The organism is Gammaproteobacteria bacterium (assembly GCA_021648145.1).
Classification (GTDB): Bacteria; Pseudomonadota; Gammaproteobacteria; order JAADGQ01; family JAADGQ01; genus S141-38.
The window spans coordinates 1-57,671 of record JAKITI010000010.1 but is presented as its reverse complement, the minus strand read 5'-3'; the positions used below and the strand labels follow the sequence as shown (position 1 = coordinate 57,671).

The following is a 57,671-nucleotide window of genomic DNA, read 5'->3' as shown; positions in this document are numbered from 1 at the left end:
TGCCACCAAATGTCACGCGATGGGGTCATTGATATGTCATGGCCTGTGCGCTTAAGTGTGATCACTGTGGTGACTGAATCAGCCCCAATTTTCAGGGCTTTATCACAAGTGGCTTTGAGCTCGATGATTTTTCCACCACGGTAACAACCGTCAGCGGTGATGAGTGCTTTGGCTCCTGTGTCTCTAATACGATCATTGAGTGATTGTGCGGAAAATCCACCAAACACAACGGAGTGAATCGCACCAATGCGAGCACAGGCTTGCATGGCGATTACAGCTTCTGGGCACATGGGCATATAGAGGATCACTCGATCCCCCATTTTTATATCTTGTGCTTTGAGTGCATTGGCAAAATGGCAGACATCGCTATGCAGCTCTTTGTAGCTGATATGACGGGTATCGCCTTGCTCATCTTCAAAAATAATCGCATTTTTAGAACCATTTTTTTCGAGATGACGATCCAGGCAGTTATATGAAATATTGAGCTCACCTTCTTCAAACCAACGATAGTGAGGGGCGTTATTGCTGTTGAGTATTGTTTGAAAAGGTTTGTGCCAACTGAGTTCGGTGCGAGCAAGGTCTGCCCAGAAACCTTCGTAATCATCTTCTGCCTTTTGATAGAGTGCTTTTAGTGTTTCCATGTCTGGAATACGAGCTTGCTCAGAAAATGTTTGGCTGGGTTGGAACAGACGATTTTCATTTAGAATGGATTCTATTTCGTGGCTCATGGTTCGGCTCTCCATTTTGGTGCTTTCAAATAGTTTTTTGGGCACAATACAGTATTGCTGGGTGGCTGGGTGTTATCGAGTGTCGGATAGTTAATGTTAAAATGAAGTCCACGACTCTCTTTGCGCTGACTTGCCGAACGAATAATAAGTTCAGCAACCAGAGCTAAATTTCTAAGTTCAATCAAGTTGGAGCTGATACGAAAACGGCTGTAATACTCATCAATCTCTTTTTGCAGCAGTTCAATACGATTTCTGGCGCGTTGCAGGCGTTTATTGCTGCGCTCTATACCGACGTAGTTCCACATAAAACGTCTGAGTTCATGCCAGTCATGAGCGATCACGACCTGTTCATCGGAGTCACAAATCTGGCTTTCATCCCATGCGGGGAGTTGTGTGGGGGAAGATGAAATCTCAAGTTTTTCCAGGATATCTTCACTGGCAGTACGTGCGAATACAATACACTCCAGTAGTGAGTTGCTTGCCATGCGATTAGCTCCGTGCATGCCTGTAAATGCAGTTTCACCAATGGCATAAAGCCCTTCGATATCAGCGCGGCCAGATAAATCAGTCATAATTCCACCGCAGATATAATGGGCAGCAGGAACAACAGGTATGGGCTCTGATGTGATGTCAAAACCAAACTTTAGGCAGCGAGCGTGAACAGTCGGGAAATGTTGAAGGATAAAGTCAGCCGATTTATGGCTGATATCAAGATAGACAAAATCAGAACCTAAACGCTTCATTTCATGGTCAATCGCACGCGCCACAATATCACGAGGAGCTAGTTCGCCGCGCGAATCGAACTTGTGCATAAAGGGTGTGCGATCAGGCAAGAGTAGTTTGCCGCCTTCACCACGTATCGCTTCAGTAATTAAAAAAGATTTGGCATCAGGGTGAAACAGGCAGGTCGGGTGGAACTGGATGAATTCCATATTTGCAATCCGGCAGCCCGCGCGCCATGCCATTGCGATGCCATCACCTGTCGCGATGTCGGGATTACTGGTGTAAAGGTAAACCTTGCCTGCTCCTCCAGTAGCCAAAGCCGTAGACTTGGCGCTAAAAGTAAGCACTTGACTGTTTTTGGTGTTGAGTACGTAAACGCCTAAGCATCGGTTTTCTTTTATGCCAAGCTTGTTGCCAGTAATTAAATCAATGGCAATATGGTCTTCAAAAATATCGATATTGGATTCGTCGCTAGCCAACTGTGCGAGTGTTGTCTCGAGCGCGCGACCTGTTGCATCAGCTGAGTGAATGACGCGGCGACGACTGTGCCCACCTTCGCGCGTTAGGTGGTAGCGGCTATTGTTTGGACTGTCGCGTGTAAAGGCGACTCCCTGGTCAATGAGCCATTGAATGCTGGGTGGGCCTTGTTCTACTGCAAAGCGCACAATCTCTTCATCGCATAGGCTCACTCCAGCATCTATCGTATCCTGTGCATGAAGTTCGGGTGAATCATCATGATTCAAAACAGCAGCAATGCCCCCTTGAGCGCGGAGCGTTGCCGTATTTGTCAGAGCTTTTTTTGCGATCAGGGCAACGCGTGCCTTGGGGGCTAGAGTGAGCGCCAGTGTTAAACCGGCAGCGCCACTGCCAATGACGATGACATCATATTGGTAATTGTTGTCGTTATTGTTCACAATTGAGCCACTGGTTGCGAGTTATCTTCATTTTTAAAATGTCGATAATAGCGCTTACTGAGTGAGTGCTCCACCTCAGGAATAAAAAATTATTAATGACACACATTTTATGTGAACTTTTTTTGAATGGTTCGCTCTATCATATGAAACGGCAGGAAGTAATATTTTGCAAAAGGGGATAGTCCGGACGGGCGAATATAGTGTAGATAAAGAGCTCGTAACACGGGTTCAAAATGGCGATAAAAAAGCTTTTGATATTTTGGTTTTAAAATACCAGCATAAAGTCGCCAAGTTAGTTTCTCGTTATATTCGTGATAGTGATGAGGTTCAGGATGTTACACAAGAAGCATTTATTAAAGCCTACCGGGCACTGCCTGGATTTCGTGGTGATAGTGCTTTTTATACGTGGCTCTATCGAATTTCGGTTAATACGGCTAAAAATTATCTGATATCACGGAGTAGGCGGCCACCGAGTGTTGATATTGATGCTGAAGATGCGGAGCAATTTGAATCAGCATCTGCACTTAAAGAGTTTGCAACGCCAGAGCGCTTGTTATTTAAAGATGAAATTGAGAAGACTGTATTCAATGCAATTGATCAGTTACCCAGTGATTTACGCACTGCGATTACATTAAGAGAGTTAGAAGGGCTTAGTTATGAAGAGATTGCTCAATCAATGGATTGCCCTGTTGGAACGGTGCGTTCCCGAATTTTCAGAGCACGAGATGCAATTCAAAAAAGGCTTGAACCTTTACTTTAAGAGATGAACTAACATGTTAAAGGTGTTGTTATGACGGAACAGACTGCGATTAAAATTTCAATGTTAATGGATGGTGAATTAGACCATCAGAAAACAGCTCGGTTACTGTGTGACTTAAAGGATGACGAAACACTTCGGTATCACTGGGGGTGTTATCATTTGATTGGTGATGCAATACGAAATAATCTTCCAGAAAAGAGCGGTCAAGCACTGACTTCAAATATTTTTAAAGCGTTAGAGTCTGAACCGGCATTGACTCCAACTTCTTCTGTCGTTGTGTACCCTTCTTTTGTTAAACCTGTTGCAGGGCTGGCTTTGGCCGCATCTGTGGCTGCGGTGACGGTCATTGGCTTCCAGTGGGGGAGTTTCAATACACCAGGCAGTATGGATGTTTTATCGCCACAAGTCGCAACTGTTGCTCCAGATGTGACCCCAAAAGCAACACATGAAACATTTGAACAAGGTAACCCCGACTGGATCGTTGGGCAATCTGAATTAGATTACAGTTTTAAATATCCTGCCAATGGCTATGGCAGTGATATTTACGTGGTGCCTAGAGAGTCACCTTCAATTAATCTGGTTGATTTTGAAAAAAATTAACTGACACGTTTTAATTCAGGAACTTTATTAACATGGATGACTGTAGTGAACGACTAGAAGAACGAGGGTGGGTTACTCAAGTTGAAGGAGACTATGCTTGGGTAGAGATTGCTCGTAAGCCAGGCTGTAATGGATGTGCAGCAAAAAGTGAATGTGGCACGGCGACTTTGGCGAAAATGATGAGTTCGAAATCTGTTTCGGTCAAAACCATCAATGTAATTGCTGCAAATGTGGGTGATGAAGTGGTGGTGAGTGTTGATCAAAAGGCTTTGATGGCAGGTTCATTCGCTGTTTATGCCATTCCTCTGTTACTGATGTTACTCGCTGCTTTTTTCGGTGACCTTTTGGGGCAAAATTTTTTTATGGAATACCGTAATGGTATCTCTGTTGTGTTTGCTTTTTCAGGGCTGTTTACTGGATTTTTTTGGTTAAAAAATTACTCACAAAAAATAGCGAAAGATCCGCATTATCAACCGTTACTGGTACGGTTGGCCACTTAAAGATTTAATTTTATTTGAGGTATCGTATGAATTCACCTGTTTTGTGGAAGTCTTTTTTTATTGTCCGGTTTGCAGTGGCCGTATTGGTGTTAAGTGCAGTGGCAGCAACAGCTGTCGGGGGTAGCTTGCCTGATTTTACTGAGCTGGCTGAAGATCTCAGTCCTGCTGTGGTAAATATCAGCACGGTGCAAAAAAAAGTAAAGCAGTCATCAGAGTTGCGTCACCACTTTCCTCAAATTCCCGAAGGAACACCGTTCGATGAACTTTTGCGGCGGTTTTTTGATGAAAGAGGTGCGCCAGGTTTTGGTTATGAAAATCCTGGTGCAAAATCACTCGGGTCAGGGTTTATTATCTCTAAAGATGGTTATATATTGACTAATAATCATGTTGTGACTAATGCTGAAGAGATTGTTGTGCGTCTCAATGATCGCCGGGAATTTATTGCTGAACTGATTGGTACCGATAAGCAGAGTGATATGGCTCTGCTAAAAATAGAGAGTGATATAGAGCTTCCTGTGATCAAAGTTGGCTCGTCATCCAGTTTGAAAGTCGGTGAGTGGGTTTTAGCGATCGGCTCTCCTTTTGGGTTTGACTATTCGGTTACGGCAGGAATTGTCAGTGCTAAAGGTCGTAGTTTACCGAGTGAAAACTATGTGCCTTTTATTCAAACAGATGTTGCGATTAACCCAGGAAACTCAGGGGGGCCATTAATTAATCTCGATGGTGAGGTTGTGGGCATTAATTCACAAATTTATAGTCGTACTGGTGGCTTTATGGGGCTTTCGTTTGCGATCCCTATTGATATGGCGATGGATATTGTTGATCAATTAAAAGAAACAGGTGAAGTGAGTCGTGGTTGGTTAGGTGTTTTGATTCAGGATGTGACTCGTGATTTAGCTGAATCTTTTAATATGAAAAAGCCAATGGGTGCATTAGTTGCGCGTGTATTACCGGATAGTCCTTCTGAAAAAGCAGGGTTTAAGGTGGGCGATATTATCGTGAAATTTAATGGGCATGAGGTGGGTGACTCTTCTTCTTTGCCACCTATAGTTGGTCGCACTCGAATGGACACAGGTGTGCCGGTTGAAATTATCCGCAATGGTAAAAAGCGTACTTTGAAAGTCGTTATTGGTGAACTGCCTACAGATGAAGAGTTGGCCGCAGGTGGTGTATCAAACTCTACTTCGAATGTGAAAAGCCTGGGGTTGGTAGTTCGTGTATTGGAAGCCGAGGAGAAAAAACGGCTTGAAGAGGGGCAGCAAGGTATTTTTGTTGAAACTGTAAAAGAGGGTATCGCCGCTGAAAGTGGTCTGCGTCAAGGTGATATTATTTTAAGAGTTAATAATATTGCTATTGAGAGTGTTGCACAGTTCAAAAAATTAGTTGATGGGCTTCCGGCAGGAAAGTCTGTCCCCTTGTTGGTGCAACGTGGTTCTGGACCTCACTTTTTAGCACTGAAAATTCCTGAGAAAGAATAAAGCTATAAAATATTATGGTTTTTCAAAGCGCCCTGTTAATGCAGGGCGCTTTTGCTTTATGAATCAGTTAAACTCTGCATAATTGTAAATTATTAACTCTATACTGAATTATTTCACTTAATGAATAATATTCGAAACTTTTCTATTATTGCCCATATTGACCATGGAAAATCCACTTTAGCTGATCGTTTTATTCAATTGTGTGGTGGTTTAAGTGATCGAGAGATGTCTGCACAAGTGCTTGACTCGATGGATTTGGAGCGTGAACGAGGCATTACTATCAAAGCACAATGCGTCTCTCTGGACTATAAATCTGAAAGTGGTGAAATTTATCATCTGAACTTTATTGATACGCCAGGACATGTTGACTTTTCTTATGAAGTTTCACGTTCATTAGCCGCTTGTGAAGGTGCGCTATTAGTCGTGGATGCTGCTCAAGGCGTTGAAGCACAAACTGTTGCAAACTGTTATACCGCACTGGAACAAGGTCTCGAAGTGATTCCTGTTTTAAATAAGATTGATTTACCAACGGCTGAGCCTGATCGGGTGATTCAGGAGATTGAAGATATTATCGGCGTTGAAGGTGAAGGCGCGGTTAATGTGAGCGCTAAAACCGGTGTGGGCGTTCAAGATGTGTTGGAAGCCATTGTTGCAGGCGTTCCTGCACCGCAAGGTGACTCTGGCGGGCCTTTAAAAGCACTCATTATTGACTCCTGGTTTGATAACTATCTGGGCGTAGTCTCTTTGGTGCGTGTTATGCAGGGTCAACTGAAGGTTAAAGAAAAGATTCAGATGATGTCAATAGGCCAGTCTCATCAGGTTGATAATGTAGGTAAATTTACTCCGAAACCGGTAGATCATGCAGTATTAAGTACAGGCGAAGTAGGTTTTGTTATTGCGGGTATCAAAGATATTGATGGTGCTCCTGTTGGAGATACGATTACATCGGCAAGGGAGCCTGCTGAAGAGGCATTGTCAGGTTTTAAGCATGCTAAGCCACAAGTGTATGCGGGTCTTTTCCCTGTGAGTTCGGATCAATATAAAGATCTGCGTGAAGCGTTAGCAAAGCTCAAGTTAAATGATGCGGCACTCTTTTTCGAGCCAGAAACTTCACAGGCACTCGGCTTTGGTTTTCGTTGTGGTTTTTTGGGCATGCTGCACATGGAGATTGTGCAAGAGCGCTTGGAGCGTGAATACAATCTTGATCTGATTACGACGGCTCCTACAGTTGTTTATGAAGTGATCAATCGTGCGGGTGAAACATTTTATGTCGATAACCCTGCAGATTTACCAGAGCCAGGCTCTATTGAAGAGATACGAGAGCCTATTATTCAGGCTAATATCCTGGTTCCTCAAGAACATTTGGGGGCTGTGATCATGCTGAGTGAAGAGAAGCGCGGTGTACAAAAAAAGATCTCTTATCATGGCAATCAGGTTGAAGTGATTTATGAGTTGCCCATGAGTGAAGTGGTGTTGGATTTCTTTGATCGTCTCAAATCAGTCAGTCGTGGTTATGCCTCGCTGGATTATAATTTTGTACGATTTCAAGCTGAAAAGCTGACCAAGGTTGATATTATGGTTAATGGTGAGCGTGTTGATGCGCTGGCGATCATTACTCATCATGAGCTGGCACAATCCAGAGGCCGTGAAATCGCTGAAAAATTGAAAGAGTTAATTCCTCGCCAAATGTATGATGTTGCGATACAGGCTGCTATTGGTGGGCATATTATCGCACGCCAGACAATCAAAGCATTGCGTAAAAATGTGACAGCAAAGTGTTATGGTGGGGATGCTTCGCGCAAACGTAAGTTACTGGAAAAACAGAAGGCGGGTAAAAAACGGATGAAGCAGGTGGGGTCGGTTGAGATTCCGCAAGAGGCTTTTCTTGCAGTATTGAACACAGGAAAGAGATAGATGAGTTTTGATTTTCAGGCATTTATGCTGATTTTATTAGTGGTATCAGGCGCTATTTGGGCACTTGATGCTCTGCTATGGGCACCCCGTCGGCGGGGTGCCGTCGACATGACAGTAGATAGAGTTCAGAATGAGACTTCTGCTTCTTCAGCTATTAAAAGTGCCCCTAAAGAGCCTCTTCTCGTAGAGTATGCCCGTACTTTTTTCCCTGTGATTCTGATTGTACTGATACTCCGTTCTTTTCTCGTTGAGCCTTTTAGAATTCCATCGGGTTCAATGATGCCAACACTCTACTCTGGGGATTTTATTTTAGTTAATAAATTTTCTTATGGTATTCGTTTACCCTTATTTAACAATAAAGTGATTGATGTGGGCTCTCCAGAGCGTGGGGATGTCTTTGTTTTTCGTTACCCTGACGACCCTTCGATTGATTACATCAAACGTGTCGTAGGGTTGCCGGGCGATCTGATTGGTTATTATGGGAAAACACTCTATGTCAACGGAAAACCCATGAAACAAAAAAGTCTGGGGGCTTTTATAGGAACAGGTGCGGGAGCTTCTATGTTGGGTGCTGATCAGTATGTCGAACAATTAGGTGATATGGAGCATGATATTTTGGTTCGATCTAGTGCGCCTTCATTGTCTCAAGGTGAGGTTCGAGTGCCTGAAGGTCACTATTTTGCAATGGGGGATAATCGGGATAATAGTAATGACAGTCGTGTCTGGGGGTTTGTACCAGAAGAAAATTTAGTAGGGAAGGCGTTCATGATCTGGATGAGTTGGAATTCAACGGGTGATGGCGTCGTTTTTGATCGTATGGGAAAAAGTATTGAGTAAAAGGGAATGATAAATAAATTTAAAAGCAGGCAAACGGGCGAAGGATTGACCAGTTTGTTGTTTACATTGTTTTTTATTGGTTGTGTGGTGCTAATTGCTTTACGAGTTGTGCCGTTGTATCTGGAATACTTTCAGGTTGTTTCATCACTGGAAGGTATTGCTGAGGAACCGGAAACATCAAAAAAGTCTCTCAAGGAGATCAAGAAAAATTTACTCCGCCGAATGCGAGATATTAATGATGTTGAACGTGTTAATGATGAACATATTACGATCACCAAGAAAAAGGGCTTGATTACTATTTCTGTAGATTATGAGGCGCGAGTTCCTATGATTGCCAATTTTGATTTAATAGCCAGTTTTAATAAAAATGTTGAGATCTCTGGTGCGGACTGAACAACGTGACAGGTTGCTCAGGAAGCTGGAATATCAGTTTAGTGACCCTGAGTTGTTGACGTGTGCATTAACTCACAGAAGTATGGGGAGCCGAAATAATGAACGCCTTGAATTCTTGGGTGATGCAGTATTGGGGTATGCGATTGCAGCTGAGCTTTATAATCGCTTTCCAACAGCATCTGAAGGGGTGTTAAGTCGTTTGCGTTCCAGTTTGGTGAAAGGTGAAACTTTAGCTGAATTAGCTCGAGATTTGCAATTAGGTGATCATCTTCTTCTTGGCTCGGGTGAGTTAAAAAGTGGAGGTTATCGTCGAAACTCTATTTTGGCGGGTGCACTGGAAGGGGTGATGGGGGCTATTTATCTTGATGGGGGGTATGAAGACTGTTATCAGTGGATCATAAAACTGTATAAAAGTCGGCTTGAGTCTATTTCACCAGACGTTAATCTCAAGGATCCCAAAACTCGTTTACAAGAGTATTTACAGTCAAAAAAATTGGAGCTTCCGCGATATACCGTCGTTTCTGTGGATGGTCAAGCACATGACCATCTGTTTCGTGTTGACTGCTATGTGAGTGGGCTTGATTTGAATATGCAAGGGGCTGGCTTCAGTCGTCGTAAAGCTGAGCAGGATGCTGCTCAAAAAATACTGGAAACGATTGAAAGTGGTCAATAAAGAGAGCTCCGATACCGAGAACTTTCGTTGTGGTTATGTTGCGATTATAGGGCGCCCAAATGTGGGTAAATCAACATTGCTCAACCATATATTAAGTCAAAAAATCAGTATTACCTCAAGCAAACCTCAAACAACAAGGCACACGATTCTTGGAGTAAAAACGACAGCAGAAAATCAAACGGTTTATGTTGATACGCCCGGCTTGCATCAAGGCTCAGGGCGAGCGATGAATCGCTATATGAATAAATCAGCAAGTGCTGTCATCACTGATGTTGATGTGATTGTATTTATTGTGGAGTGTTTTGGCTGGCTTGCAGCCGATGAGTATGTTCTGAAAATGCTTTGCGATAGTAAAGTCCCTGTTATTTTAGTGATTAATAAAGTTGATAAACTGAAAAATAAAGAGGCGCTGCTTCCATTTATCCAAGAAGTTTCTGGAAAAATGGATTTTGCTGATGTCATCCCACTTTCTGCCCGCAAAGGCACAAATACTGAGGCGTTAGAAAAGAAGATCAATAGTTTTTTACCTTTCTCTGAGCCCTTTTTTCCAGAAGATCAGGTGACAGATCGCAGTGAGCGTTTTCTTGCGGCTGAACTGGTAAGAGAAAAATTGATGCGTCGTTTGGGTCAAGAGATTCCGTATTCACTTACTGTTGAAATTGAAAGTTTCAAAATGCAGAAAAAGGTGCAGCATATCCATGCTGTAATCTGGGTTGAGCGTGAAGGTCAAAAGCGGATTGTGATTGGTCAGGGTGGTGAAGAGTTAAAAATGGTGGGGCAACAGTCTCGAAAAGAGATGGAAAAACTGTTTGACCGAAAAGTCTTCCTTCAGCTTTGGGTGAAGGTCAGAGAGGGTTGGGCTGATGATGAGCGTGCATTGCGTAGTTTAGGGTATGGCGGCGAGTGATGTTCTATTACAATCCGCTTACCTGCTGCACCTCAGAGCTTATCGTAATACCAGTGCGTTAATCGAAGTTTTCAGTGCCGAGCATGGGCGTGTTTGCCTAGTGGCTCGCGGTGTTAGAAAAAATAGATCACGACTCCAGGGATTGCTTCAGCCCTTCAACCCATTGTTACTATCCTGGAGAGGGCGTGGCGAATTAGTGACTCTGCATAGCGCTGAATTAAATGGTGGCATACATCAACTCAAGGGCGTAGCGTTATTGAGTGGTCTGTATCTAAATGAAATGCTGCTCTACCTGCTTGCACGTTTTGATCCCCATCCAGAGCTTTATGGCTATTATTTTCAGGCACTTATTGAATTAGAGAAAGCAGAAGATCAGCCTGCTATTGAGTCTGCTCTACGGTATTTTGAAAAACATCTTTTACAAGAGTTGGGTTATGGTTTGATATTGGATCATGATGTCGTATCAAATTTACCGATTAAAGCGGATTGTTTATATCAATATAAATTGGGCCAAGGGCCTGTGTTATATGAAGGTTTATTGCCATCAGCTCAACATAACAAGCTCTATTTACAGGGTGATACGTTATTGAATTTTGAGCAAGGTACTTTAGTGGAAGCAAAGTCTTTTCAAGAAGTAAAACAGCTGATGAGAGCCGCCATTTCAGTACAGCTGGGCGGTAAACCACTGAACAGCCGAAAGCTCTTTAGGGCTTATAAATGAGAGCTGTTTAAATTTCTGCCAGCCCACCTTTTTCTTCCAGCCAGCTGCGACGGTCAGATGAGCGCTTTTTAGCTAATAGCATATCCAGCATGGCATGAGTATCATCGCCATCCGCTATGGTAAGACGAACCAGTCGGCGGGTATCGGGTGCTAACGTAGTTTCACGCAGTTGTAACGGGTTCATTTCACCTAGCCCTTTAAATCGCTGTACATTGACTTTTCCACGACGTTTTTCAGCGGCAATACGATCAAGAAAGCCCTCTTTTTCTCGGTCATCAAGGGCATACATCACTTCTTTGCCAATATCGATTCGGTAAAGGGGAGGCATTGCAATGAAAATATGTCCTGCTTCGACCAAGCTATGAAAATGGCGTAAGAATAGAGCGCAGAGCAGGGTGGCGATATGAGCACCATCCGAGTCTGCATCGGCAAGAATACAAACTTTTCCGTAACGTAAACCGTCAAGTTTATCAGAGCCAGGCTCAACACCGATGGCGATTGAGATGTCATGGACTTCTTGAGAGCCAAGCACCACAGATGGATCCACTTCCCAAGTATTAAGAATCTTTCCGCGTAGTGGCATGATGGCTTGAAATTCGCGATTTCTTGCCTGTTTGGCTGAACCGCCCGCAGAATCACCTTCCACTAAAAAGAGCTCACTACGCATTGGTTCTTGGCTGGAACAATCAGCAAGTTTGCCTGGTAGAGCAGGGCCGCTGGTGACTTTTTTACGTATAACTTTCTTGCCAGCGCGTAACCGGTTTTGTGCATTATCAATGGCCAATTGGGCAATTTTTTCGCCAATTTCCGTATGTTGATTGAGCCATAAAGCAAACGTATCCTTAACAACGCCAGAGACAAATGCCGCACACTCCCGTGATGAGAGCCGTTCTTTTGTTTGCCCACTGAATTGAGGGTCAAAATGCTTGATCGAAAGTATGTAACTGCATTTGTCCCAGACATCTTCAGGTGTAATTTTTACACCACGCGGCAATAAACTTCTAAATTCACAAAACTCTCTGATCGCTTCAGTAAGGCCGGTGCGTAAACCATTGACATGTGTGCCGCCGAGTGCTGTGGGAATCAGGTTAACATAACTTTCAGTAACTCCTTCGCCCCCTTCGGGCAGCCAGACCACGGCCCAGGTCGCAGCCTCATTTTTACTTTCCATCTCACCGATGAAGGGGGTGTCGGCAGGCAGATGTTCGGTATGACTCAGAGCATCCAGTAAATAATCTTGCAGGCCATCCTGATATTGCCACTGTTCAGTTTCACCTGATTGCTCATTGAAGAAATTAACTTGCAGGCCAGGGCAAAGTACCGCTTTAGCACGTAATATGTGTTTTAGACGACGAACAGAAAATTTGGCTGAATCGAAATATTTACTATCAGGCCAGAAACGCACACGAGTACCGGTATTGGCTTTGCCAACGGTACCAACAGTTTTTAAATCGGATGATTTATCACCATTCTCAAACGCCATGTGATGTTCTTTGCCACCACGCTTGACCCATACATCGAGTTGTTTCGATAAGGCGTTTACCACAGATATACCAACGCCGTGTAAACCGCCAGAAAATTGATAATTTTTATTGGAAAACTTTCCACCCGCATGAAGCTTGCTAAGAATGACCTCAACACCAGGCACACCTTCTTCAGGGTGAATGTCCACCGGCATACCGCGACCATCATCTTTAACTTCCAGCGATTGATCTTTATAAAGCGTGACATCAATGCGTTTTGCAAACCCAGCAATGGCTTCATCGACACTGTTATCAATAATTTCCTGAGCAAGGTGGTTCGGGCGGGTGGTGTCGGTGTACATGCCCGGGCGTTTTCGTACTGGATCAAGCCCACTCAGAACTTCAATTGCACCTGCATCATAAGAGTTGCTCATAAATCGACCACCAAAACCAGAAAGTAGAGAGAGAGAATAATATGCTCGAAAATGCTATTAGAGAATAGCGCGACTGAGTATACAAAATTTTCTTGGTAGATTCGAGGTTAAGTGAGCTTCTTATGTCATGCAATGGAGGGTTGTGTCTCAGTTTCAGTTTTTTGTGAAAACTGAATCGTTGTACTGTTTGTAGAGAGTGGAATAAAAATTGTAAACATAGTGCCTTTATTGATTTCACTCTGCACGTCAATTTTTCCGCCCATAAGCTGGCATAGGCGTTGGCTGATAGTGAGCCCTAAACCTGTTCCGCCATAATTGCGGGTGATACTCATATTTGCTTGATAAAATTCATCAAATATATGGGCTATTTGGGATTCGCTCATGCCAATGCCGGTGTCATGAATTGTGATCATAAGCGCTTCTTTTTTATGATGGGCATTTAATGTGATTTTTCCGTGCTGAGTAAATTTGCATGCGTTGCTTAATATATTCAAAATAATTTGTTGAAGCTTTTCATTATCAATATTAAGCGCTTCCGTTGTGTGTTGTTTGATGCTGAATATGAGGTCGTTGCTGTTTTTGAGTGTTAAAGGCCTGGCAATATCAACTGTGTGGTTAATAAGTTTATTAAGGTCTGTTTCTCTGATATGAAGTTCGGTGTATCCCGCCTCTATTTTAGCGAGGTCCAGAGTGTCATTGATTAGATTCAAGAGATCATCTGAAGCGGCTAATACGCGCTGTAAATCTTTAGCTGAAGTTGTATTGGGAGAAAGCTCTTCAAGGCATATCTCAGTGTAACCAATAATGGCACAGATTGGCGTTCTTAGCTCATGGCTCATACTCGAAAGAAAGTCAGACTTTAAACGAGTTGCTTTAAGTGCTTTATTGCGTGCAATAACTAATTCTCGAGTGCGCTCAGCAACTTGTATTGACAGTATTTTTTTCTGATTTAACAGTTTTTTTTGTCGATTATCCAGCGATTTCATCATGCGATTGAATGTCTGAGCAATGATTTTGACTTCGACTGATCCTTCAATATCGGAGCGTACATTTTTTTTGCCTAACTCAGCGTTGTGCATTGTCTCTGAAAGTTTGCTTAATGGATAGGTGATATGCTTTGCAATAATGTGTAATAAGAGAAGAAAAAATGGAGCAAGTGCTAATGAGGTGAAAATATTTTCAACGAATGCATTGCGCCAGATGATTGGTAACGCAGATAGACCAATCACAACGTGTACATCACCTAAAAAAAGAGGGCCGTTTATATCGAATTTAGAGGGGGTGTGCGCATAAACGGAGTTAATAAAATGAAGTCTGTTTTCAGTTTCTTTTATAAGTTGAGGCTTCGTTGTTTTATAAACTTCTTCAGGGTACCAATCACTTTGTTGGCCTTTTTTTAATAATACGTCCCCTTTAGAGTTGTAAATTCCAACATGGTCTACTGTTGAAAGCGCCAAAATTGCATCAGTAAAATCAATGGCGCTCTGTTTATTTTTAGATTCTAGTGCCAGCGCACTTTGATTGGAAAAATTGCTTGTAATCTGGTGGCCTTCATTCACTAGGTAAGTGTAAAATCGTTTGCTTTCTAGAGATGCGGTGATCAGTGATGCAACGATCGCCAGCAATACACCACCGATTGAAAACACAAGCATAAATTGTTTGCGTATCGTTAAGTGTGCAGGGAAAAGATGCTTAAGGGTTAAATCCATTTATAAAGCCAATTTAGAGAGTTTTCAGGAGAATTTTTGATTGGCGTTGGTAGTTATAGAGTGACTGCTTCAATGTGGGTAATTTTTTCAGTGAAGCGGGTTTGAAATCACGCTCTTGAAACCAGTGCAATGTCCGTGTGGTCAACACAAAAAGTTGTTTGATTGCGTGTTTTTTACACTCCGTCTCAACTTGTTTTAATAGTGTCTCACCATGATTTATATTTTGATAGTCTGGGTGAACAGCAAGGCAAGCCAACTCAGCCAGATGTTCCTCTCGATAGGGGTAAAGTGCTGCACAAGCGATGATCATGCCATCGCGTTCAATAACAGTGAAATGGTCGATTTCCATTTCAAGTTTTTCTCGTGAACGACGCACCAGAAACCCTTCCTCCTCAAGTGGTGTGATTATCTCAAGGATGCCACAGATATCATTAATGGTCGCTTGACGGGTATTTTGGTAATCATCGCTAGAGATGAGTGTTCCAATTCCATCTCGGGTAAACAGCTCTTGGAGCAGTGCCCCTTCTGTTTGACGATGGATCAAGTGAGTACGGAGGACACCACGCTGACACGCATTGATCGCTCGCTTTAGATCACTCTTGCTCTCTTCATCAAGGGATTTTTGATCGGCTAATATTTTTTTTGCTTCCGTTGTTGTCAGATGGCGAATGAGCTGTTGTTTATGGTCAAGAATCCCTCTGTTTTCGATCAGGCATAATAGTTTTTCTGCTTTAATTGATGTTGCAACAGCCGTGGCGACTTCAATGGCGGTGAGGTTAAATATCTCACCTGTGGGAGAATAACCTAATGGTGAAAGTAAAATAATTGCACCATGATCCAGGTGGCGATTGATTTCTTTATGGTTAATACGCCGAACTTCACCGGTATGTTGAAAATCGACACCATCTTTTATTCCGAGTGGCTGTGCGGTTACAAAATTACCCGATATCACTTGAAGTGAAGCACCCGCCATGGGTGAGTTTGCAATACCCATAGAGAGTAATGACTCAATTTCAAGCCGAACACGGCCTACAGCATCTTTAACAAAAGGTAGGGATTTTTTATCTGTGATACGCAACCCGTTTGTATAAGTTGTTTGGGACTGATGTGCTTTGAGGCGCTGTTCAATTTGAGGCCTAGCGCCATGAACAAGTACCAGGCGGATCCCCAGGCTGTTGAGTAAGGCAATGTCGTGTATAAAATTGGGGAAATCTTTTGATGCGACCATCTCGCCGTCAAAGGTAATTACAAATGTACGTCCACGAAAAGCGTGTATATAAGGTGATGCACCTCGAAACCAGGATACAAATTTAAGTGGGTCGATTATGTCAGGCATCGCTTGTTCTCGCAGGCTGAATGGCTATTGGCTTAGAAGTGTGTATAGAAGGAAATGAAAATAGGTCTTGCTCTTCTTCTGTAGACTCAGAGTCACTGGATATCATTCGTTCCGCATCCAGGCCTTTAAAATCCCAAAGGCTTCTGTCCATCATCTGACTAATTTGCACATTACCAATAGCGCTGAGTAAATTACTGGGAATTTTTGGATTTTCTTGGCTGAGGGTTGCGATTAGTTGTTTGACGCGCTGGCGTGTCAGGTTATCTTGAGAGCCGCACAGATTGCATGGAATGATTGGGAAATTACGCTCCTGAGCATACTCAATAATATCTTTTTCCTGGCAGTAAACCATGGGGCGAATCAGGATATGTTGTTTATTATCTGTGAGGAGTTTTGGAGGCATAGAGCGTATCTGGCCTGCGTACATCATGGACATCAGTGTGGACTCAATCAGATCATCTCTATGGTGGCCAAGGGCAATTTTAGTAAAGCCATTTTTTTCAGCGTAACGGTAAATATTACCACGCCGTAATCGTGAACAGAGCGAACAGTAGTTTTTCCCTTCTGGAATTTTATCTTTAACAATAGAGTAGGTGTCACGCCTGAGTGTTTCATGAGGAATTTTATGATCATCAAGCCATTGACGCATCAATGTATCATCCCAGCCTGGCTGAGATTGATCAAGTGTGAACGCAAAAACTTCATAACGGTTGCGAGGACGTTTATTTAATTTGCTGAGAACACTCAGCAGCGTATAAGAATCTTTCCCGCCGGATAAGCAAACCATGATACGGTCACCTTTTTGGACCATGCCATAATCGGTAATGGCTTTGCTGGTGTAGTGTAGAAGTTTTTTTTCAACTTTAGACAATGTGGTATGGCCTCAACATATTCAACGATATAAGCTAATCACATTTTATAGCAATTTTAATTTAGATGTGGTGTAAATATCCCACTGATAATATATCTGGAAGAGAAGTTTAGATGCGTGAAAAACTGGCTTATCATTGCTCCGAGTGCGGTACATCATTCCCTAAATGGTCAGGGCAGTGCTCTGATTGCGGTGCATGGAATAGTTTGAGTGAAACGATTGCAAGCAAAAAAAAGGTTGATGATCGTGGGCGTTTTGCAGGGTACGCGGGGGCTGAATCTGTGATTCAGCCGTTGAATGAGGTTGGAGTTGAGGAGACTCTGCGTATATCCACGGGTATTTCTGAGCTGGATCGAGTTTTGGGGGGTGGTTTAGTAATGGGGTCAGTGGTGTTGCTGGGTGGTGACCCCGGGATTGGTAAATCGACGCTGCTGTTGCAGGGGATAGTTTCATTAGGAGAGAGCTGCTCAACGCTTTATGTTACGGGAGAAGAGTCTTTGCAGCAGGTGGGGCTCAGGGCGCGACGTTTAGATTTGCATGGTGCCAATTTAAGATTGCTGAGTGAGACTCGAGTTGAGCGTATTCTGGATCATGCCAAACATGAAAAACCCAATGTCATGGTGATTGACTCTATTCAGACCGTCTATTCAGATGTTCTGCAATCGGCTCCTGGAGCGGTTGCGCAGGTAAGAGAGAGTGCTGCGCAGCTGGTACGTTTTGCCAAGCAAACCAATACAGCGATATTTCTGGTGGGGCATGTGACTAAAGATGGATCGCTGGCAGGGCCACGAGTGCTGGAGCATATGGTTGATACAGTGCTCTATTTTGAAGGGGATACAGGCAGCCAGTTTCGTATGATTCGAGCGATTAAAAATCGTTTTGGAGCAGTGAATGAGCTGGGTGTGTTTGCCATGACGGAAAAGGGGTTGCGTGAAGTGACGAATCCATCGGCTATTTTTTTATCACGCCATGAAAAAGCATCAGGCAGCGTTATTATGGTAACGCGTGAAGGCAGTCGACCTCTGCTGGTGGAAGTGCAGGTGCTCGTGGCGGAAAGTCATATGGGCAATCCACGGCGTGTCACAGTAGGGTTGGACCAAAATCGCCTGGCGATGCTGTTGGCTGTTTTACATCGCCATGGTGGTGTGGTGATGTACGATCAGGATGTGTTCGTTAATGTTGTCGGTGGGGTGCGTGTGACTGAAACGGGTGCCGATTTGGCGCTGTTGCTGGCAGCGATCTCCAGTCTACGTGATTATGTCTTGCCGCAAGATTTAATTGTATTTGGAGAGGTGGGGCTGGCTGGAGAGATTCGTCCTGTTCAAGGTGGGGAGGATCGTTTGAAAGAAGCAGTAAAACACGGATTTACCAAAGCGATTGTTCCTGCAGCTAATGTGCCGAAGCGGAAAATAAAAGGTTTAGAGGTGATGGCTGTCAATCATTTGCGTGAGGCCATTGCTCAAATGTAGCTTTATACAAAATTAAAGCTTGCAATAGTTGTTGTGGTTTCGTATTGTGTGCGCCGTTGATGCGGGGTGGAGCAGTCTGGTAGCTCGTCGGGCTCATAACCCGAAGGTCATAGGTTCAAATCCTGTCCCCGCTACCAAATTTTAGTCTTGATCACTCAAGGTATTTATTAGAAATAAAGCTTGCAATCGTAACCTTGGTTTCGTATTGTATGCGCCAGTTGATGCGGGGTGGAGCAGTCTGGTAGCTCGTCGGGCTCATAACCCGAAGGTCATAGGTTCAAATCCTGTCCCCGCTACCAAGTTTATGCCTCGATTTTATCGAGGCTTTTTATTATGAGTTTTTAAGATGGGCCTTATGGCCCATTTTTTGTTTAGAGAGTCATGTATATAAAACCACAGCAAAAATTGTATGACTTGATTGTTCCTGTTGTTGAAACAATGGGTTATGAGCTTGTGGGTATTGAATATTTCCCGCATGATGGTACTTCTGTATTACGTATATATATAGATACGGAACAAGGTATTGTTGTTAAAGATTGTCAGCGGGTGAGTGAGCAGGTGAGTACGCTGTTGGATGTGGAAGATCCCATTCCTGGCTTTTACCATTTAGAGATATCTTCACCAGGTCTTGATCGCCCACTTTTCACTGAAGCGCACTTTGAACGATTTATTGGAAGTGATGTGCGTATTCAGCTTGAAACACCAATGATTGATGGCCGACGTAAATACAGAGGAAAATTGCTGGGTATAAGTGGGGGTGAAGTTAGAATTTTGCAAGATGGCGAGGAAGTTGATCTGCCGTTTGCACAGATTCAAAAAGCACGTTTGGTCGCTGAAGTTTAACTGGGTTTGACCAGTTATTACTGATTCTTAATCGAGGTTTGGCAATGAACAAAGAAATTCTGGCTGTAGTCGATGTGGTATCCCATGAAAGGGGCGTAGCGAAAGAAATTATTTTTGAAGCGATAGAAGTAGCACTTGCGACAGCCACTAAAAAACGTTACAAGGAAGATATTAATGTACGTGTCAGCGTAGATCGCATGACGGGTGAGAGTGAATCATTTCGTTGTTGGGAAGTAATGGATGATGAAGATGAAATGTTTGAATCATCAATTCGGCAAATTTTATTACAAACAGCACTGAAAAAAGACCCTGAAATTGCCGTAGGTGATTTTATTGAAGAGCCCATTGAGTCTGTTGCTTTTGGCAGGATTGCAGCGCAAACTGCTAAACAAGTTATTGTGCAAAAAGTAAGAGAAGCAGAACGCGCACAAGTGATTGAGAAGTTTGAAAATCGTATTGGAGAAATGGTCTCTGGTACAGTTAAACGTACCAGCCGTGGTAATGTTATTCTTGATCTTGGTGAAGGGGCGGAAGCTTTTGTTGCCCGTGAAGAGTTAATCTTGCGTGAGTCAGTGCGCCCTGGTGATCGGCTAAGAGGCCTTTTAACAGGGGTTAATGCTGAAGGCCGTGGCCCACAATTAGTTGTGAGTCGGACGGTGCCAGAGCTTGTTATTGAACTGTTTAAGTTGGAAGTTCCTGAAGTCGGCGACGAGATGATTGAAATTATCGGCGCGGCGCGTGATCCGGGCTTGCGTGCAAAAATTGCAGTAAAAACCAATGATCCTCGCATTGATCCAGTCGGTGCGTGCATTGGTATGCGGGGGGCACGTGTTCAAGCGGTTTCTAATGAACTCAATGGTGAGCGTGTTGATATAATCCTGTGGGATGATAACCCTGCACAATATGTGATTAATGCGATGTCACCCGCTGAAGTTGTCTCTATCGTTGTTGATGAAGATAAACAATGCATGGATGTTGCCGTTGCGGAAGACAACCTTTCACAGGCGATTGGGCGTGGGGGGCAGAATATTCGCCTGGCCAGTCAGTTGACTGGGTGGGAGTTGAATGTAATGACCGAAGATCAAGCAGAAGAAAAAACGGAAGTGGAGTCTGACAAAATTCAAACGGTCTTTATGGAGCAACTTGATGTTGATGAAGAAATTGCATTAACACTTGTTCAAGAAGGCTTTTCATCCATAGATGAAGTCGCCTATGTACCCATAGATGAAATGTTGAAAATAGAAGAGTTTGATGAAGAAATCGTAGAAGAACTGCGTAATCGTGCGCGTGATGCAATGATTACATTGGCGATTACTGCGGAAGAAAAAGTGAATGAAACACCACCAGCTGCTGATCTTTTGGCACTGGATGGTATGAATGAGGCGTTGGCTTATACATTGGCAGGAAGCGGTGTGTCCACTCAGGAAGATCTGGCAGAATTGTCTGTGGATGATCTGATAGATATTGAGAGTATGGATGAAAAGCAAGCTGCTGATTTGATAATGGCGGCGCGTGCGCCTTGGTTTAGCGAAGAATAGCGATTTGTAAGGTGGGGACTGAATAAAAATGTCTGAAGTTAAAGTAAAGCAGTTTGCGGATATTGTAGGTATCCCCGTCGCTCGTTTACTCACGCAGCTCGGCGAAGCAGGTTTACCTGAAAAAGTTGAAAACGATATGATTTCTGATGAAGAAAAACAGAAATTGTTGGAGTTTTTACGTGGTAGTCATGGCCAGAAAAAGAGTTTAAGTGGTAAGAAAATCACACTGCGTCGTAAAACCCAAGACTCTTTAAAGCAAAAAAACTCACAAGGAAAGACAAACTCAGTGAGCGTTGAAGTGCGTAAAAAACGTACTTATATTAAACGTGAAGAACTCCCGGTTGAAAGTAAAACGATACCAAAATCGAAAGCGCCTTTAATTCCTAACCCTCCTCCACCCAAGCCTGAAATAAAAGAAAAACAGGAAGAAGTCACAGAGGCTCTTACTGAGTCAAAATCTAAAATAGAGACTGCACAAAAAGTTGAAGTGCAACCTAAAGTTGAAAAAGCTTTAGTTGAAGCGGATAAGGTTGTTGAGCCAAAACCTGAAACAACTCCTGTTCCTGAAAAAATAGAAAAGAAAAAAGCACCTTTAACCATGCGTGAAAAAGTACGCTTGGAAAGTGAAAGATTAAAATATGCGCAAAAAGCTAAGATAAATGAAGTAGAGGAAAGAAAGCTGCGTGCGGCTGATAAGATAAAGCGGGCAGCTGAAGAAAAGGTAAAACAAGAGGCAGAGAAAGCTAAAAAAGCAGCTGAAAAAATTCAAGAAAAACAAGCAGGGGGAAACGACAAGCCACGAACCAGACCTGCCGAAACAGCGGACAAAAAACCAACGCAGTTCCGTAATAAAAATAAAGAGAAAGCGGGCTCTAGATATGGGCGTTCAGAGCTTCATGTAGCGACAGGTAAATCTGGACGACGTAAGAGAAAAGTTAAAGGTTCTGCTGGGCGAGCAATAGTTAAAGATGAAAATGCTTTGCATGGTTTTGAAAAGCCAACGGCTCCTGTTGTTCGTGATGTGAGCATTCCTGAAACCATTACAGTCGCTGAGTTGGCTGGGCGAATGGCAGTGAAAGCAGCTGAAGTTATCAAGACCATGATGAAAATGGGCAGTATGGTAACGATTAACCAGATGCTTGACCAGGATACGGCGACTTTGGTTGTCGAAGAGATGGGGCATAAAGCGAAAGCAACACAATCGGATGCATTGGAAGAGTCCATCGCTCAGATTGAAGCACTGGAAGGTGAGAAAGTCGTTCGTGCACCTGTTGTCACCATTATGGGGCATGTCGATCATGGTAAAACAACGCTGCTTGACTACATCCGTCGTACTCGGGTGGCTTCAAGTGAAGCTGGCGGCATTACTCAGCATATCGGTGCTTATAATGTTGAAACCAACAAGGGAAATATTACTTTTCTTGATACCCCAGGGCATGCGGCATTTACTGCAATGCGTGCTCGTGGCGCAAAAGTGACCGATATTGTTGTGCTTGTGGTGGCTGCTGATGACAGTTTAATGCCTCAGACACTGGAGGCGATTCAACATGCACGTGCTGCTGAAGTAACGCTCATTGTTGCAGTTAATAAAATTGATAAACCTGATGCTGATCCAGAACGTGTTATGTCTGACTTGGCAGCAAAAGATGTCATTCCCGAGTCATGGGGTGGTGACACCATGTTTGTTAATGTTTCTGCCTTAAAAGGTGATGGTGTTGATGAATTACTAGATGGCATTTCTATGCAGGCTGAAATGCTTGAATTGAGCGCTGTTAAGGATGCACCTGCTCGTGGCATTGTTATTGAATCTGCCCTTGATAAAGGGCGCGGCCCAGTAGCGACTGTATTGGTTCAAGCAGGCACCTTAAAGCGTGGTGATATGGTGTTATCTGGCCAAGAGTTTGGTCGGGTGCGTGCAATGCTTGATGCGAATGGTAAAGTGGTCAAAAAAGCAGGGCCTTCAATTCCAGTTGTTATTCTTGGTCTTTCCGGTGCACCCAATGCAGGTGACGACATGATTGTGCTGGAAGATGAACGTAAAATCCGTGAAATTGCAGAGCAACGCCAACACAAACAGCGTGATGCACGGCTCGCTCGTCAGCAGTCAGCCAAGCTGGATGAGATTTATAACAGTTTTGGTAAAGCGGGTGAAGTTCAGGTCTTGAATCTTCTGATTAAAACAGACGTTCAAGGAAGCGCTGAAGCATTGACTCAATCTTTAACTAAGCTGATCCATGAAGAAGTTAAAGTAAATATTGTGGCCGATGGTGTGGGTGGAATCAATGAGTCAGATGTCAATCTGGCTGTTGCATCAAAAGCAATTTTGATTGGCTTTAACGTGCGTGCTGATGCTTCAGCAAAACGATTAGTTGAAGAGAATGACATTAGTTTACGTTATTACAGTGTGATTTATGACGTAATTGATGACGTGAAGATGGCAATATCAGGTATGTTAACGCCTGAAGTGCGTGAGCAAATTGTTGGTAACGCAGAAGTTCGGGATGTTTTCCGCTCTCCCAAGTTTGGTGCGGTTGCAGGTTGTCTGGTTGTTGATGGTGTCGTTAAGAAAAACAATCCGATTCGTGTATTACGTGATAACGTTGTTATTTATGAAGGTGAGCTTGAATCGTTACGCCGCTTTAAAGATGATGTCAATGAAGTTCGTGCAGGTACTGAATGTGGCATTGCCGTGAAGAATTATAATGATGTTCAAAGTGGTGATGTTATTGAAGTATTTGAGCAGATAGAAGTTGCTCGTACATTTGACGGATAGCACCCTTTAAATTAAAAATATCTCATATAATTCCTGCACATTTTTTGTGCAGGAATTTTTTATTATTTCATATAAAATTGTAGCTCAACAATGCCAAAAGAATATACGCGTTCTCAGCGTGTCGAAGAACAGATTCAACGTGTTCTTTCTCAAGTTATTCCTCGTGAAATCAAAGACCCACGTTTAGGTATGGTGACTGTTTCCGCCGTTGATGTGTCTCGAAAATTGAGTATCGCAAAAGTATTTGTGACGCTACTCGGTGGTGAAGGTGAGATTAAAGATCGCATTGAAATACTTAATAAAACATCAGGTTTTTTGCGCAGTGAGCTGGCAAAAAATATTACAATGAGACATGTGCCAGAGTTGCGTTTTTTCTATGATGTCAGCATTGAACGAGGTGTTAAATTGTCTGCATTGATTGATCAGGCGATGGATCTGGAAAATTCATCACCGAACAGTGGTGAGGAAAAAAAGTGAGCCAGCGCCGAAGAGCCAAAGGTCGGAAAGTGAATGGTATTCTTCTTTGTGACAAGCCGTTAGGTGTCTCATCAAATGCAGCACTGCAGAGTGCTAAAAATTTATATGGTGCTCAAAAAGCAGGTCATACCGGCAGTCTTGATCCATTAGCCAGTGGTATGTTGCCTCTTTGCTTTGGTGAAGCAACAAAAATTTCCCAATTTTTGCTGGATTCAGACAAGTATTATCGTGTGGTGATCAAGTTGGGTGAAAAAACAGCATCAGGTGATGCTGAAGGTGAAGTAATAGAGCGTTGGCCTGTGCCCGAAATCAGTGACTCATTACTTAAAAAAATTTTGAATGATTTTACGGGTGAAATCCAGCAAATCCCTCCAATGTACTCGGCACTCAAACAAAAAGGGCAGCCACTTTATAAGCTTGCTCGTCAAGGTATTGAAGTGGAGCGTGAAGCGCGTACGCTGAATATTATTTCATTAGAGCTGTTAAGTTTTGAAGGTGATTCATTAGAGCTTGATGTTCACTGCTCTAAAGGAACTTATGTGCGAACACTGGCGGAAGATATCAGCGCCGCATTAGGTTGTGGTGGTGGACATGTCACCTATTTACGTCGCCTAAAAGTTGGGCCTTTTGATGGCAATATGTACTCTCTAGAGACTCTTGGAGAGATAAAAGAGAGTGGCGATTTTGAAGCTCTGGACGCACTATTATTACCTATCGACCACGGTGTTTCACAATGGCCGATGCTTAATCTTTCACCTGCAACAGTGTTGCAGCTGCGCCAAGGACAGCCTGTTTTTGTTCCTAATTCACCTACGGAAGGTTTGATCAGGCTCTATGCTGAAGACGACTGCTTTCTAGGTTTGGGATTGATGCAAGATGACGGGAAAATTGCATCTAAGAGATTGTTTAATTAATAAACAGTATACTCAACACTTTTAGAATTGCTCTATTTTAAATATGTTGATCAACGGTGTTGAAGCGAATGCCATAAGCTCTTTGGATCGAGGGCTTCATTATGGCGATGGTTTGTTTGAAACCATTGCGGTAAAAAATGGTAAATTACAGTTGTGGCATCAACATATGCAGCGTTTTCTTGAAGGCTGTGAACGTCTTAGCTTGCCTGCGATTGACCCAGAATTACTCCATGCCGAAGCAGCCCGTCTGCTTTCTGATGATGCTAATAATAGCCAGGCAATACTCAAAATCATACTGACCCGAGGCGTGGGTGGGCGTGGTTACCATTCTCCAGAGACTCCCTCTGTTACACGAATTTTATTGCACTACCCCTGGCCTTCTTTTTCTGATTCTTATTGGCAGGAAGGTGTTCATGTTGAGTTATGCAAAACAGGTTTAGGAAGTAATCCTGTGCTGGCGGGCATAAAGCATCTAAACCGTCTCGAGCAAGTGATGGCCAGTCGTGAGTGGTGTGAACCCGAAGTGCAAGAAGGGTTGATGCTTGACCAACAAGGTAACGTGATTGAAGGTACGCGAACAAATCTGTTTGTCGTTAAAAATAACCAGTTAATAACACCTGATTTATCCATGTGCGGTGTTGAAGGTGTGATGCGTGGTGCAATTATTAATATTGCAAAAAAATCAGGTCTTCAGGTTCATGTTGCTGCGGTCAGCCAAGAAGTTTTAAAGAAGGCTGATGAACTATTTTTATGTAATAGCATTATTGGTATCTGGCCTGTAAAATCAGCAGGGCAAATAATTTATTCCAAGTTTTTTTTAACAAAAAAACTGATGGTCTCTTTAGAGCAACAATTAGCACATAGTGGCATTGATCTGTGAAAATTCTATCCAAGTTCATACTGTTTATTGTTGTATTATTAGGGGTTGCACTAGCAGTTCTTGCCATTGATTTTAAAAAGTTTTATGAAACACCTCTAAAAATTTCTCTTGATAACATCTCATATGAACTGAAACCCGGTGCCAATATAAAGCAAGTGGCCAATTCTCTGGTCGAATTGGAACTGATCTCTCACCCATACTATTTTATTGCATTGGCTCGTTGGCAGGGTGTTGCTCATCAAATTAAAACGGGAGAGTATGAGGTTGTAGCCGGTACGACTCCACCACAATTTTTAAGACAAATTGTCGATGGAAAGGTGATTCATTATGGAGTTACACTGATAGAAGGGCTGACCTTTCGTCAAGCACTGTCTGCTATTCATGCGAACGAAAATCTGGTTCATCATTTAATGGGTAAGACAGATGAGCAGATTATGACCGAAATAGGTCGAACGGGTGAACATCCCGAAGGGCGTTTTTATCCCGATACTTATCATTTTACACGCGGCATGAGTGATGTTGATATTTTGCGAAGGTCATACAGAATGATGCAAAAATACCTTGAAGAGTCGTGGTCAACGCGTGAAAAAAACTTACCATTGAAAAATAGTTATGAAGCATTAATTTTGGCTTCAATCGTAGAGAAAGAGACGGGGCTAAGGAGTGAGCAAGGACAAATAGCCGGTGTATTTATTCGTCGATTAAATAAAAAAATGCGTTTGCAAACAGATCCTACTGTGATTTATGGAATGGGCGATCGTTACGATGGAAATATCAGGCGGCGCGACTTGCTTGAGCATACGTCTTATAATACCTATCGCATCCCGGCATTGCCTCCAACTCCAATTGCACTGCCTGGCGGTGCAGCGATTGATGCGGTGATGCATCCTCTGAAAGGAAAAACACTTTATTTTGTATCCAAAGGTGATGGTTCACACTATTTTTCAGAAACACTGGAAGAGCACAACAAAGCCGTCACTCAATACCAATTAAAAAGATAGCAGGAATCCATATTGATGTCGGGTCATTTTATTACGATTGAAGGCAGCGAAGGGGTGGGGAAGACCACCAATATTAATTTTATTCAGGAGTACCTGAAAGCTAAGCAGCTAAAAGTCACTGTGACTCGTGAGCCGGGTGGCTCAAAACTGGCTGAACAGGTGAGAGAGCTGCTTTTGAGTCATCGGCAAGATGATATGGCGGATGATGCTGAATTACTGTTGATGTTTGCAGCGCGAGCCGAGCACTTGCATAAAGTGATTCACCCCGCACTAAAGCGCGGTGAGTGGGTTATTTCTGATCGTTTCACCGATGCGACTTATGCTTATCAGGGTGGAGGGCGTGGTATTTCAATGGAGCGAATTGCTCAGCTGGAAAATTGGGTGCAAGGGGATTTCCGTCCTGAGCTGACTCTGTTATTGGATGCGCCTGTATCGTTAGGCTTGCAACGCGTTGGCAAACGAGGCGAGCTGGATCGTTTTGAAAAAGAGAAGTCTGATTTTTTTGAACGTGTGCGTAATACTTATCTTGAACGAGCAAAAAAACTGCCACAGCGCTTCCGTGTGATTGATGCAACATGCCCATTAAAAAAAGTACAATCCCAAATTAAAACCTGTCTGGATAACTTTTTTAAATGAGTGCCGGAGACTATCCTGGCGAGCTTCCTTCCTGGTTAATGCCTTCATTTAACAATCTGATTCAGCGCCAGCGCAGCGGAACATTACCGCATGCATTGCTTTTGAGTGGCCAGAAAGGCATTGGCAAACAACGATTGGCTCAGGTGCTGATGAAAGCCGTATGTTGTGATGCACTCAATAAAAATGGGTTTGCCTGTCAGCAGTGCCGGAGTTGCCAATTAATTGAAGCTGGAAGTCATCCGGATGTTAAAAATATAAACCCTGTTGAAACAGGGAAAGTGATTAGTATTGATCAGATCAGAGCACTTAATCAGTATGTGTTACTTAAAGCACAATTAAGTGGCAATAAAGTGGCTGTGATTTCACCGGCAGAGCAGATGAATATTGCTTCATCAAACAGTCTGCTCAAAACATTGGAAGAACCTCCGGCGCATTCGTTATTGGTTTTAGTGACGAGCCGTCCTGCAATGTTACCGGCTACAATTCGCAGCCGTTGTCAGAATATTGTGCTTCATAAACCCACGATGGATGTGGGCGTTCAGTGGTTGAAAACACATATTGACTCACCGAAAGATCACTTGGAATTATTGCTTTCACTGGCTGATGGTGCACCATTTGAGGCTAAGAAATTAGCAGATAATGACCTTTTGAAACATCGAGATAAAATGTTGAGTGACCTTGAAGGGTTGATTAGAGGCCAAAATGATCCAGTGTCTATCGCTGAAGCATGGTTAAAGGTGGGTATGAGTGATTCTCTCTACTGGTTACGACGCTGGGTGGAAGACTTATTGCGCTTGAAAAGCAGTGAAAATCTATCCAATATCGTAAATTCAGACGTTCGTGGTCGATTGGAAAAGGTAGCACACTTATGGGATTTGAAGCCTCTATTCAGATTTTATGACCAGCTCTGTGAAACGATACGTCTTTGTGAAACATCATGTAATCCGCAGATGTTGCTGGAAGATCTACTCATTTTTTGGACGCATCGTCGTATACCGATTGTTATGGTTTAGGCAGCTCTCTATTTTCGCATTCAACATCTGTTCTAGGCCAGGCATTAATAACGGCTTTTACTAATGTTGCTAACGGAATTGCAAAAAACACACCCCATACCCCCCAGATCCCACCAAAAAATAGTACTGCAACAATGATGGCGACTGGGTGCAAATTAACCGCTTCAGAGAAGAGCAGGGGAACTAGTACGTTTCCATCCAAACCTTGAATGATCAGGTAGATTGTAACCAAATAGGCTAGTTCAGAGCTCCATCCCCATTGAAAGTAGGCAATTAATACCACAGGAAACGTGACAGCAACTGCACCAATATAAGGAATGATGACCGATAACCCAACTAATGAGGCTAAAAGTACCGAAAAGTTTAAGCCCATAAGAGCAAAAGCAATATAAGTGGTGACGCCAACAACAATGATCTCCAGAAATTTGCCACGTACATAGTTTCCGATCTGTTGATCCATCTCATGCCAGACTTGAGTCGCGACTAGGCGTTTTTGGGGTAAAAACCCTTGAAACCAGTCTATAATTTGTTCTTTATCTTTAAGTAAAAAGAAAACCAGTACAGGGATAAGAATGAGATAAATAAGAATAGTGAATATAACGGCAATTGATGAAAGTGACATGGAGAGCAGGTTTTGAGCGAAAGAGCCGGCGAATGTTTTAATTGTTTTCAGAAGTTCGGAAATCTGTTGCTGCGATACAAACTCAGGGTAAAGTTCTGGCAGTTTGAGCAGAGCATCCTGGCCTTTGAGGATCATGTCGGGTAATGCTTGGGCTAATTGATTGATTTGGCTTAATAGCATGGGCAGTACAGCAAGGAATAAAAATGCCAAAAAAACGAATGACGGAATGTAGGTCAGAAGTATTGCACTCATACGTGAGATTTTGTGTTTTTCCAGAACCTTTATCAGCCCTTCCAGAAAATAAGCCAGTACGATGCTAATCAGCAAGGGCGCCAGCATATCTCCAATGAAGATAACAATGCCAAAACCAATGATGAGCAATAACCCGAGGAAGATCGCTTCAGGGTCGGATAAGTATTTACTGATCCAGCGGTTAATAACATTTTGCATTTTATTTTAGTGATCGTTTTAAAATATAATGTGCTTGATCATACCATCACAAATAGAGTTAGAAACCTTTGTAGGAAAAATATTTTTCGTGTAAAGGTCTTGTTAGTATAAGGATCTATTCCAGAGGGTGCTGTGATAAATACGAGTTAATACCTTGTTATCCGTGAATGTCACAAGTACCATGAGCGGTTGAATTGAATGGGGAGAATATAAAATATGTTTCATGGCAGTATGGTTGCGCTGGTGACACCAATGTTCCCTGATGGAACACTGGATCGAACGGCATTAGATGAGTTGATTGAGTATCATATCGAACAAGGAACGGATGCGATTGTTGCGATGGGGACTACGGGAGAGTCTGCAACTTTTGGAATAAAAGAGCATTGCGAAGTCATTCGTGATGTTGTAACGAAGGTCAATGGACGTATTCCAGTGATTGCCGGTACGGGTTCTAATGCAACTCAGGAAGCCATTGAACTAACGATTGGTGCGATGAAGGTGGGGGCGGATGCCTGCTTATTAGTCACACCCTATTATAATAAACCTACTCAAGAAGGTTTGTTTCTGCATTATAAAGAGGTCGCTGAGGCAGCGGCGATACCACAAATTCTCTATAATGTGCCGGGGCGCACTGCATGTGATCTGTTGCCTGAAACAGTAGAACGGTTATCAGTAATTCCAAATATTATTGGTATCAAGGAAGCGACGGGAGATATTGAACGAAGCCGTGATATTTTGGCGCGTTGTGGCCAGGCTCTGGATATCTATAGTGGTGATGATGCCACTGCAATGGAGTTGATGCTGGGTGGTGCTAAAGGTGTCATCTCAGTGACGGCTAACGTGGCTCCAAAATTGATGCATGAAATGTGTGGTTTTGCATTACAAGGCAATCGCTCTGCTGCACGTTTGCTTAATGAGCGTTTAGGGGCATTGCACCGTGATTTGTTTGTTGAATCAAACCCGATTCCAGTGAAATGGGCCTTATATGAAATGGGACTGATTACAGAAGGTATTCGTTTACCGATGACTGTTCTATCTGAACAATATCACGCAACAATTCATCAAGCATTGATCCAGTCTGGAGTTGATTATGAACAGTAATAAAAAGTGGTTTTATTTGCAAACAGTTGCTTTGAGCCTGAGTCTGATTTTGTTATCAGCATGCAGCTCTGTTGATAAAACACTTTATAAAGATGCGCGTACGTTACCCCCGCTCGAAATTCCACCCAATCTAATGGCTCCTGAAGTGGCTGATGGTGTGGAAATGACAACACAAACAGATGATGTTTCCGCTGGAAAATCTGCTCTGATCTGGGAGCGAGATGGTGGGTTGATTATGGTACTGAATCTGGATTATGCGACCGCTTGGCTGTTGATTGGAGATGTTCTGAAAGCACAGGGGTTTTCGATAAAAAATGAAAGCAAGGCAAAAGGCTTATATACCTTGCAATTACAAGGTACTTCGAAACAGTTGAGTGTAGAAGATCGGGGTGTAAAAATATTAGTCACAATGATTGGCTCAAAAAACCAGCGTGATCACTCTGCTGAGGCCTATCAGGTATTGTCGAAAATACATGCTGAATTAAAGTAGAGACAAGGCATGCTTTGCCTTGTCTCTATTATTTAATACAAACGGCTCGTATCTGTACCATATCAGTAAACCCTTGCATGACCTTTTCAATGCCATCTTGCTTTAGGGTTCGCATCCCTGCAGCAAGGGCGGCTTGGAGTATAACCTGAACACGAGAGCGTTCGAGAATAAGTCGTTTAATTTCATCTGATGCCTCCAGAAATTCATGAAGAGCGAGCCGTCCGCTGTATCCGGTGTTATTGCATTTTTCGCATCCCACAGGCTTACACAGGGTTATTTTATTTTCGTCATTTGCATATATTTCATGCCACTCTTTTAATATTTCAGCATAAATTTTTTCTGCATCTGTATCTTCGCTAATAAGCTCATCACAATATTCATGAGCAAGCCCCATCAACTCATGATCACTACATGTATACTCTTCTTTACAATGACTACAAAGTGTTTTTGCCAGTCGCTGGGCAAGAATTCCGAGCAGGGCATCTGAAAAATTAAAGGGATCCATGCCCATATCCAGTAATCGGATGATGCTTTCAGGGGCACTATTTGTATGCAAGGTTGAGAAAAGTAAATGGCCTGTCAACGAAGCTTCAATACCCGTCCCTGCAGTCTCTTTATCACGCATCTCACCGACCATAATAATGTCAGGGTCTGCACGTAAAAAAGCCCGCATAGCTGCGGCAAAGGTGAAATTAATTTTGGGTTGTACTTGTACCTGACGTAGCCCTTTTTGAGTGATTTCTACAGGATCTTCAGCAGTCCATATTTTTCGTTCTACGGTATTTAGATGGGCAAGCAGTGCATGCAGTGTGGTCGTTTTACCTGAACCCGTTGGGCCGCAAACAAGAAACATGCCATAAGGTTTTTCGATATTGGCAATGACTTTTTCTTTGTTTCGCTCGCTCAGCCCAAGTTTATCGACAGCAACGGCGCCCCCTTTGGCTAATATTCTGAGTACGACATCTTCAACTCCTCCAGCTGTCGGTAGAGTAGCAACACGCAATTCAATATCAAGAGGGCCATATTTTTTAAAATTTATTTTTCCATCCTGTGGTTTTCGCCTCTCGGAAATATCAAGGTTGGACATGATTTTCAGTCTGGAAATCAGTGCTTGACGATATTGAGCCGGCAGTTCGAGATATGAGGATAGTGTGCCATCACGGCGAAATCGAATGATTGTTTTTTTATTGCCAGGATAAGGTTCGATGTGAATATCAGATGCACCTTGCTGGTATGCATCAATTACTATTTTATTCATCAGTTTGACGACAATATTATCTTCAATATCAGATTCGATTGCAGACTCTTCCAGGTAGTCATCATCGTCATCATCTAAAATAAGGTCTTCAGTTAAGGCATCACTGAACTCGCTGCCCAGCCCTTGGGTGTCATAGTAATAGTTCGTGGCCCAGTCAATGTCTGTGGCGGTCGACATGACACTTTCCACCAGCATATTAGTGTGAAAACTGAGCGCATCAATTGCAGATGTTTTAAGATTGATTGGATTTTCAAGTGCGATAACGAGTTTGCCATTATAAATCGCAAGAGGAATGACCCGATAACGTTTAATCAGTTTTTTAGGAACAAGATTGATTACCTTGGGGCTGATTTCGTACTTCCTGAGATTAACAAAGGGAATGCCTAGCTTTTTTGCAAGCGCGGTTTGAACTGCTTCTTGAGTTAAAATACCTTTATCAACCAGAAGTTCGCCTAATGGCATCCCACTGCTATCTTGCTTTTGAAATTCAAGAATTTCTTCGAGTTGCTGCTCTGTAATCAATTCATCATTAATTAATACTTCCCCCAATCTTAAATTGGGTTGTGAGTTTTGGTGTTTGAGTGCGTATTCCAGCTCTATTGATGATGTGACTTCATCAACGGGCTGTTGGTCTTCTTCTGAACTGGAAGTCTCTTCTTGCAGTTGGTCGTGTTTGGCGTTGGAGTAGACGGTTTTTTCATCCATCCTACAGTTCATCAAGGCATCAAAAGGGGCAAAAATATAACGATATTGGTTTGCTCCTTCGCTTTGTAGCAATAACAACCCATATTGGCAAGCAATGAGCCCAACAGCGGTTCCCTGAAGTTTAATGTTATCTAAAAATTTTAACTTGAATTTTTTTTTATTGAAGTCTGACGGGTTGTCAGTGGTTTGATGGAACAGTCGTGAATATTGAATGACCCTGATATTTTTTAGTGAAATTTTTTGTGGGGTATGGCTATCTCGGTTTGCAACCAGAATGGTACCAGTTTTGCTATCCATTGATTCAAAAAGACCGATGGTTTTATTTCCATCTAATAGATGGAACATTGCGGCCTCTCCATTAAGAAGGCTGAGGTCGTCATATTCTGAATCAACGCACGGTTGTACAGGTGGTGGCTCAGCGATTGTGGTATCCATCCGTGGTTCTCTTTATATAAGTTATTTCAAGTGTTATTAACCCGATGTATCGACACGGAAATAATCAGGCTTTAACGCATTCGCCTCAGCAGGGTTATAGATAAAATAAAAAAGAGCAGTGTCGGCAGAAGTGCACTGATGACGGGAGGGTAGTGGTTGAGTAATCCTGCATAACTGAATATTTGACCAAATAGGTGAAAGCCCAAGCCAACAAGCGCACCAAAAAGAATGCGTTGACCGATACTAACGGTGCGTAATGAAGCAAAAATAAACGGAATGGAAAGGAGGAGCATGACACCCGTATTAAGTGGCGCAGCTGCTTTTTTCCAAAGAGCGAGTTGGTAGCGTTCGGCATCCAGCCCATTTTTTTTCAGGTAACTTACATAGTTATAAATTCCTGTTGCGGATAGATTTTCTGGATTGACGGTTACAATGCTGAGCAGTTGCGGGTTAAGCAGTGATTTCCACTCAGTTTGTGTTTTTTTATGGGCAATCACTCCATGCTTTGTCAATGTGCTGACTTTTATATCTTTTAATAACCACTCCTGATTTATATAACTTGCACTTTTAGCTTGAGTGATGGTTTGAAGTTGATGATGGTTATTAAATTTATAAATATGTATACCACTTAAATCACCATCGGGGAAAACATTGTTGATTTTGATAAAAGTCTGCCCATCTTTAGCCCAAAAGTTATTGGCGTTATTGGTAGTGACACGCTCTCCCAAAGCTGTAGTGCGCATGTTCATGGCATAGCGTTCGCTCATAGGTGCGAGAAATTCGCCAATTATTGTGGCTAAAATCATGAGCAACAGACCGACTTTAAGCACAGAAAATACAATTTGTTTAATTGATACCCCAGCGGCTCGGATGACAATGAGTTCACTATTGTTGGCCATTCCACCTAACCCAATAATACTGCCTAAAAGTGTTGCCATTGGAAAAAGCATGTAAGCAATGCCGGGGAGTGACATAAAGATAAACAATCCAGCATGCTGGATTTCATAACTGCCTTTTCCGATATCTTCCAGCTCTCGCATAAAACCAATCAAACCAAAGAGTGAAAGTAACACCATCAAGACCATAGAAACATTCAGGATGACTGCTTTACCAATATATATATCTAATATTTTCATGATACCGGTACTTTCATTTGGATGGATGCTTGAATCTGATTTTCAGAAAAGTGGGGCTGTTTTGTTTTATAAATAGGATTGTGATGAGTAATATGACGAGGCCATGCACCCACCACAGGCCAATCCAGACAGAAACATCCCCTTTTTCAACCCAGCTTTTCGCAACGACCAATAGATTGCTGTAAACAATAAACAGTAAAATACCAACCACTAATTTTGAATATTTACCTTGACGCGGAGTTGTACGACTGAGTGGAATAGCGAGCAGGGCGAGTAATAATGTCGATAAAGGGATGGAAATACGCCATTGTAATTCAGCGATGGAACGCGGATTATTGATGGCCAGTAGCTCAAAGGGAGTTTTAGTCGAGTAGCTGTGATTAGGAGGAGGGTCATTTTTTTGATGAATACGTATGCCGTGCTCCTGAAATTTTGTCACTGTAAATTCAGTAGTGCCGGGTACCCCTGCATATTGATAACCTGACTCCAGAACTAAAAACTGGTCACCACTTTTTTTCAGGGTACGCTCGTGGGCTGACTGGGCGGCCAATATTTGCAGTTGACCTTCATGCGTACCTTCTACAAAAATATTTTTCAGTTGACTGGTGCTGGGTTCAATTTTTTCAACGTAAAGTGCCCAGCCCGACAGCTCTTTAAATTGGCCCGGAATAATTGCTCTGAGTTGAGTGGATGTATCACTTGTATTTTTTAGCTGTGAAATGCCGCGTTCTGCCCAAGGTGCAATATAAAAGGAGAATGTTGCGGTCAGCAGCGCAACAAAGAGTGCAAACCAGAAAATACTTTTAGATATTTGTAGAGTGCTCACGCCACAGGCTTCAAGTGCTGTCATTTCGTTATCTTGATAGAAGCGGCCTAATGCAAGCAAGACGGATAAATAGAGCGAAATAGGTAGCAATACTTCAATGGTATCTGTGATATAAAGCATTAATAACTGCACAACAATATCACTCGGCAATATACCGGCTGCCGCTTTGGCGAGTGAACGCACCAAGCTATCACTAATAAAAAACAGCAATAAAACAGAAGTGACCGCTGTCAGAGTGAAGAGTACTTCCTTAATAATATAGCGATTGAGTATCAATGTTTTAAATTCGTATATAGATTATTTGTTTTTTTTGAACAATATTAATAAAGTATCGTTATTAACGCTGTGATTTCTCACATACCATGGGTACACTACAGCGCCATAAACTATATTTTAACAGCATTACGATGGGTTAGGATTTAAATAATGGAATTTTCAATAAAAAGTGGTCACCCCGAAAAACAGCGCACCGCGTGTGTTGTCGTCGGTATTTTTGAGCCTCGCCGTATGTGTGCATCTGCTGAGCAGATTGATCAAATCTCGGGTGGTTTTCTCTCAAGTATTATTCGCAGGGGTGATCTTGAAGGAAAGTTTGGTCACACTTTACTGCTGCATAATGTGCCCAATACATTATGTGAACGGGTTTTACTGGTTGGTTGTGGTCGTGAACGTGACTTCAATGATGCGGTCTATCGAAAACTGATTGCAAAAACAACCGTCGTATTGAATGAAATTGGTGCAATGGAAGTCACCAACTATTTAACTGAACTCAATGTGAAAGGGCGCGATACTCATTGGAAGATTCGTCAAGCCGTTGAAGCTGCTTGGGGCGCACTATATCGTTTTGATTACCTTAAAAGTGAGAAAAAAACAGATCGTCGCCCTCTTCGTAAATTGATTCTGTCCGTACCCAGTCGTCGTGACTTGGCTCATTCTGAACAAGCAGTAAAAGAGGGGCTTGCTATTGCTAAAGGGGTTGACCTGGCTAAAGATCTGGGGAATTTCCCGGGAAATATCTGTACCCCTGAATATCTGGCAGAGCAAGCTCTTAAATTAGCTGAAACGCACCCATCTATTCAGACTGAAGTATTAGAACAAGAGCAGATGGAAGCGCTCAAAATGGGGTCGCTATTGTCCGTGTCAAAAGGCTCTGCTTTATCACCTAAGTTTATTGTGATGAATTATAGTGGTGGTAAAAAAGGGGATGCTCCCGTTGTATTGGTGGGTAAAGGTGTGACTTTCGATTCGGGAGGTATTTCGATTAAACCTTCCGCTGCGATGGATGAGATGAAATATGACATGTGCGGAGCCGCTAGCGTATTAGGCGTGTTATCCGCTGTGGCTGAAGTTGGTTTGCCCTTGAACGTTGTGGGCGTTGTGCCGGCGGTTGAAAATATGCCGAGTGCCCATGCTACGAGGCCAGGGGATATTGTGACCAGTATGTCGGGCACAACAATTGAAGTTCTCAATACTGATGCTGAGGGGCGTTTGATTTTGTGTGATGCGTTGACATACTGTGAGCGCCTTAACCCTTCAGTTGTGATTGATATTGCGACCTTAACGGGCGCTTGTGTTGTCTCGCTGGGGCATCATATCAGTGGGCTTCTGGGCAATCATAACCCTTTGATCAATGACTTATTGAACGCAGGTAAAACTTCAGGGGATCGCGCATGGGAACTGCCTATGGGGGAGGAGTACCAAGAGCAGCTGAAAAGTCCATTTGCTGATATTGCAAATATTGGTGGGCGTTATGCGGGTACTATTACAGCGGCTTGCTTTCTTTCCAGGTTTACCAAAAAATACCATTGGGCACACTTGGATATTGCAGGAACGGCTTGGAAAAGTGGTGAGAAAAAAGGCGCGACAGGTCGCCCTGTGCCGATGCTGATGCAATATTTAATTGATCTGTGTGCTGAAAATTAAAAATTCTATTGACATTGGTCGATAGTCAGTTCAAATTATTGATTCTGAAATTTAACTAATTTTTACGATTACGATGAATAAACACACTTTTAAAAACTACATTGTGATGATTCGAGCATGGCGTGTCGCCGTGCTACGAAAATGTGTCGCTGTGTGCTTGGAGAAAATGAAAGTGTCGTAAAAATCAGTTCCTAAAAATTCATTTTTAAAAAGCCGCAGATGTCACTATCCGCGGCTTTTTTTTGGCTGTTTGAAAAACTAAATTATATTCAAGAGGAGAAAAAAAATGTCTGTGCCAGCCGCTTATTTCGGCGTTGTTCTAATCTGGTCAACAACACCGTTGGCCATTCAATGGAGCAGTATGGAAGTGGGTTACCTTTTTGGGGTTTCTGCACGCATGGTCATTTCATTGGTGCTTTGTTTGGCGATCATCGCTTTGTGGCGTGTACGTTTTCCATGGCATCCAGCCGCACGCCAGGTTTACCTGCTCTCAAGCGTAGGCACGTTTGGTGCCATGATTTGTGTTTATTGGGGCGCACAGTTTATTTCATCGGGCTTGGTTGCTGTCATTTATGGAGCAATGCCTATGGTCACCGCGCTTATTTCAGCGTTGCTCTTAAAGGAGGATGTTTGGCGTGTTGGAAAAATAGTGGGCATGGTGATTGGAGTGCTGGGGCTAATTATCGTGTTTGATCCTCGTATGCCAAGTAATCCAGAAGCATGGAAAGGTGTGTTGGCCGTATTTTTATCGACTGTTTTACACAGTCTAAGTATGGTTTTAATTAAACGTACTCATGTTGACATTCCACCTTTGAGTGTTGTTGCCGGTGGATTGATCGTTGCTGTTCCGCTGTATTTACTGACAGCGGTTGCAACAGGAGTGAGCTGGCCTGTGGAAATACCGGATCGTGCGCTTGCTTCGATCCTCTATTTAGGTGTCATTGGTTCAGTGTTTGGGTTTGTCTTGTTTTATTATTTGTTGAAGCACTTGAGTACGCCCAGTATTTCAATGATTACTTTGATTACACCAGTTTTTGCACTGGTACTGGGCGCTCTGGTAAATAACGAGATCGTTAATTTGACGATCATATTGGGCACCGTGATGATTTTACTAGGGTTGGTAGTGCATCAGTGGGGGGATACTTTTTTGTTACGTTATAAGTAGTAATGGAGAGCTGATAGAAAGTGCTTTGTATATTGTAAAATAAGATTGACCCCTTTCCTTCACAAGGGGTCCAGTCCGAGGAATTGCCCACTCACTCGGTAGTACCGCAAAGCAGCCATTGAGTAATTGGTGGTTGTAAGAACGATATCATGCATTTCGTCCGCGCCTCTTTCGTGTAACTTCGTGTCGCACGGCTCATTTCATATTTGGACAAGACTGCTTCTATTCTCAGACAGCCTCCTAGGGTATAATTCAGAATTTTTTGGCTCACGAATTTTAAGGTTTATGTCAAAGACGGTTCAAGCTGTGCGTGGAATGCACGATATTTTGCCTGCTCAAACACCGAGTTGGCAACGTTTAGAAAAGTCTATGCGGCGTATACTTTGTGCTTACTCGTATGACGAAATTCGCTTTCCTATTCTTGAAAAAACAGACCTGTTCAAGCGCACCATCGGTGAAGTGACTGACATTGTAGAGAAAGAGATGTATACCTTTGATGATCGTAATGGAGATAGTCTGACATTGCGGCCTGAAGGGACAGCAGGTTGTGTGCGTGCCTGTCTGGAGAATGGTTTGCTGCACAATGAAGTACGACGGTTGTGGTATATGGGGCCGATGTTTCGTTATGAGCGGCCACAGAAAGGGCGGTATCGCCAGTTTTATCAAATTGGTGTTGAAACATTTGGTATGCATGGCCCCGATATTGATGCTGAATTGATTATGATGACAGCGCGTTTGTGGCGTGAATTGGGTTTGAATGACCTGGAATTACAAATTAATTCATTAGGGACATCGACCTCGCGAAACAGATATCGTGACTACTTAGTAACTTACTTTAAAGATCATTTAGATCAACTGGATGATGATAGCTTACGACGCTTGGAGTCAAACCCGTTACGTATTCTCGATAGTAAAAATCGAGAGATGCAAAGCTTAATAGAAGCGGCTCCTAAATTATCTGATTTTCTTGATAGTGAATCAACTTTGCACTTTGATCAGTTAAAAGAGTTTTTAAATGGTGCTGGAATTAGTTATACAGTGAATCCACGTCTGGTTCGAGGGCTGGACTATTATGGGAAAACAGTTTTTGAATGGGTCACGACTCGTTTAGGAGCGCAAGGTACCGTGTGTGCGGGCGGACGCTATGATGGGCTGGTTGAGCAACTCGGTGGTAAAGCAACACCCGCCGTTGGTTTTGCCATGGGTATAGAGCGTTTGATCGCTTTGCTTGAAGAGTCTGGCCAAACAAAGATAGCCTCTGTGGATGTCTACATGGTATTGATGGGAGATGGCGCAACTAAGCAAGGACTATTAATCGCAGAACAGTTGAGAGATGCCTCGCCCCGCCTTACATTAAGAGTGAATTGTGGGGGAGGTAGTTTTAAAAGACAATTTAAAAAAGCGGATAAATGCGGAGCACGCATTGCATTGGTTTTGGGTGATGATGAGATTGAGAAAAGGGTTGTTGGGCTGAAATACCTGCGAGAAGATCGTCCTCAACGAACGATTAAATGGTCTGAGTTAAACCCTGATGTTTTTAATTAAAAACATATTTTAAGTTATTGAATTTGGAGAAGAGTCGTGAGTAACGAAACTGAGCAAGAGCAAGTTGAAGCAATCAAAAGATGGTGGAACGAAAACGGTACGGCCATTATTTTTGGACTTGCCATCGGTGTGGCTGCACTTGTTGGCTGGAATATGTGGTCGGATCATAGCCGCAATCAACAAGAGTCTGCATCAATGGCTTACCAGCAATTGATGACGACGCTGGCTGAAGAAGAGAATGATATCGTACTTGAACGTGTAGAACGTTTGAAAAGTGATTATGCCGATTCACCCTATGCGATATTGGCAGCCATGGCAGCGGCTAAAGCTAACGTAAATAAAAATGATCTTGAGGCGGCTCAAATACAACTGCAATGGGCATTAGATCGTAGTGATGATATTGGCATGCAACACCTTGTTCGGTTGCGTCTGGCACGCTTACTTATTGCTACTGATAAAAATGAAGATGCATTGCTGCTGCTTGAGAAGGTCAGTAATACTGAAAGCTTTACAGCGGACTATGATGAGTTGAAGGGTGACATCTATATTGCGACAGGAAAAATTGAATTAGCACGTACGGCCTACAAAAAAGCACTTGCAGAAGGTGAAAGTTTATCGAGCAGTCCATTTTTACAGATGAAACTGGATGATTTAGGGTCAGGAGATAACTCTTGATAGTCAGCGGTCAAGTAAAACGATGCTGTATCACTGTTTTATTAGTGCTATTGCTGAGTGCATGTAGTTCCAATAAAAGTCGTGTTGATCCTCCTGCTGAACTCACTCCGTTTGACCCTGTTGTTCAGCTTGAGGTGATGTGGGTTCACAAGGATGGAGAGATTGCGACAACCACAGACCCATTAACATTGCGGGTGGCTGATGGACATATCTATTTTGGTGACGGTGAAGGACGTGTCATAGCACTTGATCAAAACAGTGGTGAAAAGCTATGGAGTGTTAATACCGGTGTAGAGCTCTCGGCAGGTGTCGGTTATTCAGATGATCTTTTATTATTAGGATCACATCATGGAGAGTTGTTGGCGCTCAATAGAAACAACGGGGAAGAAGTTTGGCGAAGCATGTTGTCGAGTGAAGTGTTATCGCCTCCTGTTGAATCGAAAGGGCAGGTATTCACTCGTACAAGTGATAGTAAACTATTTGCTTTGGACGCTGCGAATGGTAAGCAGCATTGGGCGATCAGTCAAAAAGTACCCGTATTGTCATTGCGTGGTGAGAGTCCGCTGCTTGTCGATGAAGCCAATGTATATGCCGGTTTTGCTAATGGTAAAATGCTTGCAGTGTCTCAAAAAGATGGGGAAATTCTATGGGAGGCAACGATCGCGATTCCAGAGGGGCGGTCAGAGTTGGAACGTATGGTCGATATTGATAGTGCTCCGCTGCTGGGTTCAGAAGTCATTTATGTTGCAACCTTTCAAGGCCGTGTGGCGGCGGTCGGTCAGTTCAGCGGTGCAGTTCTTTGGGCACATAATATCTCTACTTTTAAAAATATGGCGATCAATGAGACGCAGCTTTTTATCACTGATGAACAAAGCCATCTGTGGGCATTGAGTCAAAGAGGAGGAGCTTCATTATGGCGACAGGAAAAGTTACATGGCCGTCAATTAAGTGCCCCCGTTATTTTGGATGATTATGTTGTTGTCTCGGATTACGAAGGTTACATACACTTGTTGTCACAAAAGGAAGGATCCTTTTTTTCTCGTTACCGGGTTGATAAGTCAGGTATTTTCGGTGACCCTGTTGTGGCTGATGGAGTGCTTTATATCGTTGGCAAGAGTGGTACGCTCACTGCATTGCGTTTAGCTGATTAAACGGAAATTATTATGTTCAATAACTACACTTTATTTCTGAAAAAATGATTCATATTAACTTTTCACATTTTATGACATTGCTGAGTATATGAACCCTGTTTTTGCCTTGGTCGGCCGCCCTAATGTGGGTAAATCAACACTTTTTAATCGTTTAACCCGCACACGTGATGCATTGGTGGCAAACCAGCCTGGTCTGACACGCGACCGTATTTACGGGAAAGGACGTTTGGGAGATCGCCCTTATTCTGTCATTGATACAGGTGGCCTCTCAGAAAAAAACAGGGGGATTGATGTTGTCATGGCCGAGCAATCCTGGATGGCTGCTGAGGAGGCGGATGCTGTTTTTTTTCTGGTGGATGGTCGAGAAGGGCTTTCCACCATTGATGAGGTGCTGGCTGAACGGTTACGTTGTTTAAGTAAACCGCTGTTTTTGGTTGTCAATAAAACTGAAAGGCTCAACGACGATATTGTATCAGCTGAATTTCAAGCGCTTGGCCTGGGTGAATCTATCGCAATTTCATCAGCACATGGCGAGGGTGTTCAAGATCTTCTTGATGAAGTGTTTAAACTCTTTCCTGAAGAAGAGGGTGATGATAATAAAGTCGATCGTGGCATTAAGCTAGGAATTATTGGTCGCCCGAATGTGGGTAAATCAACCTTGGTTAATCGTATGCTGGGCGAAGATCGCGTGGTGGTTTACGACAAACCTGGTACAACACGAGACAGTATTTTTATTCCGTTTGTACGTGGTGAGCAAAAATATACCTTGATTGATACCGCAGGGGTGCGAAGGCGCAGTAAAGTGAATGATATGCTGGAAAAATTCAGCGTCATCAAAACACTTAAAGCCATTGAAGAATCTAATGTGGTCATATTGGTTCTGGATGCACATAAAGAGGTGAGTGATCAGGATGCCCGGTTGCTTGGTTATGTGCTGGAAAGTGGTCGTGCATTGATTATTGCTGTTAATAAGTGGGATGGCCTGAGTTCTGAAAAGCGTAAAGAGATCAAACGAATGCTGGACTTTAAACTGTCATTTGTTGGTTTTGCCAGAATTCATTTTATTTCAGCACTGCATGGTACGGGGGTCGGTGATCTGTTCAAGTTTGCACAAAAAGCATATCGCTCAGCAATGATCAAGGTGCCGACACCACGTTTAACGCAAATTCTCGAAGATGTGGTTGATCAAAATCAACCGCCACTGGTTCATGGTCGACGTATAAAGCTGCGTTATGCGCATCAAGGCGGAAAAAATCCACCTCTGTTTATTGTGCATGGCAACCAGACAAAATCACTACCGGATTCTTACAAACGCTTTTTGGAGAACACATTTACGAAAGTGTTAAGACTGGAAGGCACTCCGGTTCGTTTTCAGTTCAAAAGCAGTAAAAACCCTTATGCCAGTGATTCTGATAAAAAACCTAATTTGGTGACACCCAGACAAAAAAGAAAGAGTCGTTCAAATTCTGAAAAAAATGTCAGAACAAAGCTAAATCGAAAAAAATCAGGACGTTAATAATGAATACATCAAACCGGCTCAGCCAGGTTTTTCTGGGAATTTTTGCGTTCTTGTTTTGTGTCAATACTTTCGCAGTCGATAAAGTAAGTTGGGAGACGATCGTTGATCGGGTTTCAGAATCTGTGATCTCATTGAAGGTGGACAGTGCGCGCCCCTTTGACACCAGCAGGAACAGCTCTCAACAGGCCACCGGATTTGTTGTTGATGCTAAACGTGGCATTATTTTAACGAATCGCCATGTGGTTCAACCTGGTCCCGTGATGGCGGTGGGGATGTTTTTGAATCACGAAGAGGTGGATTTGAAACCCATTTACCGAGATCCTGTGCATGATTTTGGTTTTTTTCAATACGATCCAGCAGAGCTTTCATTTAATAATCCTGTTGAGCTAAAACTCAATCCTGATGCTGCAGTTGTTGGTAAAGATATACGTGTCATCGGTAATGATGGGGGAGAACACTTATCGATTCTTTCAGGAACATTGGCACGTCTTGATCGCCGAGCACCTAATTATGGCCAAGGCAGCTATAACGACTTTAATACTTTTTATATGCAGGCCGCTTCCAGCATCAGTGGCGGAGCGTCTGGCTCGCCTGTAGTGGATATGTCGGGGGATGTGATTGCATTGAGTGCAGGCGCTAATCTTAAAAATGCAGCGAGCTTTTTTTTACCGCTTGATCGAATCACAAGAGCTTTGAAATTAATTCAAGCTGACCAGCCAGTGAGTAGAGGCACATTGCAAACAATATTTTGGCACCAACCTTATGAAGAGCTGCGTCGATTAGGGTTGAGTCATGAATCTGAAACATTGGTTCGTGATGCTCACCCAAAAGGTATTGGAATGCTGGTTGTAAATCAGGTGATCAGAAAGGGGGTCGCTGATGGCTTGTTTATGCCGGGTGATATCCTCCTGAAAGCTAATGGCCAGTTAATGACGAGCTTTCCACCTTTAGCCGAACTGCTGGATAATTCTGTCGGTGATCAGGTTGTATTTGATATTGAACGCGCCGGAACGTTATTGAGCGTGACTTTAAAAGTAGCTGACTTACATGCGATAACCCCAGCGTCCTATATTACATTTGGGGGTGGCTTGCTGCATGATCTCTCATATCAGCAAGCACGTAACTATCATGTTCCTGTTGAAGGTGTTTATATCGCAAGTTCAGGTTATGTTCTGGGTAATGAATCTGTTGTGCGCGGTGTCGTGATCACCTCTATGAATGATCAACCCATTCGAAATTTAGATGATCTAAAAGCCGTGCTTGCAACGTTGGCGGATGGCGATCAAGCCTCAATACGTTTTTTTAATTTAGGTAATCCCAATCATGAAATGGTGGCGGTGATTTCCATGGATCGTCGCTGGTTTCCTGTAAAAGCATGTGAACGTGATGATAAATCAGGCTATTGGCCTTGTAGAGCATTAGCAGAAGGCCCCAAAGTGAGGCCATTAAAGCCTGCTTCAACACAGTTTACCGAGGTGGATGACCCCAAAGCGAGAGCGATTGCACCTTCATTAGCTATTGTGACGTTCGAAATGCCATTTCGGATAGATGGTGTCCGCGACTCTCGTTATATTGGCACAGGTGTTGTGCTGGACGCGACAAAAGGGCTCATTGTTGTTGATCAAAATACAGTGCCCACTTTTTTAGGCAATGTAAATATTACATTTGCAGGCTCTTTGGAAGTGCCTGGAAAAGTTGAATTTGTTCATCCTTTTCATAATATGGCGGTTGTCTCATATGACCCTGCCTTAATTGGCGATACGCCTGTTAAAAGTGCTGAGTTTGTTAATCAACCATTAAAGCAGGGGGATCGGGTGTGGCAAGTGGGTTTGAAGGGCAATCATCAACTAACGGTTCAAAGTACAACAATCCGGTCGGTTGATGCGGCGATTTTTCCAGTGCCTTCTGTGCCTTGGTTTCGTGATACAAATATTGAGGTTGCAGCGCTTACAAACAGTGTCAATAGCGTGGGTGCTGTATTGGCCAATGAAGATGGAAAAATTATTGCGCTATGGGCAAATTTTGCTTATCAGACGGGTAAAAAAATCAATAGCGTGATGCGTGGTATTCCTTCTGAGTTGGTGATGGAACTTATTGATGTGGTGAGTCAATCACCTGCATCAAAAGTGCGCTCGTTAGAAGTTGAGCTTTATCTGTTGCCTCTTTCAGAAGCTCGCAAGCGTGGGTTGCCTAACGAATGGGTAACCATGCTGGAAGCGCACAATACTGCGCGTAGAGAGGTGCTACTGATTACACGCTTGGTTGCCGGTTCACCTGCCGCTGGGCTTTTGACTGAAGGGGATCTGTTGCTCGCACTCAATGGTACACCTGTGACTAATTTTCGTGACGTTGAGAAAGCGGTCAGAGATAAAGAAATAATTGATGTCACTATATTGCGCCGAGGAAAAGAGCAGATATTAAAGGTGCCCACTGTTTCATTAAGTGGAATGGGCACTGATCGTGTGGTGGGTTGGTCAGGCGCATTACTTCAGGCTCCGCACCGATCTATTGCAGCGCAGCGAGGATATGACGCAGACGGAGTGTATATTGCCTGGACGTGGTGGGGAAGCCCTGCAAATCATTTTGGTTTGGCTGGGAGTTTGCGCATTCTTAATGTTGATGGTGTCGCTGTACCGGATCTTGATGCCTTTTTGTCTGTGGTACAAACAAAAAAGCATCGTGACTCAGTTCGTTTGAAGGTTGTTGATCTGAATGGGCGGGAGAATATAGTGACATTGAAGCTGGACTTAAATTATTGGCCCACATATGAATTGAAGTGGACTCAGGAAGACGGTTGGAGACGATACACTCTTTAACCTTAATTATTTATTGATCGCTAATATTGAGAGCTTACCATTTTTTTTGTAGGCTCCAGTATCCATGAAATGCATATTTTTAATCATCTTGGGCTCATCGACAATAGTGTGCCCACAATAAACTTTTGTAATACCATCAATGGATTTACTGAGTATACTGGTCGATCTGATACGGCTCCATAAAGCAATTTCACGTACTTTTTTATCACCAGTTTTTAATCTGGACACGAAGCTTCCCCAGTTCATTCTGGATGGAACATCCGCATGTACGATTCCTACAACTCCGTTCTGGGTTTCTATTTCAATCACAACAGGTAGTTTATATAACGCACGTTGAAATTGGTATCGCATTTTTTGATCTGCTTGTAGCCACCACTCACCGCCATTATCAAGCATTAAACGCAGCATCTTTTCATCATTGAATGACTGTAAAAGCATATCTTCATGATTGCCTAGAACAGGGTGGAACCAGGGTTGGTCAAACCACTGGAGTGCTGCAGGAGAGTTAGCGCCCCGATCAACTAAATCACCGACAGAGAATACTCGATCAAATCGGGTGTTAAATTTTAGCGCGCGCAACCCCTCAACAAGTTGGACAAACTCACCGTGAATGTCGCCCACCACATAATCTGTTCCAATCAAATTTTTTTCGAAGCGTTTTATGGCCGGATTGTTATTCATCTTATTCCGTTACAATGTTTTTCGGTTGCATGAGGGAGTGTGATACCATTTCCCTCATATACTTAGTCTTAAAGGTATTATCGGTTACTTGTCTCAAGAAGTTATAAAGGTTTTGGTTTAATGAGAATGTCTGCAAAAACATTCATGGAGTGGACGGATAAACGAATCACTCTGCTAGGGATGTCGGGGGTAGGTAAAACACGCCTGTCAAGTAAACTGCCTAATGACCACTGGTTTCATTTTTCAGGGGATTATCGCATTGGTACTAAGTATTTGGAAGAGCCTATATTAGATAATATTAAACGTCAGGCGATGGAAGTGCCTTTTTTGCGCGACTTGTTGCGCTCAGACTCTATCTATATTTGTAACAATATTACAGTTGAAAATCTTGCGCCAGTCTCTACATTTCTTGGTAAATTGGGTAATCCTGAAAAGGGTGGGCTGACTCTTGCTGAATTTAAACGTCGGCAGAAATTGCATCGGCAGGCAGAAATTTTTTCCATGCTGGATGTTCCTGATTTTATCTGTAAAGCCAAAGAGATTTATGGCTATGACTGCTTTTTGAATGACGCGGGAGGCAGTGTGTGTGAATTGGATAATGAAAGTGTTCTGGAATCATTGGCAGAAAATACACTTATTCTTTATCTCAGAACAGATAAAACATTAGAACACTTGCTAATTGAGCGCGCCAAAAAATCTCCGAAGCCACTCTATTATCGAGAAGCATTTCTGGATGAGCAACTTCCAGTGTATATGGAGCAGTATGGCTACATCCATGAAAGTGAAATTCCTCCTGATGAATTTGTAAACTGGATTTTTCCCAAACTGTTTCAATCACGACTGCCGCGCTACCAGAATATTGCCGACCGCTATGGTTACACCGTTGATGTTGCTGAGGTGGCTCAAGTGACAAGTGAGGCTGATTTTTTAGAAATGGTGGCTCAAACCATCGCACGTCAGGAATCAAAATAACATGGCTCTTGTTGCACATTCAGGGCTGCCAACCTATACACGGTTGCGTCAGGAAGGGCATCAAGTCATTTCATATGAAGTGGCTCAGCATCAAGACATTCGAGAGTTACATATCGGCTTTTTAAATATGATGCCAGATGCGGCATTAGAAGCGACTGAGCGCCAATTTTTTCGCCTAATTGGGTCATGTAATCAAATTGTACAATTCTATATTCATCCCTTTAGCATTGATGGTGTGCCACGAGGCGAAAAAGGGCGAGTGCATATTGATAAATATTATGAGAGCTTTTCCAAGATTCAAGAGCAAGGGCTGGATGCTTTAATTATCAGTGGTGCAAATGTCACGCAACCTAAATTGGAGCAGGAAGATTTTTGGGAGCCTTTAACCGAAGTCTTTAATTGGGCACAAAAAAATGTTGCTTCAATTCTTTGCTCTTGTCTGGCAACACATGCTTTAGTTCAGTATGAATATGGTATTCAACGTACTCGTTTACCCCAGAAGAAATGGGGTGTTTTTTCGCATAGGGTGATTGAGCGTTGGCATCCATTAGTCAGCAATATCAATACGCGGCTGAATCTTCCTCATTCACGTTACAATGAAATTTTCAGCGATGATTTTGAGAAAGCGGGGTTGCGTGTTCTGATTAAAAGTGATGACGCAGGTGTACATCTGGCGGTCAGTGAAGATTTTATTAGTGTAGTCTATCTTCAAGGGCACCCTGAGTACGATATGATCAGTCTGCTTAAAGAGTACAAAAGGGAGTGTGTGCTGTTTTTTTCAGGCATGCGGGAAGAGTACCCTGTTTATCCAGAAAATTATTTCACACCAGAGGCGAAGGATATTCTTGTGAGGTATGAAAATTTACTTGTCTCTGCAAAAAATAGTGGGCAAGTAGCACCTGAATTCCCTGAAGCAGAGATTATTCCATGCCTTGATAATACCTGGCGAGATTCAGCCAAAGCTGTAATCAATAACTGGTTAGGAAAGGTGTATCAAATTACAAATCAGGAACATCAAATTATCTTGAAAAATAATCAAGACTAAAGGGCGTTCACAGGTTATTATATTGAGCTGTCCGTGTAGAGAGCAAGGGTTATTGGCTGTGGCTAAAGTAACAATAAAAATCATAAAAATTTCTTTTACAGGGGTGTTGTGCGGGGTTGTTTTTGGTTGTACAACGGTCGCGGAAACGGGGCGTTCGCAGCTTCTTTTGGTCAGTCCGTCGCAAGAGATTCAGATGGGTTTGAGTGAGTTTGAAAAACAAAAGGCCTCAACACCGATTTCAAAAGATGCTGCAAAAAACAGTATGATTCAGGCGGTTGGAAAACGTATTTCCGCTGTCGCAGAGTTGCCAAATGCACAGTGGGAGTTTGTATTGTTTGATTCACCTGATGTGCCCAATGCCTACTGCTTGCCAGGTGGCAAAGTCGGTATTTACAGTGGCATATTACCTATCACTCTGAATGAGGTCGGCATGGCCACGGTGATTGCTCATGAAGTGGCTCATGCTGTGGCTCGTCATGGGGCAGAGCGTGTTTCTCAGGGGTTGGTGTTGCAATTGGGAGGGCAAATACTTCAAACAGCGATGCAAACGCAGTCTGCTGCAACGCAAGGGTTAATCATGAGTGCTTATGGCGTGAGTTCCAAAGTAGGGGTGGCATTGCCTCATTCACGTAAACAAGAGCTGGAAGCAGATCAGATGGGGCTGATTTATATGGCTAGAGCGGGTTATGATCCTCGTGAAGCGGTAAAGTTTTGGCAGCGTTTTCGTGATTTTAATTATAAAAATGGTCAGAGCCAACCTGAGTTTTTGAGCACACATCCACTGGATGAAAATCGCATATCACAAATTCAGTCGTTAATGCCACAAGCGATGGCAGAGTATGAAAAGTACAAATAATTTGTGAATTTATCTTACATTCCATGGCGAAGCAGAGAGTTATGCTTTTCCGACCCTACCAAAAAAAATCGAGCTATAAAACCAAATAAGTGCCAGAAGTGTGGTGGGAATGACTCCAAATGGTGATGTAATAATGGGAGCCAACCATTTGTCATAAAAATTGAGTATGGGGTGATGGATACTATGGGGCTCTATGTTTTTTTTTCGATTATTTTTACAGTCGAAAATAAAGGCAAGTTGCCATGCATTATCTGCGATATATTGGCCTGTTTTATACCAATAGATAGCCGCTTTTTTTAAGCCTTGTTCAAACGTTTTTTGGTGTGCAATGATAAAAAAGGGCTTGAGGTCGAGTCGCTTTGTATGGTTTTGGCTTTTATAAGCATTTGCAGCGGCACCAAAAAAACTTGTCATTCCTATGGTATCAAAATTACAAAGTAGGGCATTTAATATTTGGCGTGGTTTGAATCCTTCGCTTTCAAATCGTCGTGCAGATGTTTCTAGCGAGCCTGGGAGTGTAATCCAGTGGCCGGTTTTAAAAATGATCCGTGCAAGTCGGGCATCTTCCATATAAGGGAGGGTTTCGTTAAACCCTCCTGTTTTTTTAAAATAAGTGCGTGATAGCCACATGCCTTGATCACCATTGATGCAATCCAGGCGGTTGAGGCTGGTTTTCGCTTCAAAAAAATAATATGCGCCAATTGTAGTTGAAGATTCATGCTGAGTGCGTATGAACTTTAAAGGAAAGTGACCTGCGGTATTATTGGGGAAACTTTTTTTGCGGTGTTGCTTCATACAAACATATGCTCGCGCCAATAGGTCATTGTCTGTAATCACAGAGTCTGCATGAAGGAATAGCAACTCTTCTCCGTACGACTTATGCGCAGCCGCATTCATTTGGCGGGATCGACCACTTGGAGTTTTGATCGCTCGAAGTGGAAATGGAAAGGTTTGTTGTTTGCACCATTGCAATGTTTCATCATGGCTGCCGCCGTCTGCGACGACAACTTCAAATGTTATTCCTTTTTGCTTTGCGAGTGATTTAATTAAATAAGGTAACGTCTTTATCTCATTTAATGTTGGGATAATGATTGAAACTGTAAAAGTGCCTTGCTGTGAATTTAGGATGCTCAAATACCATATTGTTTTTGGTAGTTACAAATATTTTTCAAGGCTTGTTTCATTTCAGATTGGGCAGATAGATATTCAATCAGGTCGCTGAGATTAATAATATTGGCGACTTTGATGTTGAAGCTCTTTTCAACTTCCTGAATCGCTGAGGTGTCGCCTTGGCCGCGTTCCTGACGGTCCAGTGCGATGATCACACCAGCAGTTTGAGCATTTGCCGCACTAATAATATCAACAGATTCACGCACTGAAGTACCGGCTGAAATGACATCATCAATAATTAATACCTTTTTTGCGAGTGGTGCGCCCACAATTGTGCCCCCTTCACCATGGTTTTTGGCTTCTTTTCGGTTAAACGAATAAGCGATGTCTTTGTGGTGATAGTCTGCAAGTGCACAGGCTGTAGTGACCGCGAGAGGAATGCCTTTGTAGGCAGGGCCAAAAAGCTGGTCATAATCAATGTTTGAATCTTCAATAGCAGCAGCATAGTAACGACCTAAACGTGCGATGGCTGCTCCGCTGTCGAACAGGCCACTGTTGAAAAAGTAAGGGCTGATACGGCCAGACTTGAGTTCAAATTGACCAAAACAGAGCACTTTTGTGCTAATCGCAAAATCAATGAACTCTTTTTTGTAATCTTGCATGAGGGTAGCTTGTTTCCTGAACTTGGTAATCAATTAAGTCGTATTTTATCGCATTTATTAATGCTCTTTGTGTTCTTTTTCGATTTTCACCTCTTTTTTCAACTCTTTCAAGCGGTTTTCGATACGAAGGCGTTGATAGATATCAGCTGTTGAGGTGAGTTTGAATGCGATTTCAAGGTGTCTGATTGATTCTAGGGTCTCTCCACTCAGGTGAAAAAAAGTTGCGAGTGATTGGTGAGCCTCTGTTAAAAGTCCAGTTTCGCTTTCAGCGCGTGCAAGTAATTTATAAATGAGAGGGTCGTTGGGGTGTCGTTTTGCGTGTTCGTATAAAATTTTGCGTGCTTGTTTACTTTGGCCTGATTGCAGTAGCACCTTGCTATAATAAATAGTCAGAGGGTGGTTGTGAGGAGAAAAATCAAGAGCTGTTTTGTATATTTGAAGTGCTTTGTTGGTTTTCTTTTCTATATTCTCGGTCTGTGCAAGTGCTATGAGGTAACTGATGCGATGCGGCTCTTTTTCTATTAATTTTTTGAGTTCGGCACGCGAATCAGTGTATTGACCATTAGACCGTAGTGCCAGGGCGTACCCATAGTGATTTTCATCTGTTGGTTTCTCTTTTAGCGCTGCCTGGAAGTAGTCGATTGCTTGTTTGGGGTCAGCATGAGTCACGATATAGAGTTTGTTGCGCATCGTAGCGTACATGTGGCTCTTGTTTTTAGTTATTTTAGGGTATTGCACTGCGCGGTTACGTGAATCTGTAATACGATCAAGTGTGACTGGGTGTGTCTGCAGGAATGCTGGCGCACTGTTTTCGTAATAACGGCTGGCTTGATGCAGTCGTTCAAAAAATAGAGGCATACTGCGTGGATCAAATCCCGCGCGTGCCAATAGAGGCATCCCGACACGGTCGGCCTCTTTTTCATGCACTCGAGTAAAATTTATCTGTGCTTGTGCCTGGCCCGCGATGGTGGACATTAATACGGCTTGGCTTGCTTGGCCATCCTGGCTGCTAAGCGCAATCGCTGCAATAATGGCAGCGACAGTAGCAAGGTTCATTTGGCCTCTTTTTTCCAAAGATCGTATTAGGTGACGCTGCGTGATGTGAGCAATTTCATGCGCGAGTACTGCGGCAAGCTCACTTTCAGATTGTGTGGCTAATAATAATCCTGAATTGATTCCTATGTAACCGCCAGGGGCGGCAAAGGCATTAATGCTGGGATCTTCGATGATGAAGAACGTATATTTTTCTGTGGGAGAATCACTGTTTGCAACCAACTGATAACCGAGCATGTTAATATATTCGCTGATTTCTGGATCATCAATTATTTTGATTGAACGGCGTAAATGGCGCATAAATGACTCCCCGATTTTACGTTCTTCCTGGGGTGTCATGATATTATTTGCACTCAATCCAATATCGGGTAGGTCAATGGAGTTTGCATAGGCTGTATTCTGCGAGCAAAAAATAACAAGTAGCAGGTAAAGTATCCATTGTGTTTTGTAGGCTATTAAAGGCAAAATAATAGGTTCCATGGTGTTCGGCAAGTTTAAAGTGAGTATGATAGACTTCGGCGCTAAAATTATTATGATGTGTGAAATTATTAAATTCTACATTTTCCTCTTAATTAATTGACATAAGACAATGGAAAAACAAGAAAGTTATACATACGAAGAATTATTGCAATGTGGACGAGGTGAGATTTTTGGTCCTGGCAACGCACTATTGCCTGCGCCTCCTATGTTGATGCTTGATCGCATTATTAAGGTCTCGGAAAGTGGCGGTGAGCATGGTAAAGGTGAGTTGATAGCAGAGCTCGATATAAAGCCAGACTTATGGTTTTTTGATTGTCATTTTCCCGGAGATCCTGTCATGCCAGGATGTTTAGGATTGGATGCAATGTGGCAGCTGGTCGGTTTCTACCTCGGTTGGAAAGGGGGTCTTGGACGTGGGCGCGCTTTGGGTTCGGGTGAAGTGAAATTTACTGGGCAGGTGAAACCCGAGAATAAATTAGTGACCTATAAAATTAACATAAAGCGTGTAATTATGCGCAGATTGGTTATGGGCGTCGCTGATGCTGAAATGGAAGTGGATGGAAGTGTGATTTATACTGCAAAAGATCTTCGTGTAGGTCTGTTTACGTCTACAGAATAAAAAGTCTAAATTTAAGAGGAATTCCTAGTGAAGCGCGTAGTAATTACCGGTTTAGGTGTTGTTTCTAGTATTGGCAATAATAAACAAGAGGTGACAGAGTCGCTGAAAGCGGGGCGTTCTGGTATTGAATTTTGCCAGGAATATGCTGATCTGGGTTTTCGTTCTCATGTTCATGGTTCATTGAATTGTGACACGAAAGCTTTAATTGATCGTAAAATACTACGCTTTATGGGGGATGCTGCTGCGTATAACTACATTGCTATGCGGCAGGCTATCGAAGATGCTGGGTTGTCTGAAGAGCAGGTTTCAAATCCGCGTACGGGCTTGATCATGGGTTCTGGTGGTGCTTCTCACGCCAATATTGTTGCAGCCGCCGATATCCTGCGTAGTAAGGGTGTTCGTCGCATTGGCCCCTACATGGTAACTAAAACCATGGGTAGCACTACTTCAGCCACTCTGGCCACAGCCTTTAAAATCAAGGGCGTAAATTACTCCATTAGTTCGGCCTGCTCTACCAGCGCCCATTGTATTGGCAATGCGATGGAGCAGATCCAACTTGGCAAGCAAGACTTGGTTTTTGCCGGAGGCGGTGAAGAGTTGGGCTGGGAAGGCTCCATGATGTTCGATGCTATGGGGGCACTCTCTTCCAAGTATAATGATAATCCTGAATCAGCCTCACGTGCCTATGATGCTGATCGTGATGGCTTTGTTATTTCTGGTGGCGGTGGTACTTTGGTGGTTGAGGAGCTTGAGCACGCTAAGCGTCGTGGCGCTAAAATATATGCAGAATTAGTCGGCTATGGTGCGACTTCTGATGGCTACGATATGGTGCAACCTTCGGGCGAAGGGGCGGTGCGCTGCATGGCACAAGCACTGGCTACTGTTGACGGTTCGATTGACTACATTAATGCCCACGGTACAAGTACGCCTGCAGGTGATATCCGAGAGCTGGAGGCTATTAAAGCACAATTTGGCGATAAAACACCTGCGGTTTCTTCCACAAAATCTTTGACAGGTCACTCCTTGGGTGCGGCAGGTGTCAATGAAGCCATCTATAGTTTATTGATGATGGAGAATAATTTTATTGCGGCTTCAGCTAACATCAAAAACCTGGATGAAGGAGCAGCAGGTATTAATGTGGTACGGGTGCGTATCAATAATGCAAATTTAAATACGGTATTGTCAAACAGCTTTGGTTTCGGTGGAACCAATGCAAGTTTGGTGTTTCAGCGCTATAAAGATTAATTATATTATTTTATGCGGCTTCGGCTTCTGTCTATTTTATCTGATGGCTCTTTTCACTCGGGTGAGGCATTGGGTGAAGCTTTAGGTATAAGTCGCGCTGCGGTATGGAAACATTTAAAAATACTGACTCAGTGTTGGGGGGTTCATTTTTATGCTGTGCCAGGGAAGGGTTATCGTCTTGAGAACCCTATAGAATTATTAGACCAAAAGCGTATTATGGTTGGGGTTTGCCCTGACTTACGCCTTTTCCTTTCTTCTGTTGAAATACATTCTGAAATTGATTCCACAAATAGCTACTTAATGTTGCAGGTGCAGCAAGAGTCCATTGAAAGTGGTTCGGTTTGCTTGGCTGAATTTCAAAGTGCGGGTCGAGGTCGGCGTGGTCGTCAATGGATATCACCGTTTGCATCTAATCTATACTTATCTTTGTATTGGCAGTTTTCACTCAGTCCGGTACAGTTGGGTGGTCTAAGTTTAGCCATTGCTGTCGCTGTGGCTGATGCTTTGCGGTCAGTCGGGTTGAAAGGTATTTCGGTTAAGTGGCCCAATGATATTTTATGGAAAGAGAGGAAGTTAGCCGGTATATTATTGGAAGTCACAGGAGAGGTGGTTGGTGTCAGCGATGTTGTGATTGGGGTGGGTCTGAATATACGGATGCCTGAACATTCTGCGGATGAAATAGATCAAGCATGGGTTGATCTGGAAACAGCTCTGGGTAAAACGGTGTCACGTAATCAACTTGCTTCGATTTTATTAGAAAAATTGATAGAAACGGTTTTGTTGTATCAAAGCTCTGGTTTGTCATCTTTTTTGGAGCGTTGGAGATCTATGGATATGATGAATGGCTCTGCAGCTGTGTTGAATATATATGACAAGAATATTTATGGTATATCACGAGGTGTGGATGAGACGGGCGCATTAGTCTTTGAATCAGAGGGTAAAACTGGTTTTTATCAAAGTGGTGAAGTGAGTTTAAGAACTTGTTGATTGGTCTCTAGAGGTTATATGAAGCGGTTATTTTTAGTTTTATTAGTGATAAATGTGCTGTTTTTTTTGTGGTGGCAACTTGGTACTTCTGATGATCAGGTGATGAGACAGTCTCAGACTATCAGTGATAGCACTCAAAGCTTGGTGCTTTTGAGTGAAGCAGATAAAGCCAAGGCCAGTCAGCAAGGTGAAATCAATCAAGAGAGTAGTAAAAGCAGTGAAACGGCCTCAGACACAATCACTTCAAAAATAAAAGAGGTTGTTATTTATTCTGATACTTCCCTGCCTGTTAATAATGATGTATTGGTCGCTGATCAAAATATGTGTTACAAACTGGGGCCTTTTGCAGAGAAAAATAAAGCAAAAAAAGTGATGAATGAATTGATGTACTTGGGAATTAAAGTGAATCAACGTACTATTAGTGAGCCTGTTCATATCGGTTACCGCGTATATATTCCACCTTTGCCTTCTAAAGCAGAAGCGCGTGAGATGTTGCAAGGGCTAAAAATGCAAAATATCAATGATAGCGCTATTATTCGTCAAGGCGAATATGAAAATGCCATTTCTCTCGGGGTGTTTTCAATACAGAGTGGTGCAAAGAGGCATCAGAAAGCGATGACTCAAAAGGGGTTCAGTGTGAAAATAGCAGATCGTTACCGTGATAGCGATCAATACTGGCTCAATGCTTATGATATCGATAAAACAGATCGTTTGTCACCTGAATGGGCACGCCTCTTTAAAAAATCCCCAGAAATTAAAAAACAAGTCATAAACTGTAAATAAAGTATTGCTTTTAAGATAGAGAGCAAATAGAATGCGCATTCTCTTCGGGGAAGCTTAAATAAGCTGGCGTAGCTCAGTTGGTAGAGCAGCTGATTTGTAATCAGCCGGTCGTAAGTTCGATTCTTATCGCCAGCTCCATTTTTTTGCATGTAAATGTTTGATGCCGAGGTGGCGGAACTGGTAGACGCGCCGGATTCAAAATCCGGTTCCCACGCGGGAGTGAGAGTTCGATTCTCTCTCTCGGCACCATTAATATTATAAAGAGACACAGACCAATCCCCTTTCAAAATATGTTAAAATTTCAGTTACACTCTCTATTGATATTGTTGAAAGAAATCATTATATAGCACAAATCAAAATATAATAATACCTAAATCCCGTATCCACCCAGGGCAATCGGGCTTAAATTTACAAACTATCAATGAGTTATGAGCTTGACATTTACAATAAACCAGAACTTATATCAAGTTTTGGAGAATTATGGTCAGAATTAGTTGGAAATATAACCAAATGCAGACATTATTTCATGCCTCAACATGTAACTCATTGATTTTAAATTTATTTAACCCCGATTGCCCTGCGTATCCACCCTCCCAGCCAGAAGGCTACAAACACCTTGAGTTGTGAATATCTTATCCTGCGCCCACTTGCAATAATAATTTCCTAATACGCTCCACATCCGTTTTAACGTACATTCTGGTTGTTCGAATATCTGTGTGCCCTAAAAGAGGGTCTATGCCAGATCGAGTGGAGAGGAGAATTTCAGTTTTCCACATAAAAAGTAGATCATATTAATGAAGTTTTCAATATTTCGATAGCCTCTAGCCCTCCTTTTGGCTGCCTGAATCTTGCTGTT

General features: G+C 42.9%; 51 protein-coding genes and 4 tRNA genes (1 of these 55 running past the window's edge). 40 read left to right on the top strand and 15 right to left on the bottom strand.

From position 1 onward, the window contains the following. Both acs and nadB read right to left on the bottom strand, forming a co-directional pair. On the bottom strand, positions 1–728 hold the beginning of the coding sequence (acs, locus tag L3J70_07910) for an acetate--CoA ligase (GenBank protein ID MCF6236279.1). Its footprint begins 1,237 nt before the window's first position; 728 of the gene's 1,965 nt are visible here — the first part of the coding sequence; the start codon lies at positions 726–728; the stop codon falls past the left edge of the window. After that, a complete protein-coding gene (gene nadB / locus L3J70_07905) occupies positions 725–2,365 on the bottom strand; it encodes an L-aspartate oxidase (protein ID MCF6236278.1) in 1,641 nt (546 codons plus the stop codon). The genes acs and nadB overlap by 4 nt, the downstream gene beginning before the upstream one ends. Positions 2,366–2,531: 166 nt before the next feature. On the opposite strand from nadB, the gene rpoE reads away from it, so the two are divergent. The 10 genes from rpoE to recO all read left to right on the top strand — a co-directional run bounded on the left by rpoE (position 2,532) and on the right by recO (position 11,148). Beyond that, on the top strand, positions 2,532–3,125 hold the full coding sequence (gene rpoE, locus L3J70_07900; GenBank protein ID MCF6236277.1) for an RNA polymerase sigma factor RpoE: 594 nt from the start codon (positions 2,532–2,534) through the stop codon (positions 3,123–3,125). Between the two features lie 30 nt (positions 3,126–3,155). Then, positions 3,156–3,725: a sigma-E factor negative regulatory protein gene (locus L3J70_07895; protein ID MCF6236276.1), complete on the top strand. Its 570-nt coding sequence runs from the start codon at positions 3,156–3,158 to the stop codon at positions 3,723–3,725. A gap of 32 nt (positions 3,726–3,757) precedes the next feature. Beyond that, on the top strand, positions 3,758–4,225 hold the full coding sequence (locus L3J70_07890) for a SoxR reducing system RseC family protein (protein MCF6236275.1): 468 nt from the start codon (positions 3,758–3,760) through the stop codon (positions 4,223–4,225). Between the two features lie 26 nt (positions 4,226–4,251). Next, positions 4,252–5,703, top strand: coding sequence for a DegQ family serine endoprotease (locus L3J70_07885; protein MCF6236274.1), 1,452 nt, complete (start codon positions 4,252–4,254; stop codon positions 5,701–5,703). A gap of 120 nt (positions 5,704–5,823) precedes the next feature. After that, on the top strand, positions 5,824–7,617 hold the full coding sequence (gene lepA / locus L3J70_07880) for a translation elongation factor 4 (protein MCF6236273.1): 1,794 nt from the start codon (positions 5,824–5,826) through the stop codon (positions 7,615–7,617). After that, the gene (gene lepB, locus L3J70_07875) at positions 7,618–8,454 is read left to right on the top strand and encodes a signal peptidase I (GenBank protein ID MCF6236272.1); all 837 of its coding nucleotides are present in this window, start codon (positions 7,618–7,620) and stop codon (positions 8,452–8,454) included. A gap of 6 nt (positions 8,455–8,460) precedes the next feature. Beyond that, positions 8,461–8,847 carry a DUF4845 domain-containing protein gene (locus tag L3J70_07870; protein MCF6236271.1) on the top strand — a complete coding sequence of 129 codons (387 nt, stop codon included), beginning with the start codon at positions 8,461–8,463 and terminating at the stop codon, positions 8,845–8,847. Next, positions 8,837–9,520, top strand: coding sequence for a ribonuclease III (gene rnc / locus L3J70_07865; protein ID MCF6236270.1), 684 nt, complete (start codon positions 8,837–8,839; stop codon positions 9,518–9,520). The genes L3J70_07870 and rnc overlap by 11 nt, the downstream gene beginning before the upstream one ends. After that, complete coding sequence (gene era, locus L3J70_07860) at positions 9,477–10,427, top strand: GTPase Era (protein MCF6236269.1); 951 nt, start codon at positions 9,477–9,479, stop codon at positions 10,425–10,427. Before rnc ends, era begins: the two co-directional genes overlap by 44 nt. Then, the gene (recO, locus tag L3J70_07855; protein MCF6236268.1) at positions 10,414–11,148 is read left to right on the top strand and encodes a DNA repair protein RecO; all 735 of its coding nucleotides are present in this window, start codon (positions 10,414–10,416) and stop codon (positions 11,146–11,148) included. The genes era and recO overlap by 14 nt, the downstream gene beginning before the upstream one ends. Positions 11,149–11,155: 7 nt before the next feature. Here the strand turns inward: recO and parE are convergent, their stop codons facing one another. The 4 genes from parE to ttcA all read right to left on the bottom strand — a co-directional run bounded on the left by parE (position 11,156) and on the right by ttcA (position 16,961). Continuing rightward, positions 11,156–13,045 carry a DNA topoisomerase IV subunit B gene (parE, locus tag L3J70_07850; GenBank protein MCF6236267.1) on the bottom strand — a complete coding sequence of 630 codons (1,890 nt, stop codon included), beginning with the start codon at positions 13,043–13,045 and terminating at the stop codon, positions 11,156–11,158. A gap of 125 nt (positions 13,046–13,170) precedes the next feature. Beyond that, positions 13,171–14,754, bottom strand: coding sequence for an ATP-binding protein (locus L3J70_07845; GenBank protein ID MCF6236266.1), 1,584 nt, complete (start codon positions 14,752–14,754; stop codon positions 13,171–13,173). A 13-nt stretch (positions 14,755–14,767) separates the two neighbouring features. Beyond that, positions 14,768–16,090, bottom strand: coding sequence for an amino-acid N-acetyltransferase (gene argA / locus L3J70_07840; protein MCF6236265.1), 1,323 nt, complete (start codon positions 16,088–16,090; stop codon positions 14,768–14,770). Continuing rightward, complete coding sequence (gene ttcA, locus L3J70_07835; GenBank protein MCF6236264.1) at positions 16,083–16,961, bottom strand: tRNA 2-thiocytidine(32) synthetase TtcA; 879 nt, start codon at positions 16,959–16,961, stop codon at positions 16,083–16,085. The genes argA and ttcA overlap by 8 nt, the downstream gene beginning before the upstream one ends. A gap of 113 nt (positions 16,962–17,074) precedes the next feature. Here ttcA and radA point away from each other — a divergent pair, with 113 nt between their 5' ends. The 12 genes from radA to L3J70_07775 all read left to right on the top strand — a co-directional run bounded on the left by radA (position 17,075) and on the right by L3J70_07775 (position 28,505). After that, a complete protein-coding gene (radA, locus tag L3J70_07830; GenBank protein ID MCF6236263.1) occupies positions 17,075–18,430 on the top strand; it encodes a DNA repair protein RadA in 1,356 nt (451 codons plus the stop codon). A gap of 60 nt (positions 18,431–18,490) precedes the next feature. Continuing rightward, positions 18,491–18,567, top strand: a tRNA-Met gene (locus L3J70_07825). Positions 18,568–18,652: 85 nt separating this feature from the next. Beyond that, positions 18,653–18,729: transfer RNA gene (locus L3J70_07820), tRNA-Met, on the top strand. Positions 18,730–18,811: 82 nt separating this feature from the next. Beyond that, positions 18,812–19,273, top strand: coding sequence for a ribosome maturation factor RimP (rimP, locus tag L3J70_07815; protein MCF6236262.1), 462 nt, complete (start codon positions 18,812–18,814; stop codon positions 19,271–19,273). Positions 19,274–19,317: 44 nt separating this feature from the next. Beyond that, entirely contained in the window at positions 19,318–20,811 is a 1,494-nt protein-coding gene (gene nusA / locus L3J70_07810; GenBank protein ID MCF6236261.1) for a transcription termination factor NusA, read from the top strand. A 28-nt stretch (positions 20,812–20,839) separates the two neighbouring features. Further along, positions 20,840–23,584 (top strand): translation initiation factor IF-2, encoded by a 2,745-nt coding sequence (gene infB / locus L3J70_07805; GenBank protein ID MCF6236260.1) that lies wholly within the window; start codon positions 20,840–20,842, stop codon positions 23,582–23,584. A 90-nt stretch (positions 23,585–23,674) separates the two neighbouring features. Next, a complete protein-coding gene (gene rbfA, locus L3J70_07800; GenBank protein ID MCF6236259.1) occupies positions 23,675–24,061 on the top strand; it encodes a 30S ribosome-binding factor RbfA in 387 nt (128 codons plus the stop codon). Beyond that, entirely contained in the window at positions 24,058–24,975 is a 918-nt protein-coding gene (gene truB, locus L3J70_07795) for a tRNA pseudouridine(55) synthase TruB (GenBank protein MCF6236258.1), read from the top strand. The genes rbfA and truB overlap by 4 nt, the downstream gene beginning before the upstream one ends. A 43-nt stretch (positions 24,976–25,018) precedes the next feature. Beyond that, positions 25,019–25,855: an aminodeoxychorismate lyase gene (gene pabC / locus L3J70_07790; GenBank protein ID MCF6236257.1), complete on the top strand. Its 837-nt coding sequence runs from the start codon at positions 25,019–25,021 to the stop codon at positions 25,853–25,855. 2 nt (positions 25,856–25,857) lie between these two features. Next, positions 25,858–26,856 carry an endolytic transglycosylase MltG gene (gene mltG, locus L3J70_07785; GenBank protein MCF6236256.1) on the top strand — a complete coding sequence of 333 codons (999 nt, stop codon included), beginning with the start codon at positions 25,858–25,860 and terminating at the stop codon, positions 26,854–26,856. Positions 26,857–26,871: 15 nt separating this feature from the next. Then, positions 26,872–27,492, top strand: coding sequence for a dTMP kinase (gene tmk / locus L3J70_07780; GenBank protein ID MCF6236255.1), 621 nt, complete (start codon positions 26,872–26,874; stop codon positions 27,490–27,492). Next, positions 27,489–28,505 (top strand): DNA polymerase III subunit delta', encoded by a 1,017-nt coding sequence (locus L3J70_07775; protein ID MCF6236254.1) that lies wholly within the window; start codon positions 27,489–27,491, stop codon positions 28,503–28,505. The genes tmk and L3J70_07775 overlap by 4 nt, the downstream gene beginning before the upstream one ends. Here L3J70_07775 and L3J70_07770 read toward each other — a convergent pair. Then, positions 28,495–29,577: an AI-2E family transporter gene (locus L3J70_07770; protein MCF6236253.1), complete on the bottom strand. Its 1,083-nt coding sequence runs from the start codon at positions 29,575–29,577 to the stop codon at positions 28,495–28,497. The two genes, L3J70_07775 and L3J70_07770, sit on opposite strands and share 11 nt — an antisense overlap. A gap of 216 nt (positions 29,578–29,793) precedes the next feature. Between L3J70_07770 and dapA the strand changes: the two genes are divergently transcribed. Beyond that, complete coding sequence (dapA, locus tag L3J70_07765) at positions 29,794–30,678, top strand: 4-hydroxy-tetrahydrodipicolinate synthase (GenBank protein MCF6236252.1); 885 nt, start codon at positions 29,794–29,796, stop codon at positions 30,676–30,678. Beyond that, positions 30,668–31,168 carry an outer membrane protein assembly factor BamC gene (bamC, locus tag L3J70_07760; protein ID MCF6236251.1) on the top strand — a complete coding sequence of 167 codons (501 nt, stop codon included), beginning with the start codon at positions 30,668–30,670 and terminating at the stop codon, positions 31,166–31,168. The genes dapA and bamC overlap by 11 nt, the downstream gene beginning before the upstream one ends. A 28-nt stretch (positions 31,169–31,196) precedes the next feature. Here bamC and tadA read toward each other — a convergent pair whose 3' ends face one another. The 3 genes from tadA to lptF form a co-directional block, all read right to left on the bottom strand. Further along, positions 31,197–33,026, bottom strand: coding sequence for a Flp pilus assembly complex ATPase component TadA (gene tadA / locus L3J70_07755; protein ID MCF6236250.1), 1,830 nt, complete (start codon positions 33,024–33,026; stop codon positions 31,197–31,199). 611 nt (positions 33,027–33,637) lie between these two features. Continuing rightward, positions 33,638–34,702 carry an LPS export ABC transporter permease LptG gene (gene lptG, locus L3J70_07750; GenBank protein ID MCF6236249.1) on the bottom strand — a complete coding sequence of 355 codons (1,065 nt, stop codon included), beginning with the start codon at positions 34,700–34,702 and terminating at the stop codon, positions 33,638–33,640. Between the two features lie 13 nt (positions 34,703–34,715). Then, positions 34,716–35,804, bottom strand: a complete 1,089-nt coding sequence (lptF, locus tag L3J70_07745; protein MCF6236248.1) for an LPS export ABC transporter permease LptF — start codon at positions 35,802–35,804, stop codon at positions 34,716–34,718. Between the two features lie 150 nt (positions 35,805–35,954). Here lptF and L3J70_07740 point away from each other — a divergent pair, with 150 nt between their 5' ends. The 7 genes from L3J70_07740 (at position 35,955) to L3J70_07710 (ending at position 46,322) form a co-directional block, all read left to right on the top strand. Further along, positions 35,955–37,451 (top strand): leucyl aminopeptidase, encoded by a 1,497-nt coding sequence (locus tag L3J70_07740; protein MCF6236247.1) that lies wholly within the window; start codon positions 35,955–35,957, stop codon positions 37,449–37,451. A 286-nt stretch (positions 37,452–37,737) separates the two neighbouring features. Then, positions 37,738–38,616, top strand: coding sequence for a DMT family transporter (locus L3J70_07735; protein ID MCF6236246.1), 879 nt, complete (start codon positions 37,738–37,740; stop codon positions 38,614–38,616). Positions 38,617–38,901: 285 nt separating this feature from the next. Then, a complete protein-coding gene (gene hisS, locus L3J70_07730) occupies positions 38,902–40,161 on the top strand; it encodes a histidine--tRNA ligase (protein ID MCF6236245.1) in 1,260 nt (419 codons plus the stop codon). A gap of 36 nt (positions 40,162–40,197) precedes the next feature. Then, positions 40,198–40,836 (top strand): tetratricopeptide repeat protein, encoded by a 639-nt coding sequence (locus tag L3J70_07725; protein ID MCF6236244.1) that lies wholly within the window; start codon positions 40,198–40,200, stop codon positions 40,834–40,836. Then, a complete protein-coding gene (gene bamB / locus L3J70_07720; protein MCF6236243.1) occupies positions 40,833–41,987 on the top strand; it encodes an outer membrane protein assembly factor BamB in 1,155 nt (384 codons plus the stop codon). Before L3J70_07725 ends, bamB begins: the two co-directional genes overlap by 4 nt. A gap of 88 nt (positions 41,988–42,075) precedes the next feature. Further along, positions 42,076–43,503 (top strand): ribosome biogenesis GTPase Der, encoded by a 1,428-nt coding sequence (gene der / locus L3J70_07715; protein ID MCF6236242.1) that lies wholly within the window; start codon positions 42,076–42,078, stop codon positions 43,501–43,503. A gap of 2 nt (positions 43,504–43,505) precedes the next feature. Then, positions 43,506–46,322 (top strand): trypsin-like peptidase domain-containing protein, encoded by a 2,817-nt coding sequence (locus tag L3J70_07710; GenBank protein MCF6236241.1) that lies wholly within the window; start codon positions 43,506–43,508, stop codon positions 46,320–46,322. A 6-nt stretch (positions 46,323–46,328) separates the two neighbouring features. Here L3J70_07710 and L3J70_07705 read toward each other — a convergent pair whose 3' ends face one another. Continuing rightward, positions 46,329–47,003, bottom strand: coding sequence for a metallophosphoesterase (locus L3J70_07705; GenBank protein ID MCF6236240.1), 675 nt, complete (start codon positions 47,001–47,003; stop codon positions 46,329–46,331). A gap of 120 nt (positions 47,004–47,123) precedes the next feature. Between L3J70_07705 and L3J70_07700 the strand changes: the two genes are divergently transcribed. Genes L3J70_07700 through L3J70_07690 form a run of 3 tightly spaced genes read left to right on the top strand, consistent with a single transcriptional unit; the run spans position 47,124 to position 49,876 of the window. After that, positions 47,124–47,975 (top strand): ATPase, encoded by an 852-nt coding sequence (locus tag L3J70_07700; protein MCF6236239.1) that lies wholly within the window; start codon positions 47,124–47,126, stop codon positions 47,973–47,975. Between the two features lies 1 nt (position 47,976). Beyond that, positions 47,977–49,020 carry a homoserine O-succinyltransferase gene (locus L3J70_07695; protein MCF6236238.1) on the top strand — a complete coding sequence of 348 codons (1,044 nt, stop codon included), beginning with the start codon at positions 47,977–47,979 and terminating at the stop codon, positions 49,018–49,020. 58 nt (positions 49,021–49,078) lie between these two features. Further along, complete coding sequence (locus L3J70_07690; protein ID MCF6236237.1) at positions 49,079–49,876, top strand: M48 family metallopeptidase; 798 nt, start codon at positions 49,079–49,081, stop codon at positions 49,874–49,876. A gap of 39 nt (positions 49,877–49,915) precedes the next feature. Here the strand turns inward: L3J70_07690 and L3J70_07685 are convergent, their stop codons facing one another. The 3 genes from L3J70_07685 to L3J70_07675 are packed head-to-tail and all read right to left on the bottom strand — an operon-like array spanning position 49,916 to position 53,181. Beyond that, positions 49,916–51,010 (bottom strand): glycosyltransferase, encoded by a 1,095-nt coding sequence (locus tag L3J70_07685; protein MCF6236236.1) that lies wholly within the window; start codon positions 51,008–51,010, stop codon positions 49,916–49,918. Continuing rightward, positions 51,007–51,648, bottom strand: a complete 642-nt coding sequence (gene pyrE, locus L3J70_07680; protein MCF6236235.1) for an orotate phosphoribosyltransferase — start codon at positions 51,646–51,648, stop codon at positions 51,007–51,009. The genes L3J70_07685 and pyrE overlap by 4 nt, the downstream gene beginning before the upstream one ends. A 57-nt stretch (positions 51,649–51,705) precedes the next feature. Then, positions 51,706–53,181, bottom strand: a complete 1,476-nt coding sequence (locus L3J70_07675; GenBank protein ID MCF6236234.1) for a M48 family metalloprotease — start codon at positions 53,179–53,181, stop codon at positions 51,706–51,708. Positions 53,182–53,290: 109 nt separating this feature from the next. Here L3J70_07675 and fabA point away from each other — a divergent pair, with 109 nt between their 5' ends. From fabA to L3J70_07645, 6 genes are all read left to right on the top strand, one after another. Continuing rightward, complete coding sequence (fabA, locus tag L3J70_07670; protein MCF6236233.1) at positions 53,291–53,800, top strand: 3-hydroxyacyl-[acyl-carrier-protein] dehydratase FabA; 510 nt, start codon at positions 53,291–53,293, stop codon at positions 53,798–53,800. A gap of 27 nt (positions 53,801–53,827) precedes the next feature. After that, positions 53,828–55,045, top strand: coding sequence for a beta-ketoacyl-ACP synthase I (fabB, locus tag L3J70_07665; protein MCF6236232.1), 1,218 nt, complete (start codon positions 53,828–53,830; stop codon positions 55,043–55,045). A gap of 12 nt (positions 55,046–55,057) precedes the next feature. After that, positions 55,058–56,032 (top strand): bifunctional biotin--[acetyl-CoA-carboxylase] ligase/biotin operon repressor BirA, encoded by a 975-nt coding sequence (birA, locus tag L3J70_07660; protein MCF6236231.1) that lies wholly within the window; start codon positions 55,058–55,060, stop codon positions 56,030–56,032. 18 nt (positions 56,033–56,050) lie between these two features. Then, positions 56,051–56,815 (top strand): SPOR domain-containing protein, encoded by a 765-nt coding sequence (locus L3J70_07655; GenBank protein MCF6236230.1) that lies wholly within the window; start codon positions 56,051–56,053, stop codon positions 56,813–56,815. A gap of 62 nt (positions 56,816–56,877) precedes the next feature. Further along, positions 56,878–56,953 (top strand) — tRNA-Thr (locus L3J70_07650). Between the two features lie 24 nt (positions 56,954–56,977). After that, positions 56,978–57,064, top strand: a tRNA-Leu gene (locus L3J70_07645). Between the two features lie 484 nt (positions 57,065–57,548). On the opposite strand, the gene L3J70_07640 is transcribed toward L3J70_07645, so the two are convergent. Next, on the bottom strand, positions 57,549–57,671 hold a 123-nt coding region (locus L3J70_07640), incomplete at its 5' end, for a transposase (protein ID MCF6236229.1).

Bases quoted from the DNA above. Each gene is read 5' to 3' on its own strand.
- L3J70_07770 (MCF6236253.1), bottom strand. From the start codon at position 29,577: ATGCAAAATGTTATTAACCGCTGGATCAGTAAATACTTATCCGACCCT.
- lptG (MCF6236249.1), bottom strand. From the start codon at position 34,702: ATGAAAATATTAGATATATATATTGGTAAAGCAGTCATCCTGAATGTT.
- tmk (MCF6236255.1), top strand. From the start codon at position 26,872: ATGTCGGGTCATTTTATTACGATTGAAGGCAGCGAAGGGGTGGGGAAG.
- parE (MCF6236267.1), bottom strand. From the start codon at position 13,045: ATGAGCAACTCTTATGATGCAGGTGCAATTGAAGTTCTGAGTGGGCTT.
- era (MCF6236269.1), top strand. From the start codon at position 9,477: ATGCTGCTCAAAAAATACTGGAAACGATTGAAAGTGGTCAATAAAGAG.
- lepB (MCF6236272.1), top strand. From the start codon at position 7,618: ATGAGTTTTGATTTTCAGGCATTTATGCTGATTTTATTAGTGGTATCA.
- der (MCF6236242.1), top strand. From the start codon at position 42,076: ATGAACCCTGTTTTTGCCTTGGTCGGCCGCCCTAATGTGGGTAAATCA.
- L3J70_07895 (MCF6236276.1), top strand. From the start codon at position 3,156: ATGACGGAACAGACTGCGATTAAAATTTCAATGTTAATGGATGGTGAA.
- L3J70_07775 (MCF6236254.1), top strand. From the start codon at position 27,489: ATGAGTGCCGGAGACTATCCTGGCGAGCTTCCTTCCTGGTTAATGCCT.
- radA (MCF6236263.1), top strand. From the start codon at position 17,075: ATGCGTGAAAAACTGGCTTATCATTGCTCCGAGTGCGGTACATCATTC.
- rbfA (MCF6236259.1), top strand. From the start codon at position 23,675: ATGCCAAAAGAATATACGCGTTCTCAGCGTGTCGAAGAACAGATTCAA.
- L3J70_07845 (MCF6236266.1), bottom strand. From the start codon at position 14,754: ATGGATTTAACCCTTAAGCATCTTTTCCCTGCACACTTAACGATACGC.
- L3J70_07675 (MCF6236234.1), bottom strand. From the start codon at position 53,181: ATGGAACCTATTATTTTGCCTTTAATAGCCTACAAAACACAATGGATA.
- L3J70_07655 (MCF6236230.1), top strand. From the start codon at position 56,051: ATGAAGCGGTTATTTTTAGTTTTATTAGTGATAAATGTGCTGTTTTTT.
- L3J70_07870 (MCF6236271.1), top strand. From the start codon at position 8,461: ATGATAAATAAATTTAAAAGCAGGCAAACGGGCGAAGGATTGACCAGT.
- L3J70_07710 (MCF6236241.1), top strand. From the start codon at position 43,506: ATGAATACATCAAACCGGCTCAGCCAGGTTTTTCTGGGAATTTTTGCG.
- bamC (MCF6236251.1), top strand. From the start codon at position 30,668: ATGAACAGTAATAAAAAGTGGTTTTATTTGCAAACAGTTGCTTTGAGC.
- pabC (MCF6236257.1), top strand. From the start codon at position 25,019: ATGTTGATCAACGGTGTTGAAGCGAATGCCATAAGCTCTTTGGATCGA.
- L3J70_07700 (MCF6236239.1), top strand. From the start codon at position 47,124: ATGAGAATGTCTGCAAAAACATTCATGGAGTGGACGGATAAACGAATC.
- L3J70_07705 (MCF6236240.1), bottom strand. From the start codon at position 47,003: ATGAATAACAATCCGGCCATAAAACGCTTCGAAAAAAATTTGATTGGA.
- L3J70_07735 (MCF6236246.1), top strand. From the start codon at position 37,738: ATGTCTGTGCCAGCCGCTTATTTCGGCGTTGTTCTAATCTGGTCAACA.
- rimP (MCF6236262.1), top strand. From the start codon at position 18,812: ATGTATATAAAACCACAGCAAAAATTGTATGACTTGATTGTTCCTGTT.
- recO (MCF6236268.1), top strand. From the start codon at position 10,414: ATGGCGGCGAGTGATGTTCTATTACAATCCGCTTACCTGCTGCACCTC.
- dapA (MCF6236252.1), top strand. From the start codon at position 29,794: ATGTTTCATGGCAGTATGGTTGCGCTGGTGACACCAATGTTCCCTGAT.
- fabA (MCF6236233.1), top strand. From the start codon at position 53,291: ATGGAAAAACAAGAAAGTTATACATACGAAGAATTATTGCAATGTGGA.
- infB (MCF6236260.1), top strand. From the start codon at position 20,840: ATGTCTGAAGTTAAAGTAAAGCAGTTTGCGGATATTGTAGGTATCCCC.
- L3J70_07885 (MCF6236274.1), top strand. From the start codon at position 4,252: ATGAATTCACCTGTTTTGTGGAAGTCTTTTTTTATTGTCCGGTTTGCA.
- argA (MCF6236265.1), bottom strand. From the start codon at position 16,090: ATGCCTGACATAATCGACCCACTTAAATTTGTATCCTGGTTTCGAGGT.
- pyrE (MCF6236235.1), bottom strand. From the start codon at position 51,648: ATGCAAGATTACAAAAAAGAGTTCATTGATTTTGCGATTAGCACAAAA.
- L3J70_07695 (MCF6236238.1), top strand. From the start codon at position 47,977: ATGGCTCTTGTTGCACATTCAGGGCTGCCAACCTATACACGGTTGCGT.
- hisS (MCF6236245.1), top strand. From the start codon at position 38,902: ATGTCAAAGACGGTTCAAGCTGTGCGTGGAATGCACGATATTTTGCCT.
- nusA (MCF6236261.1), top strand. From the start codon at position 19,318: ATGAACAAAGAAATTCTGGCTGTAGTCGATGTGGTATCCCATGAAAGG.
- L3J70_07890 (MCF6236275.1), top strand. From the start codon at position 3,758: ATGGATGACTGTAGTGAACGACTAGAAGAACGAGGGTGGGTTACTCAA.
- L3J70_07740 (MCF6236247.1), top strand. From the start codon at position 35,955: ATGGAATTTTCAATAAAAAGTGGTCACCCCGAAAAACAGCGCACCGCG.
- birA (MCF6236231.1), top strand. From the start codon at position 55,058: ATGCGGCTTCGGCTTCTGTCTATTTTATCTGATGGCTCTTTTCACTCG.
- lepA (MCF6236273.1), top strand. From the start codon at position 5,824: ATGAATAATATTCGAAACTTTTCTATTATTGCCCATATTGACCATGGA.